45 protein-coding genes, 1 tRNA gene, 1 pseudogene and 2 riboswitches (1 of these 49 running past the window's edge) are annotated in these 57,671 nt (G+C 61.5%); of the genes and pseudogenes, 27 read left to right on the top strand and 20 right to left on the bottom strand.

Annotation, left to right across the window (positions count from 1 at the left end):
• The 7 genes from rsfS to DSOUD_RS02420 form a co-directional block, all read left to right on the top strand.
• Positions 1-176 carry the 3' portion of a ribosome silencing factor gene (gene rsfS / locus DSOUD_RS02450; protein ID WP_053549511.1) on the top strand. Its footprint begins 205 nt before the window's first position, so the window shows 176 of its 381 coding nt (coding positions 206-381); its start codon lies off the left edge, out of view; the stop codon is at positions 174-176.
• A complete protein-coding gene (locus DSOUD_RS02445; protein ID WP_053549510.1) occupies positions 173-649 on the top strand; it encodes a 23S rRNA (pseudouridine(1915)-N(3))-methyltransferase RlmH in 477 nt (158 codons plus the stop codon). Before rsfS ends, DSOUD_RS02445 begins: the two co-directional genes overlap by 4 nt.
• Positions 650-677: 28 nt before the next feature.
• Positions 678-1,031 carry a TraR/DksA family transcriptional regulator gene (locus tag DSOUD_RS02440; protein ID WP_053549509.1) on the top strand — a complete coding sequence of 118 codons (354 nt, stop codon included), beginning with the start codon at positions 678-680 and terminating at the stop codon, positions 1,029-1,031.
• A 126-nt stretch (positions 1,032-1,157) separates the two neighbouring features.
• Positions 1,158-2,534 (top strand): lipopolysaccharide assembly protein LapA domain-containing protein, encoded by a 1,377-nt coding sequence (locus tag DSOUD_RS02435; RefSeq protein ID WP_053549508.1) that lies wholly within the window; start codon positions 1,158-1,160, stop codon positions 2,532-2,534.
• Positions 2,531-4,066 (top strand): 2,3-bisphosphoglycerate-independent phosphoglycerate mutase, encoded by a 1,536-nt coding sequence (gene gpmI / locus DSOUD_RS02430; protein ID WP_198300392.1) that lies wholly within the window; start codon positions 2,531-2,533, stop codon positions 4,064-4,066. Before DSOUD_RS02435 ends, gpmI begins: the two co-directional genes overlap by 4 nt.
• 25 nt (positions 4,067-4,091) lie before the next feature.
• Positions 4,092-4,835 (top strand): ComF family protein, encoded by a 744-nt coding sequence (locus DSOUD_RS02425; protein WP_053549506.1) that lies wholly within the window; start codon positions 4,092-4,094, stop codon positions 4,833-4,835.
• 40 nt (positions 4,836-4,875) lie between these two features.
• Complete coding sequence (locus DSOUD_RS02420) at positions 4,876-6,348, top strand: ATP-binding protein (protein ID WP_053549505.1); 1,473 nt, start codon at positions 4,876-4,878, stop codon at positions 6,346-6,348.
• Positions 6,349-6,577: 229 nt separating this feature from the next.
• Here DSOUD_RS02420 and hcp read toward each other — a convergent pair whose 3' ends face one another.
• A complete protein-coding gene (hcp, locus tag DSOUD_RS02415) occupies positions 6,578-8,209 on the bottom strand; it encodes a hydroxylamine reductase (protein ID WP_082351380.1) in 1,632 nt (543 codons plus the stop codon).
• A gap of 227 nt (positions 8,210-8,436) precedes the next feature.
• Between hcp and DSOUD_RS02410 the strand changes: the two genes are divergently transcribed.
• From DSOUD_RS02410 to DSOUD_RS02345, 14 genes are all read left to right on the top strand, one after another.
• Positions 8,437-9,105 carry an endonuclease III domain-containing protein gene (locus DSOUD_RS02410; RefSeq protein ID WP_053549503.1) on the top strand — a complete coding sequence of 223 codons (669 nt, stop codon included), beginning with the start codon at positions 8,437-8,439 and terminating at the stop codon, positions 9,103-9,105.
• A 143-nt stretch (positions 9,106-9,248) separates the two neighbouring features.
• Positions 9,249-10,877: an NADP-dependent glyceraldehyde-3-phosphate dehydrogenase gene (locus DSOUD_RS02405; protein ID WP_053549502.1), complete on the top strand. Its 1,629-nt coding sequence runs from the start codon at positions 9,249-9,251 to the stop codon at positions 10,875-10,877.
• Between the two features lie 122 nt (positions 10,878-10,999).
• Entirely contained in the window at positions 11,000-12,316 is a 1,317-nt protein-coding gene (gene nhaA, locus DSOUD_RS02400) for a Na+/H+ antiporter NhaA (protein WP_053549501.1), read from the top strand.
• A gap of 272 nt (positions 12,317-12,588) precedes the next feature.
• Positions 12,589-12,768, top strand: coding sequence for a hypothetical protein (locus DSOUD_RS02395; protein WP_053549500.1), 180 nt, complete (start codon positions 12,589-12,591; stop codon positions 12,766-12,768).
• A gap of 167 nt (positions 12,769-12,935) precedes the next feature.
• On the top strand, positions 12,936-15,713 hold the full coding sequence (gene ileS, locus DSOUD_RS02390; RefSeq protein WP_053549499.1) for an isoleucine--tRNA ligase: 2,778 nt from the start codon (positions 12,936-12,938) through the stop codon (positions 15,711-15,713).
• Positions 15,714-15,724: 11 nt separating this feature from the next.
• Positions 15,725-16,240 carry a signal peptidase II gene (lspA, locus tag DSOUD_RS02385; RefSeq protein WP_053549498.1) on the top strand — a complete coding sequence of 172 codons (516 nt, stop codon included), beginning with the start codon at positions 15,725-15,727 and terminating at the stop codon, positions 16,238-16,240.
• A 16-nt stretch (positions 16,241-16,256) separates the two neighbouring features.
• Positions 16,257-16,391, top strand: coding sequence for an entericidin A/B family lipoprotein (locus DSOUD_RS02380; protein ID WP_053549497.1), 135 nt, complete (start codon positions 16,257-16,259; stop codon positions 16,389-16,391).
• A gap of 366 nt (positions 16,392-16,757) precedes the next feature.
• Positions 16,758-18,227, top strand: coding sequence for a GspE/PulE family protein (locus DSOUD_RS02375; protein ID WP_053549496.1), 1,470 nt, complete (start codon positions 16,758-16,760; stop codon positions 18,225-18,227).
• A complete protein-coding gene (locus DSOUD_RS02370) occupies positions 18,227-19,435 on the top strand; it encodes a type II secretion system F family protein (RefSeq protein WP_053549495.1) in 1,209 nt (402 codons plus the stop codon). The genes DSOUD_RS02375 and DSOUD_RS02370 overlap by 1 nt, the downstream gene beginning before the upstream one ends.
• The gene (locus DSOUD_RS02365; RefSeq protein ID WP_053549494.1) at positions 19,432-20,307 is read left to right on the top strand and encodes a prepilin-type N-terminal cleavage/methylation domain-containing protein; all 876 of its coding nucleotides are present in this window, start codon (positions 19,432-19,434) and stop codon (positions 20,305-20,307) included. Before DSOUD_RS02370 ends, DSOUD_RS02365 begins: the two co-directional genes overlap by 4 nt.
• A 5-nt stretch (positions 20,308-20,312) precedes the next feature.
• Complete coding sequence (locus DSOUD_RS02360) at positions 20,313-21,746, top strand: hypothetical protein (RefSeq protein ID WP_157671700.1); 1,434 nt, start codon at positions 20,313-20,315, stop codon at positions 21,744-21,746.
• Entirely contained in the window at positions 21,743-22,258 is a 516-nt protein-coding gene (locus tag DSOUD_RS02355; RefSeq protein ID WP_053549492.1) for a hypothetical protein, read from the top strand. Before DSOUD_RS02360 ends, DSOUD_RS02355 begins: the two co-directional genes overlap by 4 nt.
• Complete coding sequence (locus DSOUD_RS02350; RefSeq protein ID WP_198300351.1) at positions 22,248-22,613, top strand: hypothetical protein; 366 nt, start codon at positions 22,248-22,250, stop codon at positions 22,611-22,613. Before DSOUD_RS02355 ends, DSOUD_RS02350 begins: the two co-directional genes overlap by 11 nt.
• Positions 22,614-22,647: 34 nt before the next feature.
• Positions 22,648-24,234: a secretin N-terminal domain-containing protein gene (locus DSOUD_RS02345; RefSeq protein ID WP_053549490.1), complete on the top strand. Its 1,587-nt coding sequence runs from the start codon at positions 22,648-22,650 to the stop codon at positions 24,232-24,234.
• 38 nt (positions 24,235-24,272) lie between these two features.
• Here the strand turns inward: DSOUD_RS02345 and DSOUD_RS02340 are convergent, their stop codons facing one another.
• Positions 24,273-26,918, bottom strand: a complete 2,646-nt coding sequence (locus DSOUD_RS02340) for a cation-translocating P-type ATPase (RefSeq protein WP_053549489.1) — start codon at positions 26,916-26,918, stop codon at positions 24,273-24,275.
• Between the two features lie 164 nt (positions 26,919-27,082).
• On the opposite strand from DSOUD_RS02340, the gene DSOUD_RS02335 reads away from it, so the two are divergent.
• Positions 27,083-27,159, top strand: a tRNA-Pro gene (locus DSOUD_RS02335).
• 203 nt (positions 27,160-27,362) lie between these two features.
• Here the strand turns inward: DSOUD_RS02335 and DSOUD_RS02330 are convergent.
• The 5 genes from DSOUD_RS02330 to DSOUD_RS02310 are packed head-to-tail and all read right to left on the bottom strand — an operon-like array spanning position 27,363 to position 34,226.
• A complete protein-coding gene (locus DSOUD_RS02330) occupies positions 27,363-28,577 on the bottom strand; it encodes a hypothetical protein (RefSeq protein ID WP_053549488.1) in 1,215 nt (404 codons plus the stop codon).
• Complete coding sequence (locus DSOUD_RS02325; RefSeq protein ID WP_053549487.1) at positions 28,574-31,387, bottom strand: SMC family protein; 2,814 nt, start codon at positions 31,385-31,387, stop codon at positions 28,574-28,576. The genes DSOUD_RS02330 and DSOUD_RS02325 overlap by 4 nt, the downstream gene beginning before the upstream one ends.
• Positions 31,380-32,063 carry a hypothetical protein gene (locus tag DSOUD_RS02320; protein WP_053549486.1) on the bottom strand — a complete coding sequence of 228 codons (684 nt, stop codon included), beginning with the start codon at positions 32,061-32,063 and terminating at the stop codon, positions 31,380-31,382. Before DSOUD_RS02320 ends, DSOUD_RS02325 begins: the two co-directional genes overlap by 8 nt.
• Positions 32,060-33,364 (bottom strand): hypothetical protein, encoded by a 1,305-nt coding sequence (locus DSOUD_RS02315; RefSeq protein ID WP_053549485.1) that lies wholly within the window; start codon positions 33,362-33,364, stop codon positions 32,060-32,062. Before DSOUD_RS02315 ends, DSOUD_RS02320 begins: the two co-directional genes overlap by 4 nt.
• Entirely contained in the window at positions 33,357-34,226 is an 870-nt protein-coding gene (locus tag DSOUD_RS02310) for a WYL domain-containing protein (protein ID WP_053549484.1), read from the bottom strand. Before DSOUD_RS02310 ends, DSOUD_RS02315 begins: the two co-directional genes overlap by 8 nt.
• Positions 34,227-34,540: 314 nt before the next feature.
• On the opposite strand from DSOUD_RS02310, the gene DSOUD_RS02305 reads away from it, so the two are divergent.
• Entirely contained in the window at positions 34,541-35,047 is a 507-nt protein-coding gene (locus tag DSOUD_RS02305; protein ID WP_053549483.1) for a hypothetical protein, read from the top strand.
• A gap of 531 nt (positions 35,048-35,578) precedes the next feature.
• Here DSOUD_RS02305 and DSOUD_RS02300 read toward each other — a convergent pair.
• The 11 genes and pseudogenes from DSOUD_RS02300 to DSOUD_RS02250 all read right to left on the bottom strand — a co-directional run bounded on the left by DSOUD_RS02300 (position 35,579) and on the right by DSOUD_RS02250 (position 51,887).
• Complete coding sequence (locus DSOUD_RS02300; RefSeq protein ID WP_053549482.1) at positions 35,579-37,792, bottom strand: transglycosylase domain-containing protein; 2,214 nt, start codon at positions 37,790-37,792, stop codon at positions 35,579-35,581.
• 143 nt (positions 37,793-37,935) lie between these two features.
• Complete coding sequence (locus tag DSOUD_RS02295) at positions 37,936-38,379, bottom strand: endonuclease domain-containing protein (protein ID WP_082351379.1); 444 nt, start codon at positions 38,377-38,379, stop codon at positions 37,936-37,938.
• Positions 38,380-38,443: 64 nt separating this feature from the next.
• Positions 38,444-39,082, bottom strand: a complete 639-nt coding sequence (locus DSOUD_RS02290) for a M15 family metallopeptidase (protein WP_053549481.1) — start codon at positions 39,080-39,082, stop codon at positions 38,444-38,446.
• Positions 39,083-39,192: 110 nt separating this feature from the next.
• Entirely contained in the window at positions 39,193-39,810 is a 618-nt protein-coding gene (locus DSOUD_RS02285; RefSeq protein ID WP_053549480.1) for an alpha/beta fold hydrolase, read from the bottom strand.
• A gap of 167 nt (positions 39,811-39,977) precedes the next feature.
• A pseudogene (locus DSOUD_RS02280) lies at positions 39,978-40,193 on the bottom strand (helix-turn-helix domain-containing protein); the annotation flags it as partial.
• Between the two features lie 111 nt (positions 40,194-40,304).
• The gene (locus tag DSOUD_RS02275; protein ID WP_053549478.1) at positions 40,305-46,091 is read right to left on the bottom strand and encodes an alpha-2-macroglobulin family protein; all 5,787 of its coding nucleotides are present in this window, start codon (positions 46,089-46,091) and stop codon (positions 40,305-40,307) included.
• Positions 46,092-46,330: 239 nt separating this feature from the next.
• Complete coding sequence (locus DSOUD_RS02270) at positions 46,331-47,119, bottom strand: hypothetical protein (RefSeq protein WP_053549477.1); 789 nt, start codon at positions 47,117-47,119, stop codon at positions 46,331-46,333.
• A 138-nt stretch (positions 47,120-47,257) separates the two neighbouring features.
• Positions 47,258-47,335, bottom strand: a riboswitch (cyclic di-GMP riboswitch).
• 128 nt (positions 47,336-47,463) lie between these two features.
• A complete protein-coding gene (locus DSOUD_RS02265; RefSeq protein WP_053549476.1) occupies positions 47,464-48,312 on the bottom strand; it encodes an HD-GYP domain-containing protein in 849 nt (282 codons plus the stop codon).
• A gap of 65 nt (positions 48,313-48,377) precedes the next feature.
• On the bottom strand, positions 48,378-50,090 hold the full coding sequence (locus DSOUD_RS02260; protein ID WP_053549475.1) for a methyl-accepting chemotaxis protein: 1,713 nt from the start codon (positions 50,088-50,090) through the stop codon (positions 48,378-48,380).
• A 49-nt stretch (positions 50,091-50,139) separates the two neighbouring features.
• Positions 50,140-50,559: a type 2 periplasmic-binding domain-containing protein gene (locus DSOUD_RS02255; RefSeq protein ID WP_053549474.1), complete on the bottom strand. Its 420-nt coding sequence runs from the start codon at positions 50,557-50,559 to the stop codon at positions 50,140-50,142.
• Between the two features lie 11 nt (positions 50,560-50,570).
• Positions 50,571-51,887, bottom strand: a complete 1,317-nt coding sequence (locus tag DSOUD_RS02250) for a hypothetical protein (protein ID WP_053549473.1) — start codon at positions 51,885-51,887, stop codon at positions 50,571-50,573.
• A gap of 125 nt (positions 51,888-52,012) precedes the next feature.
• Positions 52,013-52,087: riboswitch (cyclic di-GMP riboswitch) on the bottom strand.
• Positions 52,088-52,444: 357 nt separating this feature from the next.
• On the opposite strand from DSOUD_RS02250, the gene DSOUD_RS02245 reads away from it, so the two are divergent.
• The 4 genes from DSOUD_RS02245 to DSOUD_RS02230 are packed head-to-tail and all read left to right on the top strand — an operon-like array spanning position 52,445 to position 55,887.
• Positions 52,445-53,047 (top strand): paraquat-inducible protein A, encoded by a 603-nt coding sequence (locus DSOUD_RS02245; RefSeq protein WP_053549472.1) that lies wholly within the window; start codon positions 52,445-52,447, stop codon positions 53,045-53,047.
• On the top strand, positions 53,044-53,670 hold the full coding sequence (locus DSOUD_RS02240) for a paraquat-inducible protein A (protein WP_053549471.1): 627 nt from the start codon (positions 53,044-53,046) through the stop codon (positions 53,668-53,670). Before DSOUD_RS02245 ends, DSOUD_RS02240 begins: the two co-directional genes overlap by 4 nt.
• Positions 53,663-55,279, top strand: a complete 1,617-nt coding sequence (locus DSOUD_RS02235) for a PqiB family protein (protein WP_053549470.1) — start codon at positions 53,663-53,665, stop codon at positions 55,277-55,279. The genes DSOUD_RS02240 and DSOUD_RS02235 overlap by 8 nt, the downstream gene beginning before the upstream one ends.
• Positions 55,276-55,887, top strand: a complete 612-nt coding sequence (locus DSOUD_RS02230; protein ID WP_053549469.1) for a PqiC family protein — start codon at positions 55,276-55,278, stop codon at positions 55,885-55,887. The genes DSOUD_RS02235 and DSOUD_RS02230 overlap by 4 nt, the downstream gene beginning before the upstream one ends.
• A gap of 169 nt (positions 55,888-56,056) precedes the next feature.
• Here DSOUD_RS02230 and DSOUD_RS02225 read toward each other — a convergent pair whose 3' ends face one another.
• Together DSOUD_RS02225 and DSOUD_RS02220 are read right to left on the bottom strand one after the other, a co-directional pair.
• Complete coding sequence (locus DSOUD_RS02225; RefSeq protein WP_053549468.1) at positions 56,057-57,022, bottom strand: OmpA family protein; 966 nt, start codon at positions 57,020-57,022, stop codon at positions 56,057-56,059.
• A 38-nt stretch (positions 57,023-57,060) separates the two neighbouring features.
• Positions 57,061-57,438: a DUF4398 domain-containing protein gene (locus DSOUD_RS02220; protein ID WP_053549467.1), complete on the bottom strand. Its 378-nt coding sequence runs from the start codon at positions 57,436-57,438 to the stop codon at positions 57,061-57,063.
• Positions 57,439-57,671 lie beyond the last annotated feature (233 nt).

The raw sequence follows: 57,671 nt of genomic DNA, 5'->3' as shown, positions 1-57,671 counted from the left end.
CGGTGGAAGGGATGAAGGAGGGGCGCTGGATTCTCCTTGATTACGGCGATGTCATGGTTCATATCTTCCACAAACCGGTCCGGGATTTTTACGACCTCGACGGTCTGTGGAGCGAAGCGCCCGAAGTCGAGATCCCCGAGGAATACCACTGGGAGCGCAAGGCCAAGGCCCATTGAAGCTGCGGCTCCTCTGCGTCGGCAAACTCTCCGAGCCCTGGCTGAAAGCCGGGGCGAGCGAATACCAGGAGCGCATCGGCCGCTACCTCCCCCTGACCCTCAGCGAACTGCGGGAGGAAAAGGGGGGGGGCAAAAAGCCCGATGCCCGCTACATCCAGGAACAGGAAGGGGCGCGGATCCTCGACAGGATCCCGCCCGGCGCCTTTGTCATCGTACTTGACGAAGGGGGGAGTCCCTTCACTTCGGAGAAAGTGGCCGGACTCCTCGAACACCACATGGTTCAGGGGACGGCGGAACTCGTGATGGTCATTGGCGGCGCCTACGGCCTCAGTGCCGGGGTGAAGAAGAGAGCCGACCTCCTCCTCTCCCTCTCGGCCCTGACCCTGACCCACCAGATGGCCCGCCTCTTTCTGCTCGAGCAGATCTACCGGGGCTTCACCATCGTGCGCAACGAACCGTACCATAACCGCTGAAACTCTCCCCGCGGAAGGAGTCTCCTGGATGGACGAGCAAGAACTGAAGCAGGTCAAAAAGACCCTGCTGCAGATGCGCAAAGAATTGACGCAGGGGGTCAACGATTCCTGCGCCGCCTCCCTGGAATTCGGTCAGGACGGCGTCCCCGATATCGGCGACATGTCCTCCAACGCCTACAGCCGGGAAGTCCTCCTCAACCTGAGTGAAAACCAGCGTCTGCGCATTCGCGACATCGACGCCGCCCTCGACCGGCTGGCCAATGGCGAATACGGCATCTGTGCCCGCTGCGAGGAAGAGATCCCCCCGCGACGCCTGGAGGTCCGCCCCTTCTCCCGCTACTGCGTCGACTGCAAGACCGACATCGAAAAATTCGGCGAATAGCCCGTCTAAAAAAGCCATCAAGAAGGTGCTCCTTGGCTGCCTTCCGAGAATTTCAGCCCCCCGGCCTTGCCGTTCCGGGCGACATTTACTTAACTGTTATCGGGCTTTGGCCCAGGGGAGAACCTTATGACCCTCATGTCCCTCTTGCTGTTGGTCATCCTTTTTCTGGTCTTCTTCATCTACTTTTCCGGACTCAATCCCCAGGACATCACCATTTACTATCTCCCGGACCACGAGTTCACCTACTCGGTGGCCATCGTCGTCGTCGTCTGCGTCCTTGCCGGCCTGATTCTCGGCTACAGCGCTCACGTCTACAGCGTCCTGGCCCACCTGGCCCGGCACTGGAAGCATGACCGCCAGGAGAAAAAAGCCCGGGAAGTGGCGGCCATCTATCGCGAAGGGGTCGGCCGCCTTCTCTCCGGCGACATCAAGAAAGCCCACGCCCTGCTGCAGAAGGCCCTCGACCGCGACCCTCTACGGGTCGAGACCTACATTGCCCTGGCCAACGTCCGGCTCCAGGAAGGCGAGGCGCAGGAGGGAGTCAACCTTCTGCTCAAGGCGAAGAATCTCGAACCGAAAAGCCTCGAGGTCCTCTTTAAACTGGCCAGCGCCTACGAAGAGAGCCGGCAGGACGAGGAAGCCCTGCAGACCTACCAGTCCATTCTCTCCATCGAGAGCAACAACCGAAAGGCGCTCCGCAGCCTCCGCGACCTCCACCTGCGCAACGAGCGCTGGCAGCAGGCCCTCGAAATGCAGAAACGGATTCTGAAGGTCGGACCCGGGAGCAACCGCATCGAGGAGGAGAAAAAGATGCTCCTCTCCCTCCGTTACGAGGTGGCCCGCATCACCCTCAGCGAAGGGAAAACCGAGGAGGCCCGCGCCGTCTTTCAGGAGATCTCCCAGCAGGCCCCCGAATTCACCCCGGCACTGGTTTCCCTCGGCGACGCCCTGGTGGCCGACAACCGCCAGGAAGAGGCGGCCCGGGTATGGCAGGAGGGGTACAAATCCCTCGGCAAGAGCATCTTCCTTTCCCGCCTCGAGGATCTCTACATGGACGCCGAAGACCCCGCATCCCTCCTCACCTTCTACCGCAACGCCCTGGTGGAAAAGAGCGACGACCTGATGCTGCGCCTCTTCTTCGGCAAGTTCTGCCTGCGTCTGGAGATGGTCGACGAGGCCCTGGAGCAGCTCGAGACCGTGGAGAGCAGCGGCATCGAGTTCCCCCAGCTCCACCTCCTGCTCGCCGAGGCCCACCGCCGACGGCGCCGCACCGAAGAAGCGATCAAGGAATACAAGAAGGCTCTCGGCGTCAACAACCGCCTCCCTCTCGGCTATGTCTGCGAATCCTGCGGCGAGCGCCTTGACGAATGGCAGAGCCGCTGCCAGGAGTGCGGCACCTGGGGGAGCTACAGCCTCGCCGACCGCCATACGATCCGCAACGCCCGGCCCCTCGAGGTTCGCGAAATTCACCACGGCCAGAGGGAAGCATGGAACGAGGAGTGAAAGGGCCCGTCGCCCTCGTCATTCTCGACGGCTGGGGGATCAACGACTCCTGCGAGCACAACGCCGCCTGCCAGGCCGAGACACCGCACCTCCGGGGGCTGTTTCGCGACTATCCGACCACGACCCTGCGCGCCTCGGGACTCGACGTCGGCCTCCCCGAGGGACAGATGGGGAACTCGGAGGTCGGCCACCTCAACATCGGCAGCGGACGCATCATCTACCAGGACCTGACGCGGATCAGCAAGAGCATCGAGGACGGCGATTTTTTTACCAATCCCGCCCTCACCAAGGTCATGGACGAGACCCGCAAGGGGGGAGGGAAACTCCACCTGATGGGACTCCTTTCCGACGGCGGCGTTCACTCCCACATCACCCACCTCTACGCCCTGGTGGAACTCGCCCGCCGCCATGATCTGGCCGATGTCTGCATCCACGCCTTTCTCGACGGCCGCGACACGCCGCCGAAGAGCGGCGCCGGCTATCTCGAAGAACTCGAGGCCCGACTGGCCGAACTCGGTCTCGGCCGGGTGGCGACGGTGACCGGGCGCTTCTACGCCATGGACCGCGACAACCGCTGGGACCGGGTGGAACGGGCCTGGCGGACCCTGACTCTCGGCGAAGGAGAGGTCTTTTCCTCCAGCAGGGAGGCGATCGCAGCCGCCTATGCCGCAGACCAGAACGATGAATTCGTCGAGCCGAGGGTCATCCGGCCCGCAGGCGCTCCCGCCGCGACGATTTCGGACGGCGACGGAATGATCTTCTTCAACTTCCGCTCCGACCGCGCCCGGGAAATCACCCGGGCCTTCACCGATCCGGATTTCTCCGGGTTCCCCCGGGACCGGGTTCCGGCCCTTGCGGGCTTCGTCTGCATGAGCGAATACGACGAGACCTTCGACCTTCCCGTCGCCTTTGCCTCGGAGAGCTACCCGCGGATCCTCGGCGAGGTTGTCGCTGAGGCCGGATGCACCCAGCTGCGCATTGCCGAAACCGAAAAATACGCCCACGTCACCTTCTTCTTCAACGGCGGCAGCGAGGTCCCCTTCCCCGGCGAAGAGCGGATGCTCATCCCCTCCCCCCAGGAGGTCTCGACCTACGACCAGAAACCGGAGATGAGCGCCCCCGCCGTCACCGACGAAGTCGTCCGACGCGTCGCTTCGGGGAGCTACGACCTGATCGTTCTCAACTTCGCCAATCCCGACATGGTCGGCCATACCGGCGTCTTCCCGGCGGCCCTGGCCGCCATGGCGACGGTGGACGCCTGCGTCGCCCGGGTGGTCGACGCCGTGCTCAAGGCCGGAGGCCGACTCCTGATCACCTCCGACCACGGCAACTGCGAACAGATGGCCGATGCCGAAGGGGAGCCCCACACCGCCCACACCGCCAATCCCGTTCCGCTGATCCTCGTCGATCCCCGGCGCCGGGGGACCCGTCTGCGGTCGGGGATTCTTGCCGACATCGCCCCGACGATCCTCGAACTGATGGGGCTCGACAAACCGGCGGAGATGACCGGGCGGAGCCTGCTGCACGACTGAAGATTCACCCCCAGGAGGAGGATGGATGGTATTTCTGCGGCGCCTGCGTCATGAAGTGACCGGATTGATCCAGCTCTTTCTCCCCCCCTCCTGCCCCCTCTGCGCCCGGGAGCTGACCGGTTTCGACGGCGCACGGCTCTGCACCGACTGCCGGGAGCAAATCCCCCCCCTCTCCGCGTCCCGCTGTCCCCGCTGCGCCCTCCCCTATGCCGGAGAAACCGGTTCGAGCCATCTCTGCGAACCCTGCATCCGCAGCACTCCGCCCTTTACCGCCGTCTCGGCCCTCGGCGCCTACGAGGGGACGCTGCGCCACGCCGTTCACCGGTTCAAGTATCGCGGGGAGCTCAACCTCGACCGCCCCCTCGGGGAAATGCTCGCCGAGGCCCTCCGGCCGCTCTGCGACGAGTGGCGCCCCGACCTGCTCGTCCCGGTCCCCCTCCATCCCCGGCGCCTCCGCCAGCGCAGCTATAACCAGGCGCTCCTCCTGGCCCGGGAACTCGGCAAAAACCTTTCCATTCCCGTCGCTTCGCGACTGCTGCAGCGCCGCCGCCCGACCCCGCCGCAGCGGGGGTTGCCGGCCCGAATCCGCTGTCACAACCTCCGGGGAGCCTTTGCCCTCGAGCGCCCCTTGGCTGGGGAGCGGATCCTCCTCGTCGACGATGTGATGACCACCGGCGCCACCGCCAGCGAATGCACCCGCACCCTCCTCGCCGGGGGAGGGGGCGAAGTCGCCGTCGCCGTCCTCGGCCGCGCCCGGCGCCACCACTGAAACAGCGCTCCTTTTGCGGGGGCGCGGCAAGGGAAGTCCCGTGAACGATATCCGCCATATCCTATCCCTCGACAAGGTCCTGCAGACCATTCCCAGCGGTCTCTTCCTCGTCGACCTCGACCAGCGCATCGTCTCCTGGAACCGCGAAGCCGAACGGATCACCGGCTATGCCGCCGACGAGGTCCTCGGGAAGCACTGCTCGGTCCTCAAGGGGATCCCCTGCGGCAGCACCTGCGGCCTTTTCAACGACGCCCTCCCCAAACCGATCATCGGCGTCACCTGCTCCATCCGGACCAAAAACGACGAGCGCATTATCATCTCGAAAAATGTCGACTACCTGCGCGACGCCAGGGGGGAGATCGTCGGCGGCATCGAATCGTTCATCGACATCACCCGGCGCAAACATCTCGAATTGCAGCTGCGCCACCATGCCCGGGACCTCGAAGAGACGGTGAAGCTCCGCACTGCCGAACTCGAGGAAGAACGGGCCAGACTCGGAACGGTTCTCGACACCATGAGCGATTTCGCCTACATCACCTCCGGCGATTACCGAATTATCTTCATGAACCGGGCGATGATCGAAATCTTCGGCGACCATACCGGGAAATCTTGCCACCTCGGTTTTTACGGGAGCGAAGACATCTGTCCCCGCTGCCCGATGCCGCAGATTGACGAGGGGGGAACCGTTCGGGAAGAGCGCCATCTCGACATCAACGACCGCACCTACGAAATCATCCATACCCCCCTGCAGGCGGGAAACGGTTCGACCCACAAACTCTCCGTCTTCCGGGACATCACCGAGCGCAAGGAAGCCGAGAGGAAGCTGCTGGAATCCAATCGCGAACTCGACGCCTTCACCTACACCGTATCCCACGACCTGCGCACCCCCCTGACCCCCATCATCGGTTTCGCCGAATTTCTCCAGGAAGAATACCGGGAGAGCCTCGATGAAAAGGGGATGAAGATCCTCGCCGAGATTCAGGAGCAGGGGGAGCGCATGCTGGCGCTGATGGAAGACCTCCTCACCCTGGCCCGGGTGGGGAAGATCGAACGCGGTGCCGAAGCGGTCGATACGGCAGCGGTCGTCGCCGAGGTGCTCGATCTCCTCAGTACCGACATCAACGGCAAGGGGGCACGGATCACCCTGTCGGCGCTGCCGCCGGCGACCGTCCCGGCGACCCTCCTTTCCCAGGTCTTTTCCAACCTGATCGGCAACGCCCTGCGCTACGCCGTCGACGTCGATCCGCGCATCGAGATCGGCGGCGAGCGGGACGGGGAGCGCCTGCGCTATTATGTCCGCGACCACGGCCCGGGGATCGCCGCCGAAGAACGTCCGCGGATCTTCGACGCCTTCTACCGCGGTTCCGCCGCCAAAGCCAAAAAGGGGACGGGGATCGGCCTGGCCATCGTCCGCAAGACCGCCCGCCTCTTCGGCGGCCGGGCCTGGATCGAAGAGACTCCGGGGGGAGGGAGCACCTTCTGGGTGGAGTTCACCGACCCTCCCCCGGATTGAAAAATCACCGATCGCTTCAAAAAAGAAGAGAGCGCCGAGTTTCCCCGGCGCTCTCTTCTTTTTGTCTGATCAACACAATTTTTTTAACGCAGAGGCGCAAAGAGCGCTGAGACGCAGGAAGGCCCAAAAAAATTTCGTTTTTTTTCTCAGGTTCCCTCTGCGTCCCTGCGTCTCCGCGTTGAGGCCTGTGCCTCGGTTTGACTCCCGGTCATCGCCGGCAAAACCCCCCTCAGCCGAGCATCTGCGCCATGTCCTCCTCGACGGAGCCGATCGGGCCGATGTTGAACTTGTCGACCAGGAAACTGAGGACGTTGGGAGTGATGAAGGCCGGCAGGCTCGGTCCGAGCTTGATGTTGCGGATCCCCAGGGAGAGTAGGGAGAGAAGGACCACCACCGCCTTCTGCTCGTACCAGGAAAGGACGATGGAGAGGGGGAGATCGTTGACGCCGCATTTGAAGGCGCCGGCCAGAGCCAGGGCGATCTGCACCGCCGAATAGGCGTCGTTGCACTGTCCGACGTCGAGAAGCCGGGGGATGCCGCCGATATCGCCGAGTTGGAGCTTGTTGAAGCGGTATTTGCCGCAGGCCAGGGTGAGGATCACCGTGTCCTTCGGCAGCTGCTCGGCAAAACGGGTGTAGTAGTTGCGCCCGGTCTTGGCGCCGTCGCAGCCGCCGATGACGAAGAAGCGGCGGATCGCCCCGGTTTTCACCGCCTCGATGACCTTGTCGGCGACGCCGAGAACCGCCTGGTGGCCGAAACCGACGGTGATCTCCTGGCCGGGCTTCTCCTCGAAACCGGGGGAGGCCAGGGCCTTGTCGATGACGGCGGAAAAGTCCCAGCCGTCGATATGCCGGACCCCCGGCCACTTCACCCGCCCCCAGGTGAAGAGCCGATCCTTGTAGCTTTCCGCGGGACGCTGGATGCAGTTGGTGTTGAAGATCATCGCCCCGGGGAAATTCTGGAACTCCTTGCCCTGGTCCTGCCAGGCGCCGCCGTAGTTGCCGGCCAGATGGGGGTATTTCTTGAGCCCGGGATAGCCGTGGGCCGGGAGCATCTCCACATGGGTGTAGATATGGATCCCCTTGCCGGCCGTTTGTTTGAGGAGTTCCTCGAGCATCTTCATGTCATGCCCGGAAACCAGGATCGCCTTGCCGGCGCGGGTGCCGAGATTGACCTTCGTCGGGGTCGCGGCCTGATAATGCTCCACATGGGCCTGGTTGAGGAGGCCGGTGCATTCGATGTTGACCTTGCCGCACTCCATGGCCAGGCCGACGAAATCCATCAGCCCCAGGGAACGGTCGAGGGTGCTGCCCATCGCCCGGTGAATAAAGGCATAGATTCCGTCGTCGTCCTTGCCGAGAATGTGGGCGTGGTCGGCGTAGGCGGCCATCCCCTTGCACCCGTAGATGAGGATCTGCTGGACCGAATGGATATCGGGATCGAGGCTCGGATCCTTCACCGGATGTTTCCTCCCCTCCTCCACCAGATCTGAAAGGGTCGTCTTCGGCACCCAGGGGGCGGCCCCCTCGGGGACGGTTCCGGCAAAGGGGGCGCCATTGGCCTTTTCGAAGAGGGCACGGGCCTTCTCCCGCATCGCCGCGGTCTGACGCACCACCTTGCCCAGGCTCTCGGGGTCGAAGTCGACATTGGTCACGGTGGAGAAGAGGGCCTCGATCATGAAGACGTCGATTTCCCGATCGATCGCCCCCTTCTTCCGCGCCAGATCGGCCCAGAATCCCAGGCCCTTGAGCCCCCAGACGATGAGATCCTGCAGGGCTGCGACGTCGGGCTGTTTGCCGCAGACGCCGACGACGGTGCAGCCGGTTCCCTGGGCGGCCTGCTCGCACTGGTAACAGAACATCTCTGCCATCATCTCCTCCTTTATGGTTTTGGTTTGCAATCCTGTGGACGGCGCCATGAATACCGACCAAGGTTACCAGAGGACGAGCAAATTTCCAGCAGGGCCCTCCTCTCCCGTCAGGGAACGCCCCTTGTTTCCCTCGTCCTCTCATGCTATGAGTGCCCCATGACCCTCCTGTGCTGCTATGGACCGTCGTCGGATCGGAGGCGGCTTCGACCTGAAAAGAAATGAAAAACAAACTCTACGACATTTTCCACCGCCTCGCCGCCCACTTCGGCCCCCTGCACTGGTGGCCCGCCGAAACCCCCTTCGAGGTGGTCATCGGCGCTTTTTTGACCCAGAACACCGCCTGGCGCAACGTCGAACAGGCCATCGCCAACCTGCGTCAGGCCTCCGCCCTGGAGCCAGCTTCTCTCCTCGCCCTCCCCCGCGGCCTCCTCGAGACGCTGATCCGCCCCGCCGGCTTCTTCCGCCAGAAGGCCGAGAACCTCCAGTCCTTCGCGGAAATCCTCTGCCACCGTTACGGCGGCGATCTCGCCGCCCTGCTCGCCGGCGACCTGGACGGGGTGCGCGGCGCGCTCCTTTCCCTCCGGGGGGTCGGGCCGGAGACCGCCGACGCCATCCTCCTCTATGCCGGAAAGCGCCCCTCCTTCGTCGTCGACGCCTACACCCGCCGTCTCTTCACCCGCCTCGGTCTGCTCAAGGGAAGCGAGGGGTACGAGGCGATCCGGACCCTTTTCATGGACAACCTCCCCCACGAGGTCGATCTCTTCAACGAGTACCACGCCCTGATCGTCGAGGAGTGCAAGACCTTCTGCCGCAAGGGCGCCCCCTCCTGCCCTCCCTGCCCCCTCCTGGCCTGCTGCCCTTACGGCCAGTCCGCCGTCGCTCTTTAATCGATTGCATCTGCGGCAAAATCGGTCAGACTTGGCCTGTTGATCCGTTTTTTTCTGACATGAGGTCTGACGGCACCGACCCCACCACCCCCCCGCCCCTCCTTAACTAAGGAGGGGAGCCTTTACGGCAAAAGGAAGACGCCATGTCGCCGAGCACCGAGAGATCCCCGATCCGCTTCCCCGCAGCTTCCGAGATCCCCGCCTCCCATCGCCTCCCCCCCGATCTGCTGCAGGACGAGTACCTGGTCGACGGTCAGCTTCGTCGCTGGGACGGCCCCTTCGGCGAAGCCTTCTCGCCAGTCCTGCTGAAGTCCGCCGAGGGGCTGCTGCCCCATCGTCTCGGCCGTTTTCCCCTCCTCGACGCCGCAGCGGCCCGGTCGGCCCTCGATGCGGCGAAAAAAGCCTACGGCCAGGGGCGGGGGCGCTGGCCGACCATGGGCGTTTCCGAGCGCATCGCCCATGTCGCCGATTTCCTCGCCCGTTTCCGCGCCTGCCGCGACGAGGTCGTCCGGCTCTTGATGTGGGAGGTCGGCAAGAGCCTGACCGATTCCCGGAAGGAATTCGACCGCACGGCGGCCTACATCGTCGATACCATCGAGGCCCTCAAGGATCTCGACCGCGACTCCTCCCGGCTGGTCATCCGCGAGGGGGTGATCGGCCAGACCCGCCGCGGCCCCCTCGGGGTGGTCCTCTGCATGGGCCCCTTCAACTACCCCCTCAACGAGACGTTCACCACCCTCATCCCGGCGCTGATCATGGGCAATACGGTCGTCTTCAAGCCGCCGCGCCTCGGCGTCATGCTCTACCAGCCGCTGCTGAAAGCGTTTCGCGACGCCTTCCCGCCGGGGGTGGTGAACACGGTTTGCGGCGAGGGGCGAACGGTGGTCGGACCGCTGATGGCCTCGGGGGACATCGACGTGCTCGCCTTCATCGGCTCGAGCCAGGCCGCCGATGCCCTGAAAAAGGCCCATCCGGCGCCGCACCGGCTGCGCGGCGTCCTCGGCATGGGGGCGAAGAACCCGGCCATCGTCCTGGCCGACGCCGACCTTGAACTGACGGTGCGCGAGTGCATCCTCGGCAGCCTCTCCTTCAACGGCCAGCGCTGCACGGCGATCAAGATCATCTTCGTTCAGCGCCCGCTCCTGCCGGCCTTTCTCGAGGCCTTCGGAAAAGCCGTCGCGGCGCTGCACGCCGGCATGCCCTGGGAGGAGGGGGTCTTCATCACCCCGCTTCCGGAGCCGAACAAACCGGCGTATCTGGCGGAGCTGGTGGCCGACGCCGAGGGGCTGGGGGCCAGGGTGATCAATCCCGGCGGCGGCGAGATCTGCGGGAGTTACTTCGCCCCGGCCGTTTTATCCCCCGTCGATTCGCGGATGCGCCTCTACCATGAGGAACAGTTCGGCCCGGTCGTCCCCATCGTCCCCTTCGACGATATTGAGGAAGCGATCCGTTACGTCGTCGAATCCAACTTCGGCCAGCAGCTCAGTCTCTTCGGCAGCAATCCGCAAACTCTCTCGCAGCTCATCGACCCCCTGGTCAACCAGGTCTGTCGCCTCAACCTCAACAGCCAGTGCCAGCGCGGCCCCGACACCTTCCCCTTCACCGGGCGCAAGGGGTCGGCGGAGGGGACCCTGTCGGTCAGCGACGCCCTGCGCGCCTTCTCCATCCGCACCCTGGTGGCTGCCAAGGATGAGGAGCTCAACCGGGAATTGATCCGACGGATCACTCGGGAGGGGAATTCCAAGTTCCTGTCCACCGACTTTCTGCTCTGAGGCTCCGACCGAGGGGGGAAGCCTTCGCAGAGCGGGGGCCAACCCGACTGTTGAAAAATTGTGCGCCCTCTGGCAGAATTAAACCGATTTTTAAAAAACATCCCTGACGAGGTCAACACTTCATGCCTTTCCAGCTCGCCGACCTGCTGCGACCCTTCGAGGATTTTTTCAAACGCCAGGCCTCCGGGGGGATCGTTCTCTTTTGCGCGGCGGCCCTCGCCCTGATCTTGGCCAACTCCCCCCTTGCCCCCCTGTATCATCATCTCTGGGAGGCTGAGCTGACCATCGGTTTTGACGATTTCGGCCTCACCCAATCGCTGCACCACTGGATCAACGACGGACTGATGGCGGTCTTTTTCTTCGTCGTCGGCCTGGAGATCAAGCGTGAATTCCTCGCCGGGGAACTGGCGACCCCCCGCAAGGCGGCCCTCCCCATCGCCGCCGCCATCGGCGGGATGCTGATCCCGGCCCTGGTTTACCACCTGATCGCGCCGAGCGGCCCCCCGGCCCAGGGCTGGGGGATTCCCATGGCGACGGATATCGCCTTTGCCCTCGGGATCATTGCCCTGCTCGGCCCGGCCATCCCCCGCTCCCTGGCCATCTTTCTCACCGCGCTCGCCATCGTCGACGACCTCGGTGCCGTCCTGATTATCGCCATTTTTTACAGCGGCCCGATCCTCCCCCTCGCCCTGGCGAGTGCCGCGGTATTTTTCCTGTTGCTGACGGCAGGAAACCGCCTCGGCATCCGACACCCCAACTATTACGCCCTCATCGGCATCTGCCTGTGGATCGCTCTCCTCAAATCGGGGATTCACGCCTCCATCGCCGGGGTTTTGATCGGCGCCACGATACCGGTGCGCCCGCGTCACGACCAGGAGAATTTCCTCGAAAAGACCGGAAAACTGCTGGAACGCTACACCAGCCTGGAGCGGGTCGAAGGGCCCTTTCACCAGGAGGAACGGCTCGGCACCCTTCTGGCCCTGGAGCATCTCTGCCATGACGCCATGAGCCCCCTGCAGCGCATGGAACACGAGATGAACAACTGGGTCATCTTCGGTGTGATGCCGATCTTTGCCCTGGCAAACGCCGGAATCACCCTCGATTTTTCCGAACTGCAGGTGACCCTGACCAGCCCCGTCACCCTCGGGGTCGCAGCCGGACTCCTTCTCGGCAAACCCGCCGGGATCCTCCTTTTCTCCTGGCTCGCTGTGCGGCTGCGCATCGCCGATCTCCCCGACGGAACACACTGGGGACAAATCCTCGGCATCGGCCTCCTCGGCGGAATCGGCTTCACCATGTCCCTTTTTATCACCAACCTCGCCTTCTCCCTCCCCTCCCTGGCCGTCGAGGCCAAGATCGGCACCTTCGGCGCCTCCCTTCTTGCCGGACTGGCCGGCTACCTCCTTCTCGCTCACTTTCGGCGGCCACCGAAACGGTGAAACACCGGCTGTGCCAGAATTGGCGCGCAGGGTGGGCACATCTGTCCCATCCCTCCCCCTCATGTATCCTTTTGTCAGGCACCCTCCCGGGGACCCCGAGGGTGACCCATCCGAAGAATCAATAGAAGATATTGATTTCACAGCTCTTTTTATTTTTTAATCTCCCGGATGCCAACTTGGCAGCCCCCTTGCAATCGGGTATACGCAACCATTTGACACATCGGGCCGCTCCCGGGGCGGCAGCACTCTCATTGCAAGAAGGAGGCACAACCATGGGCAAAACTGTCGAAAATCCCAAACGCTATATCGTTTCCTGCCGGGTCAGCGACCGGGAGATGCAACTGCTGGCCGACCGCGCCGAGCAGGGGAACACCAACATTTCCGATCTGCTGCGTCAGAGCCTGACCGCCATCGCCGAAGGCTTCGGAGCGCCGAACCACGCCGGCGCCTGAAAAGCATCCCCCAAATCCCCCCTTCACCGGGGGGAAGCCTTTGAACCACCCCTGTCCTTCCCTCCCCCTGCTCCTCCAGCCCCCTTTTTCCTTGACTTATCCTGCTATTTTGCTAGGTTGCTAGACTTAATTTTTTCTACACCTGCGACCTTCCGGGAGACCCCGTCATGGATTACAAAGAGACCCTCAACCTGCCAGAAACCGACTTCCCCATGCGCGGCAATCTGCCCCAGCGCGAGCCGGAAACCCTCAAAAAATGGGAAGCCTTCGAGCTCGACCGCAAGATCGGCGCCGCCGGGCAGGGACTCCCCCCCTACATCCTCCACGACGGCCCCCCCTACGCCAACGGCCACACCCACATCGGTCACGCCCTCAACAAGATCCTCAAGGACATCGTCCTCAAGAGCCGGCGCATGCAGGGCTTCTACGCCCCCTATGTCCCGGGGTGGGACTGCCACGGCCTCCCCATCGAGCTGATGGTCGACAAACAGCTCGGGTCGAAGAAAAAGGAGATGACCAAGAGCCAGATCCGCAAGGAGTGCCGTACCTACGCCCAGCAGTGGGTCGACATCCAGAGCGCCGAATTCCGCCGCCTCGGCGTCCTCGGCGACTGGGAACACCCCTACCTGACGATGCACCCGGCCTACGAGGCGGCCACCGCCCGGGAGCTGGCCCGCTTCGCCGAGCGCGGCGGCCTCTACAAGGGGAAGAAGCCGGTCCACTGGTGCTCCTCCTGCGTCACCGCCCTGGCCGAGGCCGAAGTCGAATACGCCGACCACACCTCGCCGTCGATCTACGTCAAGTTCCCCTTCACCGGCGAACTGCCTGAGGAGCTGGCGACCCTCGCCGGTAAGCCCCTCTTCTTCGTCATCTGGACCACCACCCCCTGGACGATTCCGGCCAATCTCGGCATCTGCCTCAACGCCGACCTCCCCTATGTCGCCGTCGAGACCGGCGGCGAAGTGCTGGTTTTTGCCGAGGGGCTCCACCTCCAGGTCCTCAAAACGCTGGGGATCGACGACTTCCGGGTTCTGGCGACCTTCGACGCCTCACTCTTCGAGAAGAAGACCTGCCGCCACCCCCTCTACGAGCGCGATTCCCTGATCATGCTCGGCGGCCACGTCACCCTCGAGGCGGGAACCGGCTGCGTCCACACCGCCCCCGGGCACGGCCAGGACGACTACCAGGTCGGCCTCCGCTACGGCCTGGAGATCTACAACCCGGTGGACGACTACGGCCGTTTCCGTCAGGACGTGGAACTCTTCGGCGGCATGAAGATCGACGAAGGCAACGGCGCGGTCAACGACAAACTCCGCGAAGTCGGCGCCCTCCTCAAGGAGACGAAGGTTTCCCACAGCTACCCCCACTGCTGGCGCTGCAAGAAGCCGATCATCTTCCGCGCCACCGAACAGTGGTTCATCTCCATGGACGCCAACGACCTGCGCAAAAAAGCGCTGGAGCACATCAACGACGTGGAGTGGATCCCCCGCTGGGGGCGCGAACGCATCCACGGCATGATCGAGAAACGCCCCGACTGGTGCGTCAGCCGCCAGCGCACCTGGGGGGTGCCGATCACCGTCTTCTACTGTGAAAAGTGCGGCGAGGCCCTGGCCGACGGCAGAATCATGCATCACGTCGCCGATCTCTTCACCGCAAGCGGCAGCGACCTCTGGTACGAGAAGGAGGCCGCCGAGCTCCTCCCGTCCGGCACGGTCTGCGGCGCCTGCGGCGGGGAGACCTTCACCAAGGAGATGGACATCCTCGACGTCTGGTTCGACTCGGGAGTCTCCCACGCCGCCGTCCTCGAGCAGCGCGACAACCTCTCCTCCCCGGCCGATCTCTACCTCGAAGGGAGCGACCAGCACCGCGGCTGGTTTCACTCCAGCCTCCTGGCCGCCGTCGGCACCCGGGGGATCGCCCCCTACAAGGCGGTCCTCACCCACGGCTTCGTCGTCGACGGCGCCGGCAAGAAGATGTCCAAGAGCACGGGGAACGTCGTCGCCCCCGAAGAGGTCATCAAGAAGTTCGGCGCCGAGATCCTGCGCCTGTGGGTCGCCGCCCAGGACTACCGCGACGACATCCGCATCAGCCCGGAAATCCTCCAGCGCCTGTCGGATGCCTACCGCCGCATCCGCAACACCGCCCGCTATATCCTCGGCAACCTCCACGGCTTCGACCCGGAGACGGAGAGCGTCCCCGACGACGACCTCCTCGAGATCGACCGCTGGGCTCTCTCCCGCCTCGAGGAGCTGGTCGGGCGCGTCGAGCGCTCCTACAACGAGTACGAATTCCACGTTCTCTACCACGCGGTGCACAATTTCTGCAGCGTCGACATGAGCGCCTTCTACCTCGACGTCCTCAAGGACCGCCTCTACACCGCTCCGACCAAAAGCGTGGCCCGGCGCAGCGCCCAGACCGCCATCTACCGGATCCTCGACGCCCTGACCCGCCTGGTGGCGCCGGTCCTCTCCTTCACCGCCGACGAGATCTGGGAGAGCCTCCCCGGAAAACGCGAGGAGAACGTCCACCTCGCCCGTTTTCCCCGCTTCGAAACGAGCCTCCTCGACGTCGAGCTCGAAGCCCGCTACGCAAGGATTCTCGCCGTGCGCTCCGACGTCTCCAAGGCCCTGGAACTGGCCCGGAACGAGAAGCTCATCGGCCACTCCCTCGACGCCCGGGTCCTGGTCGAGGCCCCCGCCGGCGAGTGGCGCCAGCTGCTGGAGAAATACCGCGACGAGCTCGCCACCCTCTTCATCGTCTCCCAGGTGGAACTCTCCGAGAACCTCGGCGAGAGCGTCGCCGGCGAAGAGGTCCCGGGCTTAAAGATCCGGATCGAAAAGGCTCAAGGGGAAAAATGCGAGCGCTGCTGGACCTACGCCACCAGCGTCGGCGAGAGCAGCGAGCACCCCACCATCTGTCATCGCTGCCGTCCGGCCCTGACCTGAGGCCGTCCCCCATGAATCCTGGAGCTGCCGTGTCGCGCTACAAACTTTTAGGCCTCGTAAGTGCCGTGATCCTGGTCGTCGATCAGGCGACCAAGCTCTACATCGACAGCCGTTTCCTCCTCCATGAATCGGTGCAGGTCGTGGAGAACTTTTTCCACATCACCTACGTGCGCAACAAGGGGGCGGCCTTCGGCATCCTCTCGGACAGCCCGCTGCGCATCCCCTTTTTCATCACCGTGGCCCTGGTCGCCGCCCTCGGCATCCTCTGGTACCTGAGCCGCACCCGCGCCGACCAGCGCCTCCTGCACTTCGCCCTCGCCCTGGTCTTCTCCGGCGCCGTCGGCAACCTCATCGACCGCATCCGCCTCGGCGAGGTCATCGACTTTCTCGACGTCCACTGGTACCGGCATCACTGGCCGGCCTTCAACGTCGCCGACTCGGCCATCACCGTCGGCGTCGCCCTGATGCTCCTCGACATGTGGCAGGAAGAACGCAAGTCAAAAAATGAACAAAAAGAGTCCAAATAACTGCAGGAGGTTTCCCATGTATCGCTCAATCGCCCTGGTGATCATTCTGTGCTTTTTCTTTTTGACCGGCTGTCAAACCTTCAAAGGCCTCGGCAAGGATGTCCAGAAAGCCGGGAAGTGGGTGGAAAAAACGGCCGAAAAAAGCCAGTAGCAGCGCACCACCGACCACTCCGTTCCAGAAACGAGGCCGCCCCGGTTCATGCCCGGAGGCGGCCTTGTGCCATCGGCGCCCCCCGTCGGAAAAATCGCAAACACCTACCCCTGTCAAATTGATGACATCCCCCCGCTCCCATTTTTTTCTCCCCCGCTCCCTTTTTCCCCTGTATCCCCGATAACCTCGCGGCTGTTCCCCAGGTTGCGCCCTTGGTTCGATGCTTGCAGTGATTCTGTTTCAGCGCCGCACCGCGTGGCCAAAGAAAGAAAAACACTTCAAGCCACAGGGTTTTTCGGCAGGACAAAACACTTTACGGGATTGCGCCCCCTCGGGCGCGGACCGGGAACCGGACTGGGACGACACATGCCCCCTCGCAAACGCATAGGCGACATCCTCCTCGAAGAAGGCTTCATCACCGACGAGCAGCTGCAGATCGCCCTGCAGGAGCAGAAGAAGACCGGCGAACTCCTCGGTTCGGTCCTCTTCGGCCTCGGCTTCATCAGCCAGAAGGACCTGTTCAAGGTCCTCTCCGCCACCCAGCAGGTGAGCAAGAACGTTCCGGGGCAGGAGGGGCCCTCCCAGGACCTTCCCGACGAGATCGACTTCCTTGTCCAGCAGAGCAATATCCTCTTTCAGCGGAGCAGCGACCTCCACAAGACCGAACTCGACTCCCCCCACTCCCCCCTGGTCAATCTGGTGGAGAAGATCCTCATCAACGGCATCCGCCGCGGCGCCACCGATGTCCACATCAACCCCGACATGAAGGGGGTCCGGGTGCGTTACCGCGTCGACGGCGTCCTGCACCACGGGATGTTCCTCCCCGGCAAGCTCCTCAACCCCATCGTCTCGCGTTTCAAGGTTCTCGGCCACATGAACATCGCCGAAACCCGCATCCCCCAGGACGGCAGCGCCGAATTCCTCTACAAGAACCACGGCCTCGACCTGCGCATCTCCTCCTTTCCCGTCCTCGGCGGCGAGAACATCGTCGTGAGGATCCTCGACAAGACCCAGGTCCTGGTCGGAGTCGAGTCCCTCGGCTTTCTCGAAGAGGACATCGAGAGAATCACCGACTCCCTGAGCCTCCCCTACGGGATGATCCTGGTCACCGGCCCGACCGGCTCGGGGAAGACCACGACCCTCTATTCCTTTTTGTCGATGATCAACAGCGTCAACAAAAACATCTTCACCATCGAGGACCCCGTCGAGTACCAGCTCCCCCTGGCGCGGCAGGCCCAGATCAATATCAAGGCCGGACTCACCTTCGCCGCCGGACTGCGCTCCATCCTCCGCCAGGACCCCGACATCATCCTCGTCGGCGAGATGCGCGACGGCGAAACCTCGGAACTAGCGGTGCGCGCCGCTCTCACCGGGCATCTGGTCTTCAGCACCCTGCACACCAACGATGCCGCCTCGAGCATCGCCCGGATGGTCGACATGGGGATCGACCCCTTCCTCGTCTCCTCGACCCTCGACACCATCGTCGCCCAGCGACTGGTCCGGCTCCTCTGCCCCCAGTGCAAGGAAGCCCTCCCGAATGACGATCCGGCCTACCGCGCCGCCGATGCCGATCCGGCCCTCCAGACCCTCTATCGCCCCCAGGGGTGCCGCGCCTGCGATAACGCCGGCTTCAAGGGGCGGACGGTGATCTATGAGATCCTCAAGGTCAACCAGCAGATCCGGGAGATGATCAACGTCCGGGCCAGTATCGACGACATCAAGCGCGAAGCGATGAAGAACGGCTTCCGCGGCATGAACGAGGTCGGCCTGAAGAAGGTTCATCTCGGCCTGACCACCCTCGAAGAGGTGCGCAGCGTCTCCAGGTCGGTGTTCTGATGGCACTCTATTCCTACCGGGCCATCGACCTGAGCTCCACCGTTCAGATCGGCAAACTGGCGGCGCAGAGCGAATCCGCCCTGGAAAAAGCCCTGGGGATGCAGGGGCTCACCCTCATCGACGCCGAAAAATGCTGGTCTTTCAACCTCGCCCGTCTCGGCCAGGGGCGTTATACGGAGTCCGACCTCCTCGACCTCACCTACCTGCTGCGCCTGGTGGTCATCTCGGGAATTTCCCTGGTGTCCGGACTGCAGGACGTCATCTCCGGCGGAGGGAAGAAAAAACTGATCCCGGCCTTCCGTTCCCTGAGCAGCGCGGTGGAGTCGGGGATGCCCCTCTCCGAGGCCATGGCCGAGCGCGCCGACATCTTCCCCTACTATTACCTGCAGATGATCCGCGCCGGGGAGATCTCCGGCACCCTCGAGCACAGCCTGGAGTACCTGATGAGCTATCTGGAGTGGCAGGTCGAGTTCAAGAAATCGACCCGCTCCCTCCTCGTCTACCCCTCGGTGGTCCTCTCCTTCATGGGGGTTCTCGCCACGATCCTCTTCGTCTTCGTCTTCCCGGCCCTGTTGAAGGTCCTCTCCGGCCTCAAGACCGACCTGCCGCTGCCGACCCGTATCGTCATGGGAATCTCGAATTTTGCCCAGAACTACTTTCTCCTGATTCTGGTCCTGCTCATCGTCGGCGCCTTTGCCTACCGGATGCTGGTGAAAATTCCGCCGATCCGCCTCGGGGTCGACCGTATCTTCCTCCGCCTCCCCCTCATCGGCGACCTGGCGAAAAAGATCAATCTTTCGCGCTACTTCAAGACGCTGGCCACCCTGCAGGCCTCGGGACTCGACATCCAGGCGTCCTTCTCCACCGCCGCCGCGGTCGTCAACAACAGGGAACTCCAGGCGCGGCTGGCCAGGGTCACCGAGGCGATTCTCGGCGGCGGCTCGATTTCCCAGGCCCTCATCGATACCCGTGCGGTACCCGGCCTGGTGATCAGCATGGTCTCTCTGGGGGAGAAGACCGGCAACCTCGACAGCGCCCTTTCCCGGGCCAGCGACATTTTCGACAAGGAGGTCAGGGAGACGGTCAAGCGCCTCTTTGCCGCCATGGAGCCGATGATCGTCGTCCTTCTCGGAGCCATGATGCTGGTCGTCCTCCTTTCCATTTTCCTTCCCATCTACGGGATCGTCGGGAGCATCAGAGTGCGATGAAAAACAGGGGATTCACACTCATCGAAATTATCGTCGCCATGGCCATCCTCTCCATCATGGCCGGGACTCTGGTGCCCATGTTGTACAAGACCTGGGAAAGCAACGAGATCGCCGTGACGCGGGGACGGATGCTCGAGCTGAAAAAGGCCATGGTCGGCGACCGGACCCTCGTCCAGCAGGGGATCCGCACCCACTACGGCTTCGTCGGCGACAACGGCGTCCTCCCGGCCGGCATCGACGATCTTCTCACCGCGCCGGCGGGCTGGGTCAACTGGAACGGCCCCTACCTCGGCGGCTTCGACCCGGACACCTACAAAAGCGACGCCTGGGGAAACGGCATCGCCTACGCCCGGCACAATCCGACCCTGGCCGTCTCGGGGATGAGCGTTACCGCCACCTTGCGTAGCGCCGGGCCCGACCGCACCTTCGGCACCGGCGACGACATCGACGAGAACAGCGACCTCTCGCTGCAGGTCCTCGAGGCGGAAGTCTGGCCGACGGCGACGGTGCAGGGGAACCTGAGCTACACCTTTACCGCCGCCACCAGCGAAGTGACGCCCAGCTACGGGGCCGATATTCTCGCCAGCTACCACGACGGAGCTGGGACGGCAACAACGGTCACCGGGTGCATCCCCCTCGCCGTCGGCCCGGTGCAGCCCGGCGTTCCGAAAAACGTCGGCCAGTCCTTCGAAAAAAACTTCGGCATCGAACTCCCCGTGGGACGAGTGGTGCTGCGCAGCCGCCTTTTTTCCGACGCCGCCTGCACGACCCTGGCGGCAGAAACCAACGACATGGCGATCTTCGTCAGCGACGGCCTGAGCAAAATCTCCGTCAATCCGCCGACGCTCTATTACCCCATTCCTGAGCCATAGGACCCATGACGAATCTATTTATCGATCTCAGAGGCAGGTGCATCCGAACCCTGGTGTCCAAGGGGGAGCAGATCCTCTGTGCCCGGACCTTCTCCCGCACCCTGGAGAGCGCCGGAGACCTCAAGGAACTCCTCGCCGAAGTCGCCGCCCTGGCCGGGCAGAACCCCGACCACGCCCACCTCATCGTCCCCGGCGACGAGGTGAATATCAGTCTCTACAAGCTCCAGGCGATGCCCCTGGAGGACGCGGCAAAGATCGTCCAGCGCGGAATCGCTTCGGCCACCGGACTCAAAGATCCGAACTTCCGCCTCACCCCTATGGCTCCCCACCAGGACAAAGAGGTCTACCTCGCCGAACACGTTTCCCGGGTGACGGTCCTGCGCTACCTCCGGCTCTTTGCCGACGCCAAGATCCCGCTGAAATCGATCACCACCGGCCTGCAGGGGGACTTGGCGGCCTTCTCGGGGATCCGCGACGAGATCCTCCAGGCCCACGCCGTCTTCGACATCGACTCCGATTCGATCAGCGCCCTCTTTTTATCCCCGACGGAGATCCTCCACTACGAAACCGTCGCAATCCCCGAGATAAACGAGGAAGGAGGCGAGGAGGAGGTCGACGGCAACCGGCGGCTGCGGCGCAAGCTTTTTGCCATTCTCAACATCATCCACGGCATCTATTCCCAGTACATACCGGCCCACCCCCACTACCCCGTGGAAAAGGTCTGGCTCTGCGGCCTCGACGGCGGCATCGAAGGTCTGGCCGGTTCGCTCAAGGACGCCATGGACGTCGAGGTCGTCCTCTCGGACCTCCTTTCCGGGCAACCGGAGGGGAGCCACCCCTACGCCGCCCTGGCAGGGCTGGCTCGCACCCAGGGGCGCGGCGCACCACTCAACTTCATCCCCGGGGAGATTCTCCGGCCGCTGCGGCTCAAGCCGAGAACCCTCGCCCTGGCCGGAGGCGCCCTCCTGGCCCTCCTCTTCCTCGCCGTGGGGCTCGGTTTTCAGTCCCGCATCGCCGACCTGGAGAAGATGGTGCGCAGCGAAAAGGTCGAGCTCGACCAGCTGAAGAGTGCGGCAACCGCCTCCCGCGCCCTCAAGGACGACCTCCTCTTCCTTAAGGGGGTGCAGGAGAAACGGATACCCTTCTACACCATCCTCGGCGAGCTCGCCGACCGCCTCCCCGATAAGATCCTCCTCGACGCCCTCAGCTTCAGGCAGGGGGAGGCCGAAGGGGTCCTCGAGCTCCTTGCCGTCACCCCCTACAACACAGGGGACGGCAAGGAGCGGGTCTTCACCGCCTTCATGGAGGTTCTGGACACCTCGGCGACCCTGCACCGCTACCAGGAACCGACCCTCGCCATGGAGAACCTCGGCGAGAAGAAACTGATCAAAATCAAGGTCGCCTGCCAGGTGACCCCATCGGGAGAGTCAACCAGATGAAACGGATCACCCTCTTTTTTATCCTCGGACTGCTGGCCACGGGCGTCCTCTATGTGAACCGCCAGGGGCGGCTGGAAGATCTGCAGCAGGAGCTCTCCGGCATTCGGGAGGAAAAGGTCCTCCTGCAGCGGGCCGCCCTCGAAACTGGCGATCTGGCCCGGACCTTCTCCGGCGGGATCAATGTCGCCTCCTTCACCGAGCAACTCTACGCTTCGGCCCGCAGAGCCGGGATCGCCGACCACGAGGTCATCACCGGGATCGTCCGGGCGGAGAACCGGCAGAGCGGCGGCCGGCAAGGACGGTCCCGGGACCGGGGAGAGGGTCTGGAGACCAGCCGGCTGCAGGTTTCCCTGAGCGGCCGGTTCAAGGATATCGCCGAGTATCTCCGTCTGGTGCAGGGGATCGACAGCCTCGCCAGAATCTCCAGCCTCGAGATGAAACCGGGGGAGAAGGCCGTCCGGGCCGACCTCCTCATCGATCTCTACGCCCTGGAGGGAAACCATGCGCTCTAGGACATTGTTTACAATCGGAACGCTTCTCCCCCTCCTCGCCCTTCTCCTCCCCCTACCGGCCGCAGCCGGGGAGACGGAGAAGGCTGGGCCCCAGTGGCGGCGGGACCCCTTCCACTATGTCCCCCTCTCCCAGACGACAAGGGACAGGGTCAAGGTGCCCGAAAAGGGGCCTGGAAAACAGGAAGGACTCGAAGGGATCATGACCGGCGAGGGGAGCATCCGGGCCCTCTTCAACGGTCAGGTCGTCAGCGAAGGGGATCGGGTCGACGGCATCCTGATCCGGAGAATCACACCCTATTCCATCCTGGTCGAAGACGCTTCCGGCCCGAGACGAATCGATCTATTCCATGACTGAAAAGGTAGGGACACCGATGAGACACTTCTCTTCCATGATCATCTCCATTTTGCTGCTCGGGCTGACCGGCTGTTCGATCCCGCCGCTGCCGAAGGTGACCGACACCCTGGCCGCCCCGGGCTACGCCGCCCCCCAGCCCGAGGTTCCCTTCGCGGGGCCGGTCGTCGAGAGCGAAAACGCCTACCTTCGGCTCAACGGCGGAACCTACTCCCTGGCGGTGAAGGATACCGAGCTCGCCGTGGCCCTGGCCGTCCTCTCCAAAAGCAGCCCGGTCCCCATCGTGGCCCAGAAGGGGGCCACCGGCAAGGTCACCGTCAACGTCAGGAACAGGCCCCTCGGCGACATCCTGCACATCATGCTGCGCCCGCTGGGATACACGGCGATTGTCGAGGACGGGATCATCGTCGTCGGGAAGCCGAAGCTTCTGACCCGCGCCTTCGTCATCAACTATCTCATGGACAAGCGGACCTCGAGCAGCGTCACCAACGCCTCGATCTCTTCGAGCGGCGGAAGCTCCCGATCTTCGTCAGGATCCGCCTCTGACAGCCGCGGAGACAGCAATTCTTCCAGCGGCTCCCAGGGGAACGTCAGCGTCACCACGACGGGGAGCACCGATTTCTGGACGGAAACCGTCAGGGGGCTGCAATCGATCCTCTACGGCGAAGGGAAGAAGGACGGCGGCGACTCGGGGAACCGCCTCGTCGTCAACCAGCTCGCCGGCGTTCTCTACGTCACCGCCTATCCCCGAACCATGGAACAGGTCAGCCTCTATCTAGACAGCATCGAAAACGAGATCAAGCGCCAGGTCCTGATCCAGGCCCACATCGTCGAAGTCGAACTCAACGACGAGTTCTCCCTCGGCATCGACTGGAGTGCCGTCCTCGACAAGGCCGAGAAGTTTTCCGTCGCCCAGCTTATAACGCCGACCACCCCGAACAGCGCTTTCACGCTCAACTTTGCCTCACCAGGCGACTTCACCTTCCTCCTCGACACCTTTCAGGAGCAGGGAAACGTCAACATGCTGTCCAGCCCAAAGATCTCGACCTTGAACAACCAGAAGGCGGTGATCAAGCTCACCACCAAGGAAGTCACCTGGATCACCAGCACCATCTTCAATTCCACCGGTGACACCCTGCAGACCACCACAACGCCGCAGATCGACGAGGTCGGCCTCTTCCTCGACGTCACCCCGAACATCGCCGAGGGGGGAAGAATCACCATGCAGGTCCACCCGAGCATCACCGAAAAGCTAAGAGATTCCGACTCACCAGGCAATACTAACAGCAGCAAGCCGGTCATCACCGTCCGGGAGGTCGACACCATGGTCGCCGTCAAGAGCGGACAGACCGTGGTCATCGGCGGCCTGATCTCCGACCGCGTCAATACGGTCAAGCGGGGGGTCCCCCTCCTCGGCGACATCCCCTATCTCGGATATCTCTTCTCCCACTACACCCAGCTGCACAAGAAGACCGAGCTGGTGATCTTCCTCACCCCCTACATCCTCACCGACGAGAGTATCGACATGATCCGCCGCGAACACGAAGGGCGGGTCTGGGGGTGGAACGGCATCAGCAACTACGCCGAAAGCCGCCGGCTTGAAGATGCGGCGGCCAGGAACTGATTTTTCCAGCCGGCAAAACAGAGAAAAACAGAAGCGCCCTATCCCGCACCCTCGGGACGGGGCGCTCTTTTTTTATCCGTCAGGCGCAGGTAGACCAGGGCGGCCAGAAGGAAAAGAGTCCCGGCGCCGAGAAGCACCCCGAGCTCGGGGAGCTTGAGGGAGGCAATTTTGAAGACAGCGGAGAAAGGGGTGTACATCAGCACCCCCTGCAGCACCAGGGAGAGGAGCGCCGCCCCCCAGACCCAGCCGTTGCTGAAGAGGGGGACCCGGTAGCTGCTGCGGATGACGAAGATGAGGATGACCTCGTAGAGGACGACGAAATTGAAGACCATCGTCTGGCCGAGGATCAGCTGCTGCGGATCGGAGGAGGCGCCGCCGAAGCGGTGGAAGAGGGTCAGGGCGACGGCGGTTCCCAGGGAGCCGAGGACGACAAGGAGGGTCAGCTGAGGCGGGGGGAGAAGCCCTTCCTCCCGGGACTTGGGCTTTTTGCGCATGATGTCGCGACCGTAGGGGTCGACGCTGTAGGCAAGGGCCGGCGCCCCGTCGGTGACCATGTTGATCCACAACAGGAGGATGGCCGTCAGGGGGAGGTTCATGCCGAGGAGGGCGGCGAAAAAGATGATGAGGACCTCGCCGAGGTTCCCCGAAAGGAGGAGCATGATCGATTTCTGGATGTTGTCGTAGATGCCGCGCCCCTCCTCCACGGCATTGACGATGTGGGTGAAGCTGTCGTCGAGGAGGACGAAATCGGCGGCCTCCTTGGCCACCTCGGTGCCGCTCCCCACCGCCACACCGATGTTGGCCTTCTTGAGCGCCGGAGCGTCGTTGACCCCGTCGCCGGTCATGGCCACCGTATGCCCCATGGCCTGCAGGGCGGCGACGATGCGCAGCTTCTCCTCCGGAGCGATCCTCGAGAAGATTCCCGCCCCGCGCCGCAACGCCTTCTCCAGCGCCGCATCGTCGAGCCGGTTGAGCTCCTCGCCGCTGATCCCCTCCCCCTCGATGCCGATCTCACGGCCGATGGCCATGGCGGTCTCTCCGTAGTCGCCGGTGATCATGATCACCCGGATCCCCGCCACTCTCGTCCTGCGGATCGATTCCACGACGTCGGGACGGGGCGGATCGATCATCGCCTGCAGGCCGACGAAGGTCATCTCCTCCTCGGCCAGGGAGTCCCCTCCGTCACGGCGGCGCTGGGCAAAGGCAAGAACCCGCATGGCCGATGCGGCATAACGGCTGTTGACCGCCTCGATCTCCTCTCGGTGCCCGTCGGTCAGCGGCACCTCCTCCCCGCCGATGAGGGCCCGGCTGCAACAGTCAAGGACCGCTCCGAGCGCCCCCTTGCTGAAGATCACCCTCCCCCCTTCGTCCTCGACGAGAACGCTCATCAGCTTGCGCTGCGAGTCGAAGGGGATTTCGTCCCGCCGTTCGCCGTCCCCCTTGACCCCGGCCTTGAGGGCGCTGGTCAGAAGAGCCGCCTCCGTCGGGTCGCCGCTCGTCTGCCAACGGCCGTCCTCCTCGTAGAGGGAGGCGTTGTTGCACAATAAGCCGCAGCGGAAGAGGTCGGGGACAACGGTTCCGGAGATCTCCCCCTCCGGAGCGTACCCCGACCCCTCGAGAGTCACCTCGCCGTCGAGGGTCCAGCCGTGGCGCACCGTCATCTGGTTGGCCGTCAACGTCCCGGTCTTGTCGGTACAGATGACGTCGCAGCTCCCCAACGTCTCCACGGCGGAGAGGTTGCGCACCAGGGCCTTTTTTTCCAGCAGGCGTCTGACGCCGATGCTCAGGGCGATGGTCACCACCGCCGGCAGCGCCGTCGGGACGGCGGCGACCGCCAGGCTGATGGCGATAAAAGCCAGGGCGACGAAGGTCTCCACGGACAGGGCGCCGGCGACATAGGCCCGACCGAAGAAGAGGGCGAAGACCAGAACGCAGATCGCGAGGATGACATATCCGAGCTTTTTGCCGAAGGCATCGAGGCGCCGCTGCAGCGGCGTCAGCTCCTCCCCGGCCTCCTTGATCAGGGTGGTGATCCGGCCGAGCTCGGTCTTCATCCCGATGGCCACCACCACCGCCCGGCCGTTCCCCGTGGTCACCGAGGTGGCGGAAAAGAGCATGTTGCGGCGGTCGCCGAGGGGTGCTTCGGCGGAGAGAGCGGCCGCGTTCTTCTCCACCGGCACGCTTTCGCCGGTCAGGGCCGACTCCTCCACCTTGAGTCGCACCGCGTCAAGGAGACGGGCATCGGCCGGCACCTTGTCCCCCGCCTCGAGCTGGATCACGTCGCCGGGGACGAGCTCCCGGGCCTCCACGGTCCGCGCCTTGCCGCCGCGCAGCACCCTGGCATGCACCGTGCTGATTCTCTTCAACGCCTCCAGGGAGCGATGGGCGCTGAGCTCCTGGAAGAAGCCGATGACGGCGTTGGCGATAAGGATCACGGTGATGATGATCGAGTCGACCCATTCGCCGATGAGGAGAGAAAAAGCGACGGCGAAGAGGAGGATATAGATGATGAAGCTCTTGAACTGGTTGATGAAAATGACCAGGGGCTTGATGGAGGTTCTGGTTTCCAGCTCATTGAAGCCGTGGATCTCGAGGCGTGCCCGGGCCTCCTGCGGATCGAGCCCCTTCGGTCCGCTCTTCAGTTCGTCCAGAACATCCTCTGCTTCCCTGCGATAGACGTCCATTCTCCCCCCTCGACAAAAGGAACGGTCATCCGACCCCCTGATATAGCTTACCCTGCGACGGAAAAAGGGCCACCTCCCCGTGCTTCAGGTGGAAAAGTCTCTTGCAATTCCCTTCCGATCATGCTAAAAGTTTCGACCTGTTCAACCTGATAAAGAGAACATGTCGGGGTGTAGCGCAGCCTGGTAGCGCACCTGCTTCGGGAGTAGGGGGTCGGAGGTTCAAATCCTCTCACCCCGACCATTTCTTTATCGTAAGAATTCAAGAAATTAGCCCCACTCTCCAAGAGGAAAGTGGGGCTTTTTCGTTGTGGGCTCCGGTCCGTCTCCAGTTCAGGTGCGAGATTACTTACGGCAATTGGAATCTCGGCGCTGGCTCCAGGTGCACACCTTCTCGGCCTCAACCGTCCCTCAGACCCGATACTCCAGTATTTCCCTCTGAATAACTTATTGAACAAAGGATTCTTGTTCCAGCTTTTTATTATGTTTTTCTAGCCATCTGGCTAACTCTACTAGTCCAGGATGATTGCATCCTCGTGCGTTGAAAGTCTTGAGTAACCCGAGGTCAGGATCAGTCATCGAAATCAGGATGCCTTTTCCTTCGAAATCCTTTGGGTTCATAAACCAAGGTTCCCATGCAACTTTTTGCTGTTTCCAGACTTCACCGACTTGCGAAGCGATCAAAAGCCCCGCAGGATCAGGATCACAGGAAATCATTCCTGGCGCCCTTGCCATAGCCAAAAGATGAGTAACGGATCGTACCCACCAGGAAGGTGCGAACCCAGGCACCCAAATCACCCCTTCTTTTTCTCCAGAAGAACCTACAACCCGCTCAAAGCTGGTCAGGTTCTCGACCACTTTCCAGCAGGAGAGTTCTCCCTGAAATCCGGTCGCCCTAAGGATCTGTCCCTCAGTGAGAGCCACAAAACTTGGCAGCAGCCGAAAATCTACCTGTCCTTCCGGAAAAACTAAAGCACCCGGAATCTTGATGCGAACCAAGGGCGTGTGCGTAACAATACCGAACGATGCTAAGTCCAATTGGGATTCCAACCAATCCCACTCCGTACTGGTAATGTCTTTTGTGCGCCCGCGAGCAAACAGGGAAAAATCCCGCCGCGTTCCCTGAATACCTTCCTGTATCCAACCATCTAAACTGCTCAAAAGCTCATGGCGCTTGATTTTGGTGGCAGCTGAAAGGGCGTCCAATTGTGCCGCCGAGACTCGCAAATCGTCCGTCGCAAAATCTCCCCCCAGATTATCGGCCTGTGCCTTCTCCTTGTCCCGGTTACTGAGCCCTAAATGTTCCCGAAGATCCTCATAGGCGAGAAAATCAACCCACACCGTTTCCCATCCACGCTGAGTCCTGTGTTCCTCAACCTCTATCCAACTAGCTTCAAGCAAAGTCCTGAGCAATTCCTCAGCAAGGAGGATATTGGCAAAGCCGCTGGTGGCAAGGAGATTATTCCATTTTCGACGGGAAGAAGAACCTTTGATCCAGGCGCGGATGACCCCCTTCTGCTCTTCTGCAAGCATAGCAAGACTGCCAGGGGTCTCACTGACCGACCGCCTGCGCCGTTTTCCACGCAGGGTCCGCTTGGCTCCGACATCAATATTCAGGGTCTTGATTCCCTGGAGATCGGGAGTAGACCAGACCTCACTCATACAGCCACCTCATCGCTAGCTTCCTGCCGACGCGCCCAGGCTACCGGTGGCGCCCACTTGGCCGGCGCCCTCCAGCTCCGTGTCACAAAAGTCAGATCTGATGCTTCAAAAACGTTAATGTTGTGAGTGTTGGGGGTGGTCAGAACATACTGGGCGCCGCTACGCCGGAGGAAGTTACTGACCAGGTTGATATTGAGGACATCAAGATGGGCAAACGGCTCATCAATGAACACAAACCCGCCGGACTGCTCGTCCTTGTCCATCATCAGCCCGACCAAAAGGACCAGACTCTTTATAACCTTCTGGCCCCCGGAAGTTTCGTCCGTTTCTTTCTGGTCGAAACGAAATTCGACGTCGAGCCCGGCTTGAGCAAGACACAGATCGTCGTTTTCCAGTTTGGGTAAGGTGGCGATAATCTCGACCCCAGCCATCTCCCCGAGGGCGCGAACACTTTTGATGTAGCTGCGCAGGGTGGCGTAGAGCACATTGATGTATTGACCTCGCGCTTGTTCCGTCAAGGTCAAGGCCCGCACGTGGTGCTCTCGTCGTTGATCGATAATCGCCCTTTTCGTCTCATAGTCACTGTTGAGCTTCTGGGAGATGATGAGGACCTGGGGATCCTTCTCCCACTCTCGGTTATCAAGGTCTTCCTGGAGGGATTTACTTTTAGCATTGGCGCCGGCCAAGGACTTGTACTCGACCTGGATAGATTGCAGAAGGGCGGGGGTGCGCTGGTAGAGAGCAAATTTCTTCCGGTTTTGCCGGTACTGCGAAATTAAAGTGACAATATCCTTCCGCCTGGCCGCAATCTTGTCTTTAGTTTCCTTGGCCAGCTTCTCCATTGTTTGGATTTGGTTTCCAACTTTACCAGAGGCCTCCCTAAAAGTGTCATTCTCTTTTTTAGCCTTTTTCTCCGCTTCGACCGCTTCCTGCAGCCTCTCCTCTGCTTCCTTCAAAACAGTTTCCTTGTTAGGAAAATCGTTGGTGGCCTGAACGAATTCAGCCATCCGCGCCTTCAGGTTGGCATCGGCATCCCATCCCTCCAACAGCAATGTGCAATCGGTAATCTTCCCGTTCAGCTCCGACTTGAGATTTTCCAGCTTGTGGAGATCCTCTTGAAACTTTTGGACGCTCTCGTCAAGATCCTCGATCTCGGCCAGCACAGCAGCCTTGCCAAAGAGGTAATCCCTTTTCGCATCAACCGCGATGTAGCGCCCCCCGCGAGCATCTCTATAGTAACCTTTGCGGGAGACCCAGTTCTGGCTAGTGGTGAAAGCGGCCCCCGCCTGGGCATCCTCGACACGAAGGGTCTGATCCAGGCGTGAAATGATCCAGGAGGGGACCGAGGCATGAAACTCAACAGCCTCCAACAACGACCCGGGCCGTGGCGTGGGACGCTTCATCCGATCCGTAGTCACCAGACCACGATACTTCTGCTCTTCACCAAGGGACCACGCAGCGGTCTTATCCTGCTGACGATCCAGCAGGACAGTGAACGCCTCACTGCTAATCAGCCCTTCAATGACTGGCTGCCATTCCGGCAAGACAATCTCAACCACCTCGGACAGAAACTGATGAGGGATGTCTTTGACGGCCAGCCCTTCCCGGATGCGCTTCGCCGACGGCGGCAGTTCTTTAGTGTGAGTTGCCCGAAGAGCCGTTAAGCGACCGAGCGCGTCTTTGACATCCTTTTCCAGCAGTTTGATCTTGTTGATGGTGTCTGCTTGATGCTGCTCAAAGCCATTCTTATCTGCCGTCACTTTGTCCGGATCAAACCCTTGGGCTTGCTGCCTTTGAACAGCTTCCAATCGGGTCTTTTCTGCAAGAATTTTCTCCAGCTCTTTGACCGCACTCAATGCATCTTTTCGGGCCTCCCTACGCTGTTTTTCTTCGGCATCCCAATAGGTCAATTCGTCCGTGGTGTCTTGCAGCTGCCGGTCGATGCTTTGCTGATGCGTCTGCCGTTCTTCTAGATCTTTTAAGGTCTTCGTGAGCTCACGGCGGAGACTTTTCAGCTGGAGTCTCCCGGCTCGTGCATGCTCCGTTTGCTCAAGGAGCTCAAGCCTGGGAATATCGTCAAAAATCAACCGCTCCAGCTGCTCTTTGCGGCGTTTCCAGTCATTGTAGGACTCAACTTTGTTTTTGTTGCGGTCAACGTCCAGCTCCAACCTTGCCAGATCCTGTTTCAGGCCTTCAATCTCCTTCTGGATGGTCATCTGCTCATTTTTGGCTTCCTGGTACTTGTCGAGGATCTCTTGATCCCCATGCGCTTCGAAAACCAGTGTCAAGAGTTCCCTTGATTTCATTGTACAGAGCTTGTCCGTCGCTCCCTGCTCCAGGGTCAGCACCTTGCGGATGGCCCGCCCCAGTCCCGCTCGCTCCAATAGGCTTCGATAGTCCTTCTGGCCATACCAACTCTTGCCGGCTTTGGCTTCGACTTCCTCGATCTGGACATCTCCGGGCAGGACTGCATACTCACGGCTCCAATCCCCGCCCTTACGTTTCACCCGGCAGACCAGAGTGACCACGGGGGTGTAACAGGGATGGAAGGAGTGGAGTCCTCGAGCTGTCTTGTTGTTGCTTACCACCGCCCGCAGCCAGGCGACAGGCTTGTTACTCCGGCGCACATAGCGTCGATAGTCCCGATCCGAAGAACAGTCGATTCCTAGCAGGGTTCTGAGACCATCGAGCATGGTGGTTTTGCCTGACCCGTTCGGCCCGACAACCGTGAGCAGCTGACCGTCAAAGGGCAGCGCAATCCGTTCCCAAAAATCCCAATGCACCGCCTCGAAAAATTTAAACTCAAACATTGTCCACCTCCAGTACATCCAGGTCATCCTCTGCCTCGGGATTGTGGGCAGAATCTTGGAGAATATCAGCCAAGGCACCCTCAATGATCCGGGAGGCCATGTGCTTGTAATCAAATGCCAAGTCCAGAAGCGGCCCTTCCGTAATCAGCTCGTTGTGCTGGGACACAAAACCCAGTCTCTTCAACTGTCCTAGGTTAAGTTTAATGCGCTGCTTCTTGGCGAGTTTTCCACCAAAGTCAGAGACTAGGGCATTCAGTTTGACCGCCGGCCGATCGATCTCACCCTGAGAGACCAGCTTGGCGGAAGGGAAAAACTCCATCTGGTCATCCGTCTCATCCGCACTGGCGTTGAGCTGTTTCTGACGTTTCGGGATGATCAACAAAGCCCAGAGAATCACCAGAAGTGCCATCGCGTCCTGTCTGAGGCCAAAGGTGTTGGAGATATAGTTAGTATCACGCCCCATGACCGCCTGGGTGGAGGACTCGTCCAATCCGATAGCCACGTTTTCCGCAAAGGGATTCTCCAATAGACACAATCCGCACGATTTGAGTCGTGCCAGCACATCCTCCCGAAAGATTTCGTCTGTGATTAGGAGCATGACCTGTTCATCCTTGCGTGGTAACCACTGCATGGCAATTAGCCGTGCGGCCAACACCTGTGCTGGCGATTCCATCATTTCCCCACTCCTTTGCGATGCAAGAAACCTGCTGTCATTTCCTCAACTCCCCACCGACCGATCTTGACGACTTCCCCAGATTCGGCAATCTCCATGTCGATGGGTAGATCCACCAATCCCTTGACCGGATTCCCATCCGCGACATCTCCTGCCCGGCCGATCAGAGCAATCAGGGAAAGCCGGTAGGAGGTGGTACCGAAATCCTTCTTTGGCACGAGGTCCTGAAGCGGCATTGACTCTCCAACAGCGGTAAGATCCGACTGGAGGGTGCTGAGTGCGCGGAAGTCGATCGGCTCCAGCTCGACATCCTTGGCATCCTCTTGATCCGGCAGCGGCGGAATCGATTCGTCGATTTCCGATATGTCACGATGGATCAGCATTTCTTCAGCAATATCAACTGCGATATCACTGAGTACAAACCCAGGCGAAGGGGTGTGGATCATGGCTCCGTCGAGGACCGCAGCGAGAGCCTTCAGTGGTTGACCCAGTAGCCAGTGCAAAATGTCGCTGCTGGAGAGTCCGCGTTCGATGTGGACCTTGTTTTTCTCAATCAGATTCAGCTCGCTCTGAAACCGTGAAGCCATGCTGAGCAGCTTGCTCTGCCTGCGGCCGATCTGCTGGGCCAGGCGATGGGCTCCTCGGTCCAAATCAAGGTTATCGGTCACAATTTTCATGACCTCCGTGCCCTTCTCCACCCAGTTCCAGACCGAGTCGAGTTTTTTTTCAGCGGTTTTGATCCTGGATTCCGACCCGGAGACGATGGCCCGGTTGAATTCGTCGTCGAGCTCTGAGAGGCGGGACAACAGGTGCTCCAAGGTTTCTTGATTGACCACCCCCATGGCCTGACTGGCCACAATTTGGGAGGTAATGTAACCGAGCTCACTCCCCTCTTCCTGGCCGAACTTCATCATGTTCGAAAGAGCGGACAGGGCCATGCGACCCAAGGGACTTAATTGATAGCGGGAGATATCTGTTAACCAGATCAAAATGCCGCTATTGCGCAGTCTGAGCAGAGCGCTTTTTAGCTTGGTTTCGTCGACATAGGAAAACATCGACTCGATCTCCCGGGGTGACCAATGCGGATCGTCGCCACGGCTGCCGATTTCCCTCAGGATCATCAACCGCACCAGAACACTGGCTTGCGAACCACTGAACAGGGCAGAAAATGCATCGACCGACTCTTTAGCCTGCAGCAGAGGAAAGAGCATCGGGAGATCTTCCGGGATGATATCTGCTCGGAAGTATCCCGGCAAAACATCCTCCTGGTTGGTGTCCTCCGTGGGGACGTCAAAGTCACTCAAGGTCCCCTCCTAGTTTCTCCGGCCCATTTAAAAGCGAGAGGACCTCCTCCTTGTTTGCCAGAACAATTTGCTGTTCCGCCGGATGTTTCGATTCATCCAAAAATCTCAGCTGCCTCAAGACGTAAAACAGGCAGGCTTGACGCACAGAAAACACCACTTCTCCGTTAACCATGGCGAAGTCACCCGCCACCACAGCCCTCTGCTGAGGACTCAGGCCAGGGTGAGGCACGATTTTTAAAGGCACCATAGTGTGCCACTCGGCGTCTTTTTCTTTCGACCATGGATGATCCTCTTGATTCACGGGCGCCGCATACTCTTGAGTGCGCAGAATCCTTGCCAGGAGGAAATCTCGAAAGGATGAGGTGCGGAAATCAAAAGCCCGCATATGCCAGCGCCAACCGTCAGAGACAAAGGAATGGGGGGCAATGACCCGGGCATTCGGTTTTGGAGAAGACATGGACTGATAGGTGATATCGACACAGGTTGCCGACTGAACAGCCTGGGCGATGACCCGCAGCAGCGCCGGCTGGATGTCGCGGGCAGGAAGTCGAAGCTGCTCGGCATTTCCTCCGTCGAAAGCGAGTTGGGTCAAAAACACCTGCGGCGAGGTGCTGATGAACAAAGGGGAGAATGTTGGTGAGACTTGATAGGTTTTCTCTGTCAGATTATAAGCGAAATTGTCTTCCGCCAGTTTTTTGTATTGAGCCAAATCGGCACTGGCTTGCGCCTTGGAAATTCCGGTCTTCTCCATCAATGTATGGCGGTTCACCCGTCCTGACCAAAACAATTCCATTTCAATGAGCTCAAGGCGCCTGCGCGCCGCCCACTTGAGATCTTCCCTCTTTACAGAAAGTGTTTCCATTTAGACCCCCCGACGAAATTAGTCTAGTTTTTGGAATCGGTCCAAAAATTGGACTAACAATAGCAAAACAAATCGGAAATGGAAACATTAAATCCTCATCACATGCCAGCACCTGTAGCGCCATCTTGAGCTATCAGTTGCGCCTAGGGATGCAAGCCCAAATATTTCTATTTCGAATCGAATACGACAATGTCGACATTCACTCGTCAATGTCGTTTCGTTATTTTCTTGACAAGGACAATTTTTTGTGTAAAATTTCGTTTCAATAACGACAACTCAATCAAACAACGATTAACTCGAGAGGGGAAGCATTCATGGAAATCGTCATCAAGGGTACCCATGGTCAAGTTGCAACATTTTTCAAAGAACTGTGTTCAGGAGGAAACAGCTCAGAAATCCTGATCCGACTTGCTGAAGCAGGCATTTTATCGACGCTCGAAGAAAGAGATGATGATGCTATTTACCAAGTATTTGAAGGTGTGGGCTGGGAAACCTTCCAATTGGCCCACCTCCTCTTTCTTCACGGGAAGGATGATGCCAAGGGACGCTTCTTGACCCTTGAGCAACTTGAGGCCATCCCCTTGGGCAACTCGAATGCCCTATTGGAGAGAAGCATTTCCGCAAGGGTTGGAGGCGCTAAAAAAGTTTGTAAGCGCCTTGGATTGAAAGACTTTATTTTGGATATCAAAATGATGCCCAAAGGGGAAAAGCGTTACTATCTATCGTCTGACGCCATTTCAACGTTTGAACAGTTCCTTGCTGACGTTAACGAAGACTACAAAGAATGGCTTGAAGAGATGAAATACCAATACCCGAAGTAATCCAACAGCTCCGAATGCCTCTGAGCAAACAGCATGGAAGAAAAACGATGCCACTTTATGGCTTCGCAGACCCAAGGAGGTGTTCTTTGAGTGTGGGCAGCATTTCCTTTTTCAAACCTCGGGATTCTGCTGCAGGGGCACTTGTGCGAGGAAATCCTCTTGCCATTTACCGGCATCCAGGACAGAAGACCGCCGACCTCTAGCCATCTATTTATTTAGCGCACCTGCTTCGGGAGTAGGGGGTCGGAGGTTCAAATCCTCTCACCCCGACCATTTTTTTCGATAAGTTTCACCGGCTTTTGTGCCCGAACACGCAAGCCGCAAATAACACAAAAAACGCCTACGGTCCCGTTACGGTCCGGAGGCGTTTTTTCTTTTGTCCCCCCTATTCCCCTTGGAAAACCGGTTCCGGGGAACAAAGAAGCCGGCCCCGGCTCCGCCACCCGAATAATTTCCCCGCTCCCCCCGCAATTGTCCAAAGACCGAACTTGCCACACCGGAGCATCCTCTCCTTCCTGCAATTCCCGCTCTTCACTTGACGATAAAGGTCACTTCCGGGGAGCGCAACCGCACTCCGCCGGCAAGGGACACCTCCGCCTGCGCCCGATGCGGACCCCGGCGCAGCGGCCAGAGGAAGCGCCATTCCCCGGCGCCGCTGCGACCGACGACCGCCCCGTCGATGCGCCACACCGTCGCCTGCGGCGCCAGGTCCGCGGGGAGTTCAAGGGCAAAACTTTCCAGCTGGTCGGGAATGCGCGGATCGCTGGCAATGGCCAGCCCCTCGGTCGGCTGGACGAGAGCGAAGGTCGCCGGCGCGGCGTCCGGCAGCGCTGGGGTCGAGGTCCTGTCGTGCTCGGTGCAGGGGGGGGGCTGCCCCCCCGGCGCAAACCATTCCTGCAGGCTTGAACAATAAGGGCCGGCCAACCCGCCGCTTTTACGGCAGACGTTCAGGGTCATCAGGCGGGGGCTGAGAAAGAGGGGCGCCCCTTCCTGGTGCCGGGCCAGTTCGGCGAAGACCGAGCGCAGGACCAGCGCCGGTCCGGCGGCGCCGGTGACGTCGCGCATGGGCCGCCGATCGAGATTCCCCATCCAGACCCCGACCACGTAGCGGTGGTTGAAACCGATGGACCAGGCATCGCAATAGTCGGTGGAAGTTCCGGTCTTGACTGCCGTCTGCAGCGGCAGGTTGAGCACGCTGCCCCGGCCGAATTCGAGGCGCCGGGCCTCGGGATCGGAGAGGATGTCGCCGATGAGCGAGGCGCTCTCGGCCGAGAAGATCCGTTGTCGCGCCTCCGGCGGCGCCGTCCCGAGTTGGGCGGTCAGCGGGCGGTAGACGCCGCCATCGGCGAGGGCGGCGTAGGCGCGGGTCAGTTCCAGCAGGGAGACTTCGCCGTTGCCGAGGGCGAGGCCGAGACCGTAGACCTCCGCCGGGCGGCTCAGGCTGGACAGGCCGAGGCGGTGGAGGAGGTCGAGAAAAGGCTGCTGGCCGATCTTCTCGATGGTGCGCACCGCCGGCGTGTTGAGCGAATTGCCGAGACATTCGCGCAGACGCAGCGGCCCGTAGAAGTTGCGACTGTAGTTGCGAAAGGCATGCAGGCCGGTGCCGACGGCTCCGGAGATCGGCGCATCGTCGATCACCGTGGCGGCGTTCCACCCCTGATCCAGCGCCGCGGCGTAGAGGAACGGCTTGAGGGTCGAGCCGGGCTGGCGCGGAGTGAGGATTGCGTCGATCATGCTCTCTGCCAAGTGCGGGTCGTCACCGCCGCCGTTGACCCAGGCGAGGATCTCGCCGCGCAGGTGATCGAGCACCAGCACCGCGCCGTCGCCGACGTCTCGCCCCTTCAAGTCGCGCAGCCGGGTGTCGAGGATGGTCTGCACCTGCGCCTGCAGCGAGGCGTCGAGGGTGGTGTCGAGCCGCGGGCCGCGCACCCTGGCGGTCGCCGCCCCCTCGGAGGTTAAAAAACGGACGAAATGCCCGGCCGCCACCGGTAGCGTCGGCGCGTGCAGCTCCAGCGGCGCCGCCGCCAGCTCCAGCGGATCGAGACCGGGAAGTTGCCCGGCCTGCTGCATGCTTGCGGCCAGGAGCGCCACCCGACGGCGCAGATCGTCACCCCCCTCGCGCGGATTGAGCCGGGCCGGAGCGCGCACCATCACCGCCAGGGCCAGCATCTCCATCGGCGAGAGCGTCGAAAGATCGCGATCGAACCAGCCGCGCGCCGCCTGCGCCACCCCGCGCCGCCTGCGGGAGTAAGGGACCTGATTGAGATAGAATTCGAGGATCTGCCCCTTGGAAAAACGCCTCTCCAGGCACTGCGCCTCCCACCCTTCGAGCCAGCGCGACCAGAGGGTGCGCGGCCGGGGATGGAGCATGCGCACCGTCTGCTCGCTGATCGTGCTCGCCCCGCGCACCGCCCTGAAGGCTCTGACGTTCTGCCAGAGCGCATGCAGCCGTGCCCGCCAGTCGACGCCGTGGTGGGCGTAGAAGCGCCGGTCCTCGGCCATGACGAAGGCCTGGCGCAAAAGCTGCGGGATGGCCTCGAGGGGGACGATCTCCTGCAGGTTCCAGTCGTTCTCATAGGTCACCGACAACGGGATCCCGTGCCGGTCGCGCACCTGCACCCGGCGGACGTCGTCGCTGTCGGGGGCGAGACGCTCCGGCAGCGGTTGCAGGCCGATCCGGGTGGCGACGGCGAGAAGGGCGGCGAGGCCGAGGAGGATAGAGAGGGTGAGGCGCAGGCGTTTCATGGGACCTTTCGTAAGGGTACCACCCCCCGACCCCCTCCTTGGCTAAGGAGGGGGAGTTTTTTGCTCCCCTCCTGGTTCAGGAGGGGCTGGGGGTGGTCAGGTTCTCGCTGAAGTGCTTTGTTATCTCCGGGTAGCTTCGAAGGTCATCGACCACCCCCCGACCCCCTCCTTAGCCAAGGAGGGGGAGTTTTTTTCTCCCCTCCTATCTTAGGAGGGGCCGGGGGTGGTAGGTCATCGCTCTTGATCTCTTCCAAAATTCGCTCGCAGACAACCTCAATGTCCACGTAAACCTCCGAATTCAAAAAACGCAAAACCTTAATCCGCAGAGCGTTCAGATAGGCCGTTCGCTCCCGATCATACGCGATCGCATCGTCGGAGAAGTGCGAATCGCCGTCGAGTTCTATCGCCAGCCGTGCTGCCGGGCAGTAAAAATCGAGGATATACGACCCGACACTGTGCTGCCGGCGAAATTTGTAACCACCGAGATTGCTGCGCTGCAAGCGGCTCCATAGGAGTTTTTCCGCTGGCGTGACATTGTTGCGCAGTTCTTTTCGGCGGGATTTCAGAATCGGTCGATTGTGAATCATGAACCACCCCAACTGCTTTTACCACCCCCCGACCCCCTCCTGGTTCAGGAGGGGCTGGGGGTGGTCAATACCCGCTCGGCGAGAAGTGCATGAAGTCCTTCTGCCTCCCGGCGATCTCCCCGCCCCAGCGCAGCCCGGCCTCACCCAGGGCCATGACCGCCGCACCGTTGGCGCTCATCCCGCCGGGTGCGTCGGGTTGCCAGCGGCCGCCAAGAAGCAGCCGGCAGTCGGGACCGAAGTCGATGCAGCGGTCGTAGAGGCCGTTGAGTTCGGCGTTGACGTCGAGGGCGACGCCGAAAGAGTGGTTGCTGAAGACGGTGCGCAGCCCCTCGGCATCGGTCGGCCCGCGGGTCATGCCGACCCGATAGCCGGTGAGGCTGTTAAGAGGTACGCCGCTTTCGGCGAGCCGCTCAAGGGTCGCCTCGATCCGTGGTGCGAGCTTGCGGCAGAGGCGGATAGGGGGAAGTCCCGCCACCTCGATCCACCTCTGGTCCTCCTCGCAGACGCTGCAGCCGGTGGCGGCGTCGACCTCTTCCGGACGCAGGTCAGCGTAGGCAAGACGGACAGTGTGGTGATCGACGGCACGTTTTAGAGGGACGCTCCAGCGGTAGGTGGTGTAGGTGCAAGTGTCAGGAGACTCCTCGGCCGTGGCTCTCTGGGGGGAGAGGGTTAGCAGGAGGAGGATGAGGAGAGCTGGGTGCATGGGGGGCCTGTGGGGGTTGTTAAAATGGTTCCAATTGGGGACAACATGGTCCGCGAAAATGTAGTGAACTATTGTGACTTATTCCCTCTCTCCGTAAGGGAGAAAAAAGTTCAGGCTTGAACGTTCCCCTGGAGCCGATAGTTGGCCTTGACGAACTCCGTGCACTCAGCCGCGTGGGTCATGGAAATCAAGTGACCACCATCAATCAGAAGATCGACAGCTTCTGGCGGCGGGATCACGAAGTCTTGCCTTCCGTGAAGTCGTACGACAGTTGTCCTGCTCTGACCGAGTCCCTCCCACTTAAAGATGGCGGCACACATTGCCCTAAGGAATGGCGCCTCGGCGCTGGAGAACATCTGCGCCAACTCCACTGGGATCTTTCCCGCCGAAATCCGGAGCCAATCGACCGGAGCAAGCTGAGCCAGCGGATGAAGAACCGCGAGCAACCTACTGATCTCCTCTTTTCGGACAGCGCTGCCGATCAAATACAATCGGGAAATCTTCCGGATCTTGGTGATCTCGCAGGCAACCATACCGCCGAGCGACGCCCCGATCAAAGTATCGCCATCGTTGATCCGGCAAAAGTCGCACATCGAGCGTGCTATCCCACTCAGGCTTCGCTCCCCCGAGTAACGCACCCAATCGTGAGCTACAAAATCCTGAATGCTTGGCCAGGGTTCCGGGTACATCCTGCGGTCGGCGCCCATGCCTGGCAGTGCGTGAATCATGAACCACCCCCGCCCCCTCTACAGTCAAAAAGGGGTGTGTTTTGCCCCCCTCCTGGTTCAGGAGGGGCCGGGGGTGGTCAGGCGATTAACCACCCCCCGGCCCCCTCCTTAAAAAAGGAGGGGGAGCTTTATCCGGAAAATCCAACCGGGCGCAGCACGCAGCGCCCCTACAAAAACACCCGGTAATCGCTCACCTGCAACGCCTCGGCAAGCTTGCGTGCCCGCTCCTTGCCGATGGAGCGCTTGCCGCTCTCCATCTCCGAAATGTGCCGCTGCGGAATGCCGGTGGTCTCGGCGAGCCGGCGCTGGGTCAGCCCCTCGCGACGGCGAGCGCCGCGCAAGGCAGCGCCGAGCGGGTTGACGCCGTATTCGGGGAAGGCCTCGGCGATGGTTAAAATATTCGAGAAGTTTTTCATGCCGTCTTCACTCCATTCGTCGACGCAGAGACCTGCGAGGTTTTCAAAACCTCGCAGGTCTGGCCCACCCCGCCGCGATCACTCCTTCTCCACCTTCAACACCGCCGGCACCCCGCGCCCGAAGACGTCGGGATCGTACATCTCCTCGGCCTTGACCGGCAGAACGGTGAACTCACCCGGGGCGATGGCCTGGGCGACGTAGGAGAGGTGGTAGTTGCCGGCCGACAGGTATTCGGAGTAGAAGCGTGCCGCATGGTGGCGGAGTTCGCGGTGGTAGAAGCTCCAGAAGGAGTAGCCGTATTCGTGCCAGTCGTCGCGGCTGAACCAGAAGGCGCCGCCGGCGAAGGGGACCTCGCCCTTGTCGGCATCGACGTTGGAGGTGGTGGCGAGGTCGCGGTTGACCGGCTCGAGGCCGCCGGGGACCGGGTCGTCGACGACGACGAAGTTGCGCGCTGCCGGCAGCGACAGGTAGATGTCGACCCGCACCAGCTCGCCGCTTTTGATCGTCATGGGGCTGCTCAGCAGCTCCCACTTCCCATGGCGCTCGACGCTGTATTCGCGGCGGATCTCGATGCCGGCATTGGCCGGTTTGGCCGCCAGCACCAGCGGCGCCCAGGTCAGGCGCGCGGCGTAGTAGAGGCGCCCCTCTCCTTCCTTCTCCAGGCGCACCGTGGCGCTGCGGCCGGGGTCGGAGGGGAGGAGCGGGCGCTCCAGGGTCCGGGCCGGATCGGTGAAGGCGGCAAAGGCGGCGCGGCCGAACTCCTTCCCGTCGAGGCGGGCGGTCAGCTTCATCGCCGGCGTCTCTTTTTCGTAGAGCCGGCTGTACTCGATGAGGGCGTTCATGCAGAACATGTTCTCCTGGGTACTCTCCCAGCGATCGCGCTGACCGCGTCCCTGGGTGATGGTGCGCACCAGTTTGAAGGGGATGTCGGAGACCAGCCGCGCCCCGTCCGGAGTCTCGGCGTAGGCGAGAAGGGCCGAGAGGATAGCGCCGTTTTCGCGCAACGGCGAGGCATGGATGCGCGCGTAGCCGTCGGAGAGTGTTTCGCTGAAGATGAACTTGCCGCCGGTCTGGTTGGCGTGGGCGAGGATCTGCCGCGCCGCCTCGGCACGCAGCTCCTCGGTGCCGGAAACGGCGAGCAAAGCCTGCAGGTAGTGGGCCTTGCCGAAGAGGCTCATCTCCACGAGATGGGGACGGAAGCGCCCGAGGTCGGCGCGAGTCACCTTGCCGTGGGGGGCGAGGGCCGCCAGCGCCACCGCCCGCACCGTCGAAGCCATGCCGCGGTCATAGAAGGAGGGAAGTTCGTCGCGCCGCAGCAGCTCCTGCAAATAGCCGTGCAGCTTCTCCTCCACCGGGGCCGGGATGGCATGGCCGGCGGCGCGCAGCCAGTTGAAGGCAATAGCGGTATAAGCACTTAAATAAGGACTGACGTACTCGTCCTGCGGGACGTAGTAGACCATGCCGCCGTTCGGGGCCTGGTGGGCGGCGGCGAGGGACAAAGTCTCCCCGGGGAGGCCTTCGGCGCCGGGCCAGGAGAAATCGGCGGGGAGCCAGGGGCGCAGTTGCACGTAATGGGAGGCCATCACCCCCTTGGTCAGCTTCTGCTCCCAGCAGATGTAGGGGTAGTCGCGCAGGTAGTCGAAGGCGCCGAGGAGGTTGCCGATCACCGTCGGCGCCAGCACCACGCTGACGCTGCCGACGTCGGTACGGATTTCCTGCGGCACGGCGATGTGCTCCTCGACGCTCTCCGCGGTGGTGGTGCCGTAGGTGGCGGCGGTTTCCAGGACGATCTGTTTGCGCACCGGCACCGTCGCCTCGGTGAGGTCGCCGTCGAGTTTGTCATAGGCGCGGGCAGTCAGGCGTATCTCGCCGCTCCCCCGGGCCTCGACCGGCAGGCGCAGCTCGACCCGCTTGTAGGGCGGGGCGACCACCGTCAGCTCCAGAGTCGAAGGAGCTGCCACCGCCCCTTCGGCCGTCAGCTTGACCGTCAGGGTGCGCTCTGCCTTGGTGCGATTCATCACCGTGAAGCCGGCCGAGAAACGATCCCCGGAGAGAACCTGATTGGGGAGCGCCGGGCGCAGTTCGGTCGGACGGTTGACCTGGAAGCTGGCATCCCCGAGTCCCATCCGGTCGCCGGGGGTCACCGCCAGGGCGAGAATCCGCCAGCCGGTGAGGTTGTCCGGCACCTCGAAGCTGACCCGCGCCTTCCCGTCGGCGTCGGTGAGCACCGAAGGGTTCCAGTAGGCGACGAACTTGAACAGGGAGCGCATCGCCAGATCCCCCCCGCCGTCGCCGCCGGGGCTCGCCCCCTTCTTCTCGAATTTCTGCCGGCCGACCAGCTGCATAAGGAGATTGAAGTTGCGCAGATCGAGACCGTCGAGGCGATAGAAGCCCTTGTAGACGTCGTAGTAGTCACGCCCCCCCTGGATCAGGTCGAGAACCGCCTCGTCGAGGACGACGATCGCCAGCTCCGTCGACCCCAGATCGGCGTCCTGCTGCCGCGGCGCCACCTGCAGGTCGACCGTCACCTTTTCGCGCGGCTTGTAGACCTCGCGGTCGGCTGTGGCGGTGACGACCAGTTCCTTGTAGGGATCGAGCACTTCGGTCTTCACCGTACCGATGCGGAAGGCCGGCTTGCCGAGATCGACCTGGTTTTCCAGCGGCTTGTCGACCCGCGGCGAGAAGACCGTCACCGAGAGATAGAACCCGGGGACGTAGTCGGGTTCGACCGGCACCTCGATCACCGCGGTCCCTTCATCGAAGGTCTGAACCCAGCTCTTGAGGATGCCGTAGCGCTCCACCGTGATCAGCGCCCGGCAACCGGGAAAGGGGTTCTGCACCAGGTAGCGCGCCGTGTCCCCGACCTTGAGCTCCTCCTTCTCCGGGACAATCGTCAGGGAACTGCTGTTCGCCCCCTCCCAGAGGACGGCGCCGCTCCCCGTCCCCCAGCGCTCGATGCGGGTCGTATGGACGCGGCCGGCGGTATCGGCGATGGTGGCGCTGATTTCGTAGAGACCGGGGCGATCAGGGACGATGCTAACGCTCGCCGGCGCGCCGCCGGGGGGCAGGTCGAAGGATTCAAGGTCGACCCAGCTGTGCTCGTAGCGGGTGAGGTAGGCGTTCCCCGCCCCCTTGACTCGGGCGGCGGTGGTGACCCGCACCCGGACCGTAAGTTTGACCGGGGTGCCGGTGACCGGCTCGCCGAATTCGTCGACCACCAGCGCCTCGATCCGCGCCGGTTTCCCCTGCTGCAGGATCCAGTCGCTCTGACGCAGTCCGACGAAGCGGGTGCGGCCGACAAAGCGTGCCCCCGCCTCGCCGGCCACGAACTTGCCGCGGTCGTCGCGTACCGCGCTCTCTACGCGCAGCCGGCCGTAAAGGACCTGCGGCGTATCGACGCGAAAGGTCGTACTCAGATCGCCGGCGCTGTCGAGGCTGGCTTCGCTCTGATGCACGGTCTGGGTTTCGGTGTTCCCCGACCAGGTGTCGAAATCGAAATCGCGCGCCAGTCGATCCTTGCTGACAAAGGGGGTCGGCGTCAGTTGTGCGGTCACCCGGCTGCCGGCGTCGGCATAGGGGCCGCCGGCGTGCAGCCGGGCATGGGTCGTTACCCTGACCGTCTCGCCGGCGCGGAAGAGTTCGCCGTCGAGTTCGGTTCCGACCTTGAAGGGCGCCGGGGTGAAGTCGCTGACCAGCACCCGCATCGGCTGCCACTCGCCGCCGAAGTCGGAGGTGAGCTCGAAGCGGTACCAGCCGACCGGGGCATTGGTCGGCACGGTGAACTCGCCGCTGAAGGCGCCGAATTCAGAGAGGGTCAGATCCTCCACAGAAAAGGCGGTCTGATCCATCGGATCGACGACCTTGAGGGTGTACTTGGCCGCCGGCGGCGGCGCCACGAAGCGGCGATTGTCCTGGTTGCGCAGATAGAGCTTGTACTGGATGGTGTCGCCGGCCCGGTAGACCCCCTGCGCCGTCGTCCCCCAGGCGTGGATGTGGCCGAATTTGCGCCGCAGGGAACTGTAGTTCTCTTCGCCGTCCCCCTCATAGGCATTGCCGTTGACGAACTCGTTTGACAGCGGCATCAGCGCCAGATCCTCCCCCTTGTCGCAACGCACGACCAGAACGTTGCCCCGCCAGGAATTCAGGCTGTGCAGATCGGGGTCGAGCTCTTCGATGCCGGGGAGGAGGACCAGTCCGCTTTCGTCGCTGATCCCGCCGGCCAGGACCACGGGCGTCGCCGTCAGTCCGGGCCAGGCGGCGCGGTAGATGCTGAGCCTGGCGCCTACCACAGGCTGGCCGGTGGCATAATCGGTGACCCAGACCAGGGAATTGAAATGCCCGAACTTGACCTGCAGATTAAAGGGGGTGACCTGGGCAAAGAAGGAGGTGTTGCCGACATATCGCGGCGCGGGAACGGTGGAGAAAGCGCCCGCCACCGCCCCGGAAGGGGCATCGAGGAGCCGGCGCAGGTCGAGGGGGACGCGAAAGGCCGTATCCACCCCCTCGCTGAAGGTCAGGGAGTTATGCAGCCCGTCCCGTTTTCCGCTTGCGGTCAGGGACGACCCCTGCAGGTCGATCCGCTCAATATTGCGGATTTCGATCGGCACCTCGCTGTCCACCCCCTTCTCCAGGACGGAAACTCCATGACCGAAGGAGTAATCCGGGCGGTAGTGGTCGGTGAAGAACATCTGCCGGATATCCTGCGGCAGGGGCCGGTCGAAGACGTCGCGCAGGTCGGCGGCGGCGGCCAGAATCGTCAGCGGCTGATACGGCGGGCGCGCGAAGGGGAAGTATTCGTCGTAATGCTCGCCCGAGCGATGAGGCCAACCGACGGCGTAATCGCCCCCCTCGGCGCGATAGGCCAGGGTCTCCTCCTTGTCGGTCTGCGGAGGGAGGGTCTTGAGCCCGGCGCGCAGGACCTCCCGGGCGATCGGTGCGGAAAAGCGCAGGGAGACCGGAGCGTGAGGGGAGCAGAACCTGCCGTTTTCCGGAGGGGACCCCGCCGGGAAGAAGACCGCCTTGCCGGCGTTGTCCTGGCAGGCCAGACCGAGATAGGCGAACGCCGGAAAGGTGTCGAAACGCACCAGGGACCGTTGCTCGTTGCCGGGGAGGGGGCCTCCGGCCGCCGCCACCCCCGGCTCGATCAGAAGTTCGACGCCGGTATCGAGAGGGAACTCCTGTTGCGGCGCCACGTACCATATCTCTCCCGCGCGCGGCGCCTCGTCCAACAGGGACTTGGCAAATTCCCAGACGGTGCGCTCCACCCCCGGTTGCGGCAGCCCGTCGCGCGTGGCGCTGACCTCGGCGCCCAGACGCCCTTCGGCGGCGGTGGCAAAGTACAGGTGCCGCGCCACGGAGTCGACATCGACCGGCTGGTTGAAGCGCACCCGGAGGATCGGCATACCGGGGGAGCGCCAGGCGGTAAAGGAGGTGTCGACGATGCGCGGCCGGACGGTGGTGAAGGTGTGGGTGACCGTCTGCTCCAGGGTCGCGCCGTCCTCGGTGGCGATCCCCGGCGCCACATGCACGGTGTAGCGGGTGGCGGGGCGCATCGCCTCCTTCTCGCCCAGCTGGCAGGCAAGGGAGCTGGTATCGAGCCAGCGCCATTCGCAACCCAGCTCCGGATCGATCGTCACCGGGATCTCCGCCGCATCGCGCTCCATCCGGCCGACCGGCACCACCGGCCGGCTGAAGCGCAGAACCAGTTGCCGCGCCGGCGGCACCTCCTCGCCGCCCGGGTTGATGGCAAGGAGTTCGAGCGGCCCGCTGCCGCTGTTGAACTCGGCCGAATCGAACACTGCCAGCAGGGGTTGGGGGAGGGCGAGGAGGAACAGGACGGTGAGCAGGACGCGAAGCAGGTGCATGACGGGCCTCCCGAATAATGAGTTCTCTCTGCATGGCATTAAAATTTGTTCTCAAACGGGACACTAGCACAGCACCTGCCCCTCTTCAAGAAGTGATCGCGGAGAAGCAGGCCACGACCAACCGGCCGAAGAGGGATCCGCCGGGGAGGAGATCGTTCCAGACAAAGAAGCCCCCCCGGCTGACCGGGGGGGCTTCTTAAGGAATAGCTGACCAGAGAAATCGGGTCAGGTGCTTCTCTTTATTGTGCCGGCGGAGCGAAGGGGGTCAGGTCGGCAAAGAGGATGTAGGCGTCGACAAACGGCTGCTTGATCGCCAGGGTGCCGGTCATCTTGATCGCCGCCGGGTCTCCGCTTTCCAGGGCCGCCGCAAAGTTGTCGAGGGCGGCTCTTTCCTTGACCAACAGCGAATAATAGAGCTGCATCTTCTCGTTGCTGAAACCCCACATCCCCGGATCGACCGGGCATTTTTCGACCTTTGTCCACGCCTTTTCGGCGATTTTGTAGGTGGCGGTCACATCTTCGATGAGTGCAGGGGACATCGGCTGGGTCTTCAGGGCGATGACGATGTACTCCATCGGACCGTGATAGGTGGTCATCGCGTCGGTGATGAACTTGGGAAAGCCGTTGTGGGTCCGCAGCTCGAGCATGGTCATCCGCACCCCTTCCAGGGCTTCGTGGGCCAGGATCAGGGTCGCAGGATTGGCCGGCGTGACCGAAGCGACGATGGCTTCGGCGTCCTGGATGGCGTACTCGGCGGTATCGAGGTAGACCTGCCAGTTGTTGTAGTTGGGCTTGTAGTCATAGTAAGCCAATTTAAAGGCGTTCCATTCGGAACGCAAAATCATCATCCCTTTTTTTGCGGGAAGAAGCATGTCGGCCTGGTTGGTGAAAAAGAGCGGCGGAATGTAGGCCTTCTCGAGGTTGATCATGTCCTGCAACAACACTTCATCCCTGGCGCTGGCCGTACCGGCGAACAGACCGATTGCGCACAGCGCGGCAAGCAGAACTCTCATCGATTTTTTCAGCATCTTTTCCTCCTGTGGCCGCCCGGGGGATCCGTGGCGGGATTGTGATAGGGTCTTTCAGGCGACGCGGATTCCGCTGGAAAACAAAAAACCCCCACTTCCTGAAGAAGATGGGGGGAAGAAGCAATCCAGGCCCCTCTCTTCGGCATCCCGGCTATCCGCACCTGCGGACCCGTGGCTTTGCGTCACCAGATCGCTCTGGTTTTGCCCTTTTCCGAGAATTTTCCCGTAAGTTGTGTGGGAATTCTAAACGTCTATCGCGCCGCAATCAAGCACTTTATTTCAATATTACGAAAATGGAATGCATCTGCTTGCAGAGGCCGCTCACCCCGATCCCTCTTAGGGTTTCAGGGGTGAGGGACAAGCAAAGGCTCGCACTCCGGGGACTCATTCTCGAGCAGCATTTTGAACTCCTCGCCTCTGAGCACCTCTGAAAATTGCCGGGTCAACTGAGGGTCGAACTGACTCCCGGAACAGGAGAGAAGTTCCGCCACAGCGTCCTGCGGCGTCAGTTTGACCCGGTATACCCGCCGTGACGTCATGGTGTCGAAGGCATCGGCGATGGCGACAATTCGGGCCAGAACGGGGATGTCGGTGCCGGTGAGTCCATCCGGGTAGCCGCTGCCGTCATATCGTTCATGGTGGCTTCGGATGCAGTCCACAATCATCTGGATTTTATTATTATTGCTCAGCCCGATAATGCGCTCGCCCTTGATCGGATGTTGGCGAATCATCTCGATCTCTTCGCTGTTGAGCGCTTCGGGCTTGTTGAGAATCGTGTCGGGGATGCCGATCTTGCCGATGTCGTGCAAAATGCTGCCGAGTTCGAGCATCTCGAGTTCCAGCTTCCCCAGCCCCGCCCTCTTCCCCAGGGCCATGGAAAAATCGGTCACTCGGGAGGAATGTCCGTAGGTGTAAGCATCCCTTTCATCGAGAGCGATGGAGAGCGACTGAACAATATCGATAAAGAGCCTCTTTTGTTCTTCGCGTTTTTCCCGGCAACTGACGCGGTTGGAGGAGAGGAGCATCCCGATCACCCCGCCGATAATGGTCGGAAGGATGTAACCGCTCAGGGGCCTGGTCACCTCGATCAAGTTGCTTTGCAGGTAGGCAAGAAGGTTCATCGCCAGCACGGAGCCCACCAGGGTCAGGTAGGTCATCGGGTATCTGAAGACGCTCAGCGAAATGATAAACATGCCTCCCCTCCTGTCGGCAGCCCGTCGTTAAAAAACGGGCCAGTTCCAAGCAACGCACCGGAAGATCAAAAACTCTCCAAACCGGCAGCGGAAAGACGACCGGCCGACACCGAATGGCTTTTTCTCCCCGCCTGGGGGAGAGCCTTGACCGCCACCGGCTGGAGCCGTGAGTTCCCCATGCGGAAGAATCCGGCCATCTGTTCCAGTTGTGTCGCCTGGGCCGACAACTCCTCGGCCGTCGAAGCCATTTCCTCAGCCGCGGCGGCATTCTGCTGGATCACTTCGTCGAGTTTGAAAATAGCGGTGTTCACCTGTTCGGCGCCACTCTCCTGCTCCCGGCTTGCCGCCACGATTTCCTGCACCAGTTCGGCGGTTTTACGGATATTGGGGACCAGCTTCTCCAGCTGGGCCGCCGCCTTCTCGGCCACGGCCATACTGCTGGAGGACATGCCTGAGATCCGGGCCGCCGCCGTCTGGCTCCGTTCCGCCAGCTTCCTCACTTCGGCTGCGACAACGGCAAAACCCCGGCCATGCTCCCCGGCCCGCGCCGCCTCTATGGCGGCATTGAGGGCCAGCAGGTTTGTCTGCCGGGCGATCTCTTCGATGATCGAAATGTTCCGGGTAATATCGGTCATCGCCTCCGATGTCTGGCGCACCGCCTCTCCGCCCAGCGCCGCGTCCCGCGCCGCCTCTTCGGAGATGAGGCCGGTTTTCCTGGCATTTTCGGCGCTTTGCCGAACGTTGGCCAACATCTCCTCCATGGCCGAGGAGACCTCCTCGGCCGAAGCCGCCTGATGGGAGCTCCCGTCGGAGAGGTTTTGACAGGAGAGGGAAATCTGATTCGATCCCTTGGCGACATGGCCCGTGGCATCGAGAAGATTTTCGGCGATACGGCCGAGGCTGGCGACCATTTCATTCAACGCCTTGCCCAGGGTGTCCTTATCCGAGGCGAGAATCACCGAAACGTTGAGATCCCCCTCGGCAATGGATTCGGCGACCCGGGAGCGTTGCAGCATACTTTCCGCCAGGGCATTCAACTCCTTTCCGACCTCGCCGATTTCGTCCCGGTTCACCCGGTCGAGCCGGTTACTCTCGGAAACGTCTCCCTCACCGAGACGCTGCACCATGGCATGAACCCGTCGCAGGGGACGCACCAGCAACCGATCGGACAACCAGCTGATCAGGAGGGCCGAGGTCAGGAAAACGCCAAGAAACATCCCGACCTGAACGCTCGAATTTTTCCGGGCCCCGGCGCTGTTATTCAAAATCGTCTCTTCGACCCGCAGTCGAAGGGCCTGCGCCGTCCTGTCGAATTCCTGGCGCAACAGCTGCTGCTGCTGCCCCGTCTTCTCGATCCGGGCATAGAGGTTGTCATCGCTTTGGCCCGCAGCCAAAAGGCGGTAGGCCTCGAGAGCCTGATCGTTGTAGACCGAAAATTCCCCCTGCAGATTTTCCAGCTCCAGGCGCAGGAAGTCTCCCGCCGACAGGAGAAGGCCGAAGGCCTTCAGAATCTCTTCCCCCGACTTTGCGGCCTGGTCAATAGCCCCTTCGTCTCCCACCAGCACGGCATCTTCAAAGAGGCCGATCTGCTTGCTGAACAGGGCGGCAATTTCTGCCCCCTGCAGGGAGCGGGGGAAATCGACGCGCGCCATCTGTTCGAGATCGGCGACCAGCACAGTGCTCGAGCGATAGGTTATAGCCGTCGAGAAGGCAAAGCCCAAAAGCGCCAACCCCACGCAGTACCAGATCTTGGCCCGTATGTTTGTCGCATAGATCATCGTCGCAACCTTGCCCGAAGGGCGCCCCGTGACCGGGGCGCCGGAGCCTTTATTGAATGGGGAGCGCCTTGACCGAATCGTCGAGGGCGGCGCGGGAGATATAGCCGATACCCCGGGGATCGATGGCAATGAACTTCTTCATTTCGGCGTCATCCTTGACCTCGATCGGCGGCCGCCCGGTGCCGGTAAACAGCGCCTTTTTCCAATAGGTGGCAAACTGCTGTCCGGTCTTGCTGAGTACCTTGCCGGTGAAATCTTCCCTGACGGCGTAGTCATACTGGCTGTAGAGGATGATCTTCTCGCCGTTGTCCCAGGATTTTTTATTACCGAGATAGATCATCTTGGCGTCCTGGGCGCTGAGGGAAGAAACGGGGTTGTTCTTGTTGACCACCAGCACGATGTCTCCGGCGACGGCCGAGGAGGCGAAAACCATCAAGACAAAAAACGACAGGATAATTATATTTTTCATGCTCATCTCTCCTAGAAGTTGTACGACATCTTGACGGCGTAATAATCCCAATCCTGCTGCAGCTTCGAGGGGTCGTTGACCGTCGTCATGAACAGAGCCGCGCCATCAACGGTGTGGTATTCGGCCTTGATCAGCCAGTTGGGGTTGATGTCGTAGCGAACCCCGACACCGAAATCCTTGCGCCAGGCGAAAAAATCCTGCCGGTCGGGACTGGTGGCGGCAAACTCCTTGCCGTTTCGGTCGTCCTTGTCCGAATAGTAGACGTCGTAGAGGAGGGAGAGGGTCAGGCTGTCGAAAAAGGTGTAGGCACCCATCACGTAACCGGACTGGGAGGTCGCATCCGTAGCCACCCGGCCGTTGAAGGTCTGCTCCCGTTCGGTCTCCGAGTACTCGCTTGCCAAAAAGAAGTCGCCGAGGGTGTATTCAAGGGAGGCGACCCAGGTCAGCTTATTGTCGAGGGAGCCGGTGAGCCGGGTGGGCACAAGGATCTGGAGGGGATCCCCGGTCGCCACGACGGTCGGAGAAATGGAACGGTTGAGGACGTAGTCGATATCGTTTTTGACCGTCAGCACCGAGCCGCCGAGGCGCAGGCCGTCGAGGGCGGTGTTCAGGACAAGGGACGCCCCGGCGATGTAGTCGTTGTTAACGTCCAGAGTCGTGATATTGATCTGCTTTGCGTAGGCCAGAGCTGCAGCCTGCGAGCCAAGAACCGGCACCAGGGTCGGTATGACGGCCTGCCGCGTGGTGAATGTGCCGTTCTGCACCAACGCAGTATTCAGCAAGGCATCGTCATCGATGTTGATGCCGCCGCCAAAAGCGTGATAGTCGAAATAGCCGAGCGGCCCCGCCGGCAGGCTGCCGTAGAGTCCGGCGCCCTGGTAGGCGACCAGGAGATCGCGCTTGGTTTCGTCGTAGATGCTCTGCGGTAAAAAGACCATCGGCCGCAGCAGGTCGGTGTCGCGCCCTTCGTTGTAAAGGCCCAGGGGGAGTTTGACCTTACCGACCCGCAGGCCGAGATAATCGTTGTGGCTGTAATCGGCAAAGCCCCAGTCGAGCTTCACCTCGCCGTTGCCGACGTCGCCGAGATCCCGGGAGAGGAACTGCACACCGACGCGCAGGGAGTCGTTGACCTGGCTGGAGAGGACGACGCCGGCTTCGGTAAACTGGGCGGTGCCCTCTTCCGAATCGCCGGTCAGAAAGTTGTTGTCATTGCTCTTCAGGTAGCCCTGAGAAATAAAACCATGCACAGAGACGTCCGGGACTTCAAACGCCCCGGCCGACCATGGCGACAGGAAGATCAGAACCAACAGACACCGCACAGCCTTCATCTTTAATTCCTCCTTGTAGTGGAACCAATGTTCCGTTGCCAATTGACCGACTCTCCGAATAAAAAAACGCCCACTTTTCGAAACCGAAAGTGAGCGCCCATGAATTGCCTGCATGGCTCTTTCTCTTCGGCAGTCCGACCATCCGCGGGGGATTCGTAACTTTGCGTCCCCGGGTCGCCCCGGGTTTGCCCTTATCGGAGAATCAATATGTTTTCATAAGCAAATGCACACCGTATGCCATATTTTCTATATTCGGGCACCCGGATAGTGACCGACATTATTATATCTGTGATTTTCTACGGTTATCCTTGCAACTTTTTTTAACCAGAAAATTACACATTGTACGGCGACTCATCGTACATCCCTCCGAGGTGTCAAAAGACGTACGTCGTCTTCAAAGCACTTGACGCTTTTTGCTCCTCCCCTGTCCGCTCCGAAAGTTTAGGGGAGACTCAAAACTTTGACTTGCATCCGCATCCGGTCTAAATTGCTGATAGTCCCGGGGCACGACCATTTAAAAGCGTATTATCCCTGCCCTTAAACCGTCTGGACCGCCCATGAAATCCCTGATGGCCTGTCACGAGTGCGACCTGTTGCAGCGCATTCCCCCGGTTTCCGAGGGGCGGGTGGCGCTGTGCAGCCGCTGCGGCGCGGTCCTCTTTCGCCCCAAACGCAACAGCCTCGACCGGACCATCGCCTTGAACCTGACCGGAATCCTTCTCTATGCGGTGGCGGTCAGCTTCCCCTTTCTGGCCTTGAAGACCCAGGGGTTCGTCCGGGAGGCCGCTCTGCTCACCGGCATGAAGGTCCTTTACCAGCAGGGGATGAGCGGACTGGCCCTGGTGGTCGTCCTCACCTGCATCCTCTTCCCGCTGATTGAGATGCTCAGCCTCCTCTACATCCTCCTCCCCCTCAAATTCGGGGGGACGCTGCCGGGGGCCGCCCGTCTGTTTCACTCGGTCCAGGTGCTCAAACCCTGGGGGATGATGGAGGTGTTCATGCTCGGCATCCTGGTGTCGATGGTCAAACTGGCCAAGATGGCCACCATCATCCCCGGGACAGCCCTGTGGGCCTTCGTTCTCCTGATCTTCGTGCTGGCGGGGTCAGCCGTCAGCCTCGATTCCCATCTGGTGTGGGAGAAACTGGACCGCCGCCCATGAGTCCTGCGCCCCTGACCGCCCGAGAAGCGAATCTGATCGGCTGCCGCCTCTGCCATCTCCTTATCCCGATGCCGAAGGAGCCCGGACACTGCCCGCGCTGCGGTGCCCGGCTCCATCAGCGGCAGCCCAACAGCATCGCCCGCTCCTGGGCCCTGCTGATCGCCGCCATGATCCTTTACCTTCCGGCCAATCTGTTGCCGATCACCATCTCTTCGTCGCTGGGGACCAGCCAGTCCGATACGATCCTGAGCGGGGTCCTCTACCTGCTGAATTCCGGGTCCTGGGCCATTGCCCTGGTGATTTTTGTCGCCAGCCTCTTTGTCCCGCTGATGAAGATGGTGATCCTGGTCTTTTTGCTGGTGTCCGTGCACCGACGGTCCCGCTGGCGTCCGAAAGACCGCACCCGGCTCTACCGCCTGACCGAACTGGTCGGACGCTGGTCGATGGTGGATATCTACGTGGTGACGATCATGGTGGCGCTGGTCCGGCTGGGAGCCCTGGCCAACGTCGATGCCGGCCCCGGAGCCGCCTATTTTGCCGCCGTGGTGATCCTCACCATGTTCGCCGCAGAGAGTTTTGATCCCCGGTTGATCTGGGACCGAATGGAGGATTGTGATGAGTGAAGAGCTTTCCCGGTACGACCGGATGGAGGAGCTGCCTGAGGCGGAGATCAAACCGAAAATGGGGTTTTCCATCGTCTGGCTGATCCCCATTTTGGCCCTCGTCATCGGCGGCTGGCTGGTTTACAAGGCCTGGTCGGAAAAAGGGCCGGTGGTCACCCTCACCCTCAAGAGCGCCGAAGGGCTGGAGGCGGGAAAGACCAAGGTCAAGTACAAGGACGTCGATATCGGCCAGGTCGAGGAGATCTCCCTCAGCGAGGATATTTCGACGGTGATCGTCAAGCTGCAGATGCAGGATGGCGCCGAATCCTTTTTGACCGACCGGACCCGTTTCTGGGTGGTCCGGGCGCGGGTCGCCGCGGGCAAGGTTTCGGGGCTGGGGACGATCTTTTCCGGAGCCTACATCGGCATCGATCCGGTCAAAGAGGGGAAACCGACCCTGGAATTTGTCGGTCTCGAAGAGCCTCCCCTGGTGACGACAGACACCCCCGGGCGCCTCTTCACGCTCAAGGCTGCCGGACTCGGTTCCCTCGACATCGGCTCGCCGGTCTATTACCGGGAGATCGAAGTCGGTCAGGTGGTTCAATACGGATTCGACGAAAGCGGCCGGGCCGTCGACATCAAAATCTTCATCCAGACGCCGCACGATCGCCAGGTCACCGACAACACCCGCTTCTGGAATGCCAGTGGCATCGACATGAGCCTCGATGCCACCGGCATCAAGGTCGATACCCAGTCCTTGATCTCGATCATGCTCGGCGGCATTGCTTTTGATGACGGGTCCGATCCCCTGGCCGCTGAACCGGCGGCGGAGAACACGGCCTTTCCGCTCTATGCCAACAAGGATGAGACCACCAAGGAGAACTACACCAATCAAAATTATTTCCTGATTTACTTCAATCAATCGGTGCGGGGTTTGAGTGTCGGCTCCCCCGTCGAATTCCGGGGGATCAAGCTCGGCGAAGTGATCGACATTCATGCCGTTGTCGATGACAAGACCCGGGTTTTCCGCATCCCGGTCACCGTAGCCATCAAACCGGAACGGATTCACGGGTTCGGGGCGGCGGCGAAATCGACCCGGGAGGACCTGCGCAAATATGTCGATCGAGGGTTCCGGGCCGTATTGCGCAGCGGCAACCTGGTGACCGGTCAACTCTTCGTCGATCTCGACTTTTTCCCCGACGACCCGCCGCGGGAACTGACCTTCGAGGGGACATACCCGGTGATTCCTTCGCGGACGACGGAAATCAAGGAAATAACCGAGAGCATTGCCGAGATCGTCAAGAAATTCGAAAAGATACCCATTGATGAAATCGGCGCGGATCTGCAGCGGACGATCCTGGCGACGACGGCGACCATGAACCGGATCGAGCGTCTGGCCGGCCGGTTTGATGCCGAGACCGTCCCCGCCATGACCGAGGCGCTCGAATCCCTCCGATCGACCCTGGCCGATCTGGAAGCCGGGCTCGGCAGCGACTCGCCGGTCAACTTCCAGCTGCGCGAGGCGCTGGGGGATTTCTCCGAGATGACCCGGTCGCTCCGGGGACTGACCGATTACCTCGAACGGCACCCTGAATCATTGATCTTCGGAAAAGAGGGAGACCAGCCATGAATCGATGGATTTGCAAAGGGGTTTACCCGGCGCTGGCCGGGCTTCTCTTTATGCCGCTTGCCGGCTGCGGAAAACCTTCGCCGCCGGTGACTTACTACAACCTGGTCCCGACGGCGACGGCGGCACCGCCATCCCCTCCGACCCTCTCCGACACCCTCGCCGTGGGAGTCGGTCCGGTCTCCTTCCCCGAGTCCCTGGAGCGGGCGCAGATAGCCGTGCGCATCGACGAGCAGCGGCTCAAATTTTCCGAATTCCATCGCTGGAGCGGTTCGCTGGCCGAAGATTTCGCCAGAGTCTTACTTGAGGACCTCTCCGCCTCTCTCCCCGGGACAGCCCGGCTGGCGATCTACCCCTGGGGGCAGTATTTTCATCCGACCCGCCGGGTGATAATCGATGTGCGGCGCTTCGACGGCACCCCAGGTGGAGAAGCGGTCCTGGAAGCCCGCTGGACCGTCTCCGACGGCGAGGGGAAGATCCTCTTCGGGAGCCGCAAATCGGTGATCAGGACCTCCGCCGCAGGGGATGATTTTTTGAATCTGGTGAAGGCGCAAAGCGAGTCGGTCGCCGAACTGGCCCGGGAGATTGCGCTGGCGTTGACAGGTCCGTAAACCGGAAGGGACCCCTCTCCTGCCGGCGGCAAGGGCGGGAAACCGAGGCAATCGGGAGTATAAAAAAACACGGCAGACGGCCCCTTCCGGAGGCGTCTGCCGTGTTTTTTATCCAGGACCAGACGGGGAAAACTCCCCCGGCCCGCCCTCAAAGAGGGACGAATATCCCTTATCGACGCTCTTTGATGATCCCGTCGTCGTCGGAGATAATGACTTCGACCCGGCGATTCAACTGCCGTCCCACGGCCGTTTCGTTGTTGGCCACCGGAAACGATTCCCCATAGCCGCGCACGGCAATCCGCTCCGCTTCGACGCCGGCGGCGATCAATGCGGCACGCACCGTATTGGCCCGCCGCTCCGACAGGTCAAGGTTGAAAGCGTCGGACCCAACGCTGTCGGTAAAGCCTTCCACCAGCAATTTCCGCTTCGGGTAGGTTTTCATGAAGTCGGCGATCTTGCTGACCGTAACCACCGCTCCCCCCTTGAGTTCTGCCTTTCCCGTATCGAAGAGGACGTCCCCGAGGGTAATGACCAGGCCGCGGTCGGATTTAATCGCCTGCAACTGGGCGACTTCGGCCTCAAGCTCTTTGGCGCGCATTTCGGCAGCCCTCATCTCGGCTGCGGCCTGCTCGGCCTCCGTCGTTTTGACAGCAAGAAGAGCGGTCTGTTTCTGCGCCTCCTGGCGGGCCAGTTCTGCGGACTGGGTCGCTTCCCGGGCTTCCATTGCCGACTCCCGGGCACGTCTTTCGGCCAGTTCGGCCTCGCTGGTTCGGGCCTCAAGGAGGACCTTGGCGCGGTCGCTGCTGGCCGCCTCGATACGCTCTTCGGCTAACTTTTGAAGGGCCGTCTCCCTGGCGATGGCCGTGCGTTGCAGGGCAAGATAGGCGTGGTGGCTGACGTCGGCCGGTTCGGCATCGGCCTTCCACAGACTTTCGGCCGTCTGCAGGGACGTTTCGGCCGTCTGTAACCCCAGGGGGGCGTTTTTAACGACGACAGGGTCCATTTTCGCTGCCGCGAAAGAAGACTGGGCATTCTCCAGATCGGCATTCTTCATCGGTGCGGCACAACCGGCCAGAACGACACAGGCCAGCCCGGTAAGAGCCAGGGAAAAAACAAATCGACTGGTGCGATTCATGAAAAACCTCCAGGTAAGGGTCAAGGGTGGGGTTGGGATCAAGGCTTGGCCTTGCGTTCGATTTCCATCTTAAGGATCTGGATACTCTCCTGCAGTTCGGCAACGGTCTTCTGGGCCTTGGCGGTCCGCGCCTTGGCTTCGGCCAACTGAGCGTCAACTTCGGCCTGTTCGGCCCATTGCAGGGCCTTTTTGTTCTCTTCCCTCGCCAGTGCCGCCCGGGCTTCGGTCAGCTTTTCCCGGGCCAGGCGCATTTCCACGGGGGCGAACTCAACGGCTCCGGACGCTTCGGCCTGGTTAATGGCCGCCTCCGAAAGGGCCAGATTCTGGGTCGGCGGCGGGAAATTGGCCGCACAACCGACGAGTGACAGAGCGACGAGGGACAATAAAAGCAGGTGGAACCAGGACAGTGTACGCATCTTTCCTCCTTGTTTTCTCTGGGTGGTTTAAAGGGGTTCTATCCCCCCATGGCTTAGGTAAGAGAAGTTTCCAGCCGTCAAGGGAATCGGGCAGGCTATTATTAAAAAGACTTACAGCAATCGTGCCAAGAGAGCGGTCAGGCGCCAAGTGGCCGAAAATACAAGGTAAACAAAGATATTACTGATAACCTCAAGATGAATGATATCAAAGAATTCGTCTCATACAACAGATC

Source organism: Desulfuromonas soudanensis (assembly GCF_001278055.1).
In the GTDB taxonomy this organism is placed as follows: domain Bacteria; phylum Desulfobacterota; class Desulfuromonadia; order Desulfuromonadales; family WTL; genus Deferrimonas; species Deferrimonas soudanensis.
Note: the sequence above shows the minus strand (reverse complement) of the source record. Positions and strands in the feature narration are given on the sequence as shown.

Bases quoted from the DNA above. Each gene is read 5' to 3' on its own strand.
- DSOUD_RS02250 (WP_053549473.1), bottom strand. From the start codon at position 51,887: ATGAAGGCTGTGCGGTGTCTGTTGGTTCTGATCTTCCTGTCGCCATGG.
- DSOUD_RS02260 (WP_053549475.1), bottom strand. From the start codon at position 50,090: ATGATCTATGCGACAAACATACGGGCCAAGATCTGGTACTGCGTGGGG.
- DSOUD_RS02340 (WP_053549489.1), bottom strand. From the start codon at position 26,918: ATGGACGTCTATCGCAGGGAAGCAGAGGATGTTCTGGACGAACTGAAG.
- DSOUD_RS02355 (WP_053549492.1), top strand. From the start codon at position 21,743: ATGAAACGGATCACCCTCTTTTTTATCCTCGGACTGCTGGCCACGGGC.
- nhaA (WP_053549501.1), top strand. From the start codon at position 11,000: ATGCCTTTCCAGCTCGCCGACCTGCTGCGACCCTTCGAGGATTTTTTC.
- ileS (WP_053549499.1), top strand. From the start codon at position 12,936: ATGGATTACAAAGAGACCCTCAACCTGCCAGAAACCGACTTCCCCATG.
- DSOUD_RS02425 (WP_053549506.1), top strand. From the start codon at position 4,092: ATGGTATTTCTGCGGCGCCTGCGTCATGAAGTGACCGGATTGATCCAG.
- DSOUD_RS02310 (WP_053549484.1), bottom strand. From the start codon at position 34,226: ATGGAAACACTTTCTGTAAAGAGGGAAGATCTCAAGTGGGCGGCGCGC.
- DSOUD_RS02255 (WP_053549474.1), bottom strand. From the start codon at position 50,559: ATGAAAAATATAATTATCCTGTCGTTTTTTGTCTTGATGGTTTTCGCC.
- DSOUD_RS02285 (WP_053549480.1), bottom strand. From the start codon at position 39,810: ATGATTCACGCACTGCCAGGCATGGGCGCCGACCGCAGGATGTACCCG.
- DSOUD_RS02395 (WP_053549500.1), top strand. From the start codon at position 12,589: ATGGGCAAAACTGTCGAAAATCCCAAACGCTATATCGTTTCCTGCCGG.
- DSOUD_RS02295 (WP_082351379.1), bottom strand. From the start codon at position 38,379: ATGATTCACAATCGACCGATTCTGAAATCCCGCCGAAAAGAACTGCGC.
- DSOUD_RS02270 (WP_053549477.1), bottom strand. From the start codon at position 47,119: ATGCTGAAAAAATCGATGAGAGTTCTGCTTGCCGCGCTGTGCGCAATC.
- DSOUD_RS02275 (WP_053549478.1), bottom strand. From the start codon at position 46,091: ATGCACCTGCTTCGCGTCCTGCTCACCGTCCTGTTCCTCCTCGCCCTC.
- DSOUD_RS02380 (WP_053549497.1), top strand. From the start codon at position 16,257: ATGTATCGCTCAATCGCCCTGGTGATCATTCTGTGCTTTTTCTTTTTG.
- DSOUD_RS02350 (WP_198300351.1), top strand. From the start codon at position 22,248: ATGCGCTCTAGGACATTGTTTACAATCGGAACGCTTCTCCCCCTCCTC.
- DSOUD_RS02225 (WP_053549468.1), bottom strand. From the start codon at position 57,022: ATGAATCGCACCAGTCGATTTGTTTTTTCCCTGGCTCTTACCGGGCTG.
- DSOUD_RS02440 (WP_053549509.1), top strand. From the start codon at position 678: ATGGACGAGCAAGAACTGAAGCAGGTCAAAAAGACCCTGCTGCAGATG.
- DSOUD_RS02330 (WP_053549488.1), bottom strand. From the start codon at position 28,577: ATGAGTGAGGTCTGGTCTACTCCCGATCTCCAGGGAATCAAGACCCTG.
- DSOUD_RS02410 (WP_053549503.1), top strand. From the start codon at position 8,437: ATGAAAAACAAACTCTACGACATTTTCCACCGCCTCGCCGCCCACTTC.
- DSOUD_RS02220 (WP_053549467.1), bottom strand. From the start codon at position 57,438: ATGCGTACACTGTCCTGGTTCCACCTGCTTTTATTGTCCCTCGTCGCT.
- DSOUD_RS02290 (WP_053549481.1), bottom strand. From the start codon at position 39,082: ATGCACCCAGCTCTCCTCATCCTCCTCCTGCTAACCCTCTCCCCCCAG.
- DSOUD_RS02375 (WP_053549496.1), top strand. From the start codon at position 16,758: ATGCCCCCTCGCAAACGCATAGGCGACATCCTCCTCGAAGAAGGCTTC.
- lspA (WP_053549498.1), top strand. From the start codon at position 15,725: ATGAATCCTGGAGCTGCCGTGTCGCGCTACAAACTTTTAGGCCTCGTA.
- DSOUD_RS02365 (WP_053549494.1), top strand. From the start codon at position 19,432: ATGAAAAACAGGGGATTCACACTCATCGAAATTATCGTCGCCATGGCC.
- hcp (WP_082351380.1), bottom strand. From the start codon at position 8,209: ATGTTCTGTTACCAGTGCGAGCAGGCCGCCCAGGGAACCGGCTGCACC.
- DSOUD_RS02305 (WP_053549483.1), top strand. From the start codon at position 34,541: ATGGAAATCGTCATCAAGGGTACCCATGGTCAAGTTGCAACATTTTTC.
- DSOUD_RS02405 (WP_053549502.1), top strand. From the start codon at position 9,249: ATGTCGCCGAGCACCGAGAGATCCCCGATCCGCTTCCCCGCAGCTTCC.
- DSOUD_RS02370 (WP_053549495.1), top strand. From the start codon at position 18,227: ATGGCACTCTATTCCTACCGGGCCATCGACCTGAGCTCCACCGTTCAG.
- DSOUD_RS02345 (WP_053549490.1), top strand. From the start codon at position 22,648: ATGATCATCTCCATTTTGCTGCTCGGGCTGACCGGCTGTTCGATCCCG.
- DSOUD_RS02320 (WP_053549486.1), bottom strand. From the start codon at position 32,063: ATGATGGAATCGCCAGCACAGGTGTTGGCCGCACGGCTAATTGCCATG.
- DSOUD_RS02360 (WP_157671700.1), top strand. From the start codon at position 20,313: ATGACGAATCTATTTATCGATCTCAGAGGCAGGTGCATCCGAACCCTG.
- DSOUD_RS02435 (WP_053549508.1), top strand. From the start codon at position 1,158: ATGACCCTCATGTCCCTCTTGCTGTTGGTCATCCTTTTTCTGGTCTTC.
- DSOUD_RS02265 (WP_053549476.1), bottom strand. From the start codon at position 48,312: ATGTTTATCATTTCGCTGAGCGTCTTCAGATACCCGATGACCTACCTG.
- DSOUD_RS02245 (WP_053549472.1), top strand. From the start codon at position 52,445: ATGAAATCCCTGATGGCCTGTCACGAGTGCGACCTGTTGCAGCGCATT.
- DSOUD_RS02300 (WP_053549482.1), bottom strand. From the start codon at position 37,792: ATGAAACGCCTGCGCCTCACCCTCTCTATCCTCCTCGGCCTCGCCGCC.
- DSOUD_RS02325 (WP_053549487.1), bottom strand. From the start codon at position 31,387: ATGTTTGAGTTTAAATTTTTCGAGGCGGTGCATTGGGATTTTTGGGAA.
- DSOUD_RS02240 (WP_053549471.1), top strand. From the start codon at position 53,044: ATGAGTCCTGCGCCCCTGACCGCCCGAGAAGCGAATCTGATCGGCTGC.
- DSOUD_RS02230 (WP_053549469.1), top strand. From the start codon at position 55,276: ATGAATCGATGGATTTGCAAAGGGGTTTACCCGGCGCTGGCCGGGCTT.
- DSOUD_RS02235 (WP_053549470.1), top strand. From the start codon at position 53,663: ATGAGTGAAGAGCTTTCCCGGTACGACCGGATGGAGGAGCTGCCTGAG.